The sequence below is a fragment of the Acinetobacter pittii ANC 4050 genome, assembly GCF_000399685.1.
GTDB classification, from domain to species: domain Bacteria; phylum Pseudomonadota; class Gammaproteobacteria; order Pseudomonadales; family Moraxellaceae; genus Acinetobacter; species Acinetobacter pittii_E.
Genome location: NZ_KB976987.1, coordinates 1,341,311 through 1,398,981 on the forward strand (window position 1 = coordinate 1,341,311; position 57,671 = coordinate 1,398,981).

54 protein-coding genes (2 of these 54 running past the window's edge) are annotated in these 57,671 nt (G+C 39.0%); 29 read left to right on the top strand and 25 right to left on the bottom strand.

Features of this window, described 5'->3' with window-relative positions; genetic code table 11:
- From F931_RS10090 to ychF, 7 genes are all read left to right on the top strand, one after another.
- Positions 1-514, top strand: the final stretch of a protein-coding gene (locus F931_RS10090) for an SfnB family sulfur acquisition oxidoreductase (protein ID WP_080649471.1). It extends 722 nt beyond the left edge of the window; only the last 514 of its 1,236 coding nucleotides appear in the window; its start codon lies off the left edge, out of view; it ends in the stop codon at positions 512-514.
- A 12-nt stretch (positions 515-526) separates the two neighbouring features.
- On the top strand, positions 527-1,750 hold the full coding sequence (locus F931_RS10095; protein WP_016141267.1) for an SfnB family sulfur acquisition oxidoreductase: 1,224 nt from the start codon (positions 527-529) through the stop codon (positions 1,748-1,750).
- Entirely contained in the window at positions 1,750-3,162 is a 1,413-nt protein-coding gene (soxA, locus tag F931_RS10100; RefSeq protein WP_016141268.1) for an LLM class flavin-dependent oxidoreductase, read from the top strand. Before F931_RS10095 ends, soxA begins: the two co-directional genes overlap by 1 nt.
- Before the next feature lie 14 nt (positions 3,163-3,176).
- Positions 3,177-4,007, top strand: a complete 831-nt coding sequence (locus tag F931_RS10105) for a MetQ/NlpA family ABC transporter substrate-binding protein (protein ID WP_005304526.1) — start codon at positions 3,177-3,179, stop codon at positions 4,005-4,007.
- Between the two features lie 5 nt (positions 4,008-4,012).
- Positions 4,013-5,089, top strand: a complete 1,077-nt coding sequence (locus F931_RS10110; protein ID WP_080649472.1) for a methionine ABC transporter ATP-binding protein — start codon at positions 4,013-4,015, stop codon at positions 5,087-5,089.
- The gene (gene metI, locus F931_RS10115) at positions 5,070-5,729 is read left to right on the top strand and encodes a methionine ABC transporter permease (RefSeq protein ID WP_004792864.1); all 660 of its coding nucleotides are present in this window, start codon (positions 5,070-5,072) and stop codon (positions 5,727-5,729) included. Before F931_RS10110 ends, metI begins: the two co-directional genes overlap by 20 nt.
- A 93-nt stretch (positions 5,730-5,822) precedes the next feature.
- A complete protein-coding gene (ychF, locus tag F931_RS10120) occupies positions 5,823-6,914 on the top strand; it encodes a redox-regulated ATPase YchF (RefSeq protein ID WP_016141270.1) in 1,092 nt (363 codons plus the stop codon).
- Between the two features lie 46 nt (positions 6,915-6,960).
- Here the strand turns inward: ychF and F931_RS10125 are convergent, their stop codons facing one another.
- Positions 6,961-7,482 carry an Mpo1 family 2-hydroxy fatty acid dioxygenase gene (locus tag F931_RS10125; protein WP_016141271.1) on the bottom strand — a complete coding sequence of 174 codons (522 nt, stop codon included), beginning with the start codon at positions 7,480-7,482 and terminating at the stop codon, positions 6,961-6,963.
- A gap of 92 nt (positions 7,483-7,574) precedes the next feature.
- Here F931_RS10125 and ntcA point away from each other — a divergent pair, with 92 nt between their 5' ends.
- Both ntcA and F931_RS10135 read left to right on the top strand, forming a co-directional pair.
- Complete coding sequence (ntcA, locus tag F931_RS10130) at positions 7,575-8,282, top strand: Crp/Fnr family transcriptional regulator (RefSeq protein ID WP_016141272.1); 708 nt, start codon at positions 7,575-7,577, stop codon at positions 8,280-8,282.
- Positions 8,283-8,453: 171 nt separating this feature from the next.
- Positions 8,454-8,789, top strand: a complete 336-nt coding sequence (locus tag F931_RS10135; protein ID WP_016141273.1) for a hypothetical protein — start codon at positions 8,454-8,456, stop codon at positions 8,787-8,789.
- Between the two features lie 72 nt (positions 8,790-8,861).
- Here the strand turns inward: F931_RS10135 and F931_RS10140 are convergent, their stop codons facing one another.
- Positions 8,862-9,332, bottom strand: a complete 471-nt coding sequence (locus tag F931_RS10140) for a hypothetical protein (RefSeq protein ID WP_025470320.1) — start codon at positions 9,330-9,332, stop codon at positions 8,862-8,864.
- A 121-nt stretch (positions 9,333-9,453) separates the two neighbouring features.
- On the opposite strand from F931_RS10140, the gene F931_RS10145 reads away from it, so the two are divergent.
- The 6 genes from F931_RS10145 to dapC all read left to right on the top strand — a co-directional run bounded on the left by F931_RS10145 (position 9,454) and on the right by dapC (position 16,246).
- Positions 9,454-10,176: an AzlC family ABC transporter permease gene (locus F931_RS10145; protein ID WP_080649473.1), complete on the top strand. Its 723-nt coding sequence runs from the start codon at positions 9,454-9,456 to the stop codon at positions 10,174-10,176.
- A gap of 1 nt (position 10,177) precedes the next feature.
- Positions 10,178-10,519, top strand: a complete 342-nt coding sequence (gene ygaH / locus F931_RS10150) for an L-valine transporter subunit YgaH (RefSeq protein ID WP_016141276.1) — start codon at positions 10,178-10,180, stop codon at positions 10,517-10,519.
- A 131-nt stretch (positions 10,520-10,650) separates the two neighbouring features.
- Positions 10,651-11,040 (top strand): tautomerase family protein, encoded by a 390-nt coding sequence (locus tag F931_RS10155; protein ID WP_016141277.1) that lies wholly within the window; start codon positions 10,651-10,653, stop codon positions 11,038-11,040.
- A gap of 102 nt (positions 11,041-11,142) precedes the next feature.
- Complete coding sequence (purT, locus tag F931_RS10160) at positions 11,143-12,360, top strand: formate-dependent phosphoribosylglycinamide formyltransferase (protein WP_080649474.1); 1,218 nt, start codon at positions 11,143-11,145, stop codon at positions 12,358-12,360.
- Between the two features lie 27 nt (positions 12,361-12,387).
- The gene (gene glnD, locus F931_RS10165) at positions 12,388-15,051 is read left to right on the top strand and encodes a [protein-PII] uridylyltransferase (protein ID WP_016141279.1); all 2,664 of its coding nucleotides are present in this window, start codon (positions 12,388-12,390) and stop codon (positions 15,049-15,051) included.
- A gap of 25 nt (positions 15,052-15,076) precedes the next feature.
- Positions 15,077-16,246: a succinyldiaminopimelate transaminase gene (gene dapC, locus F931_RS10170; RefSeq protein ID WP_025470321.1), complete on the top strand. Its 1,170-nt coding sequence runs from the start codon at positions 15,077-15,079 to the stop codon at positions 16,244-16,246.
- Between the two features lie 56 nt (positions 16,247-16,302).
- Here dapC and F931_RS10175 read toward each other — a convergent pair whose 3' ends face one another.
- The 4 genes from F931_RS10175 to msrB all read right to left on the bottom strand — a co-directional run bounded on the left by F931_RS10175 (position 16,303) and on the right by msrB (position 18,746).
- A complete protein-coding gene (locus F931_RS10175; protein WP_016141281.1) occupies positions 16,303-16,935 on the bottom strand; it encodes a LysE family translocator in 633 nt (210 codons plus the stop codon).
- Positions 16,936-16,999: 64 nt separating this feature from the next.
- Positions 17,000-17,836 (bottom strand): AraC family transcriptional regulator, encoded by an 837-nt coding sequence (locus F931_RS10180; RefSeq protein ID WP_016141282.1) that lies wholly within the window; start codon positions 17,834-17,836, stop codon positions 17,000-17,002.
- An 8-nt stretch (positions 17,837-17,844) separates the two neighbouring features.
- Positions 17,845-18,330 (bottom strand): glutathione peroxidase, encoded by a 486-nt coding sequence (gene gpo, locus F931_RS10185; protein WP_016141283.1) that lies wholly within the window; start codon positions 18,328-18,330, stop codon positions 17,845-17,847.
- Positions 18,327-18,746, bottom strand: coding sequence for a peptide-methionine (R)-S-oxide reductase MsrB (gene msrB / locus F931_RS10190; RefSeq protein ID WP_016141284.1), 420 nt, complete (start codon positions 18,744-18,746; stop codon positions 18,327-18,329). The genes gpo and msrB overlap by 4 nt, the downstream gene beginning before the upstream one ends.
- A 240-nt stretch (positions 18,747-18,986) precedes the next feature.
- Between msrB and F931_RS10195 the strand changes: the two genes are divergently transcribed.
- From F931_RS10195 to F931_RS10230, 8 genes are all read left to right on the top strand, one after another.
- A complete protein-coding gene (locus F931_RS10195) occupies positions 18,987-20,417 on the top strand; it encodes a pyridoxal phosphate-dependent aminotransferase (protein ID WP_016141285.1) in 1,431 nt (476 codons plus the stop codon).
- Between the two features lie 472 nt (positions 20,418-20,889).
- The gene (locus F931_RS10200) at positions 20,890-22,197 is read left to right on the top strand and encodes a dicarboxylate/amino acid:cation symporter (RefSeq protein ID WP_016141286.1); all 1,308 of its coding nucleotides are present in this window, start codon (positions 20,890-20,892) and stop codon (positions 22,195-22,197) included.
- 671 nt (positions 22,198-22,868) lie between these two features.
- The gene (gene aspQ / locus F931_RS10205; RefSeq protein ID WP_014206524.1) at positions 22,869-23,936 is read left to right on the top strand and encodes a type II asparaginase; all 1,068 of its coding nucleotides are present in this window, start codon (positions 22,869-22,871) and stop codon (positions 23,934-23,936) included.
- Between the two features lie 198 nt (positions 23,937-24,134).
- Positions 24,135-27,698: a DNA polymerase III subunit alpha gene (gene dnaE / locus F931_RS10210; RefSeq protein WP_016141287.1), complete on the top strand. Its 3,564-nt coding sequence runs from the start codon at positions 24,135-24,137 to the stop codon at positions 27,696-27,698.
- Between the two features lie 14 nt (positions 27,699-27,712).
- Complete coding sequence (gene trmJ, locus F931_RS10215; RefSeq protein WP_016141288.1) at positions 27,713-28,552, top strand: RNA methyltransferase; 840 nt, start codon at positions 27,713-27,715, stop codon at positions 28,550-28,552.
- A complete protein-coding gene (gene cysE, locus F931_RS10220; protein WP_016141289.1) occupies positions 28,545-29,363 on the top strand; it encodes a serine O-acetyltransferase in 819 nt (272 codons plus the stop codon). The genes trmJ and cysE overlap by 8 nt, the downstream gene beginning before the upstream one ends.
- A 105-nt stretch (positions 29,364-29,468) precedes the next feature.
- Positions 29,469-30,410 (top strand): ABUW_2363 family tetratricopeptide repeat lipoprotein, encoded by a 942-nt coding sequence (locus F931_RS10225; RefSeq protein WP_016141290.1) that lies wholly within the window; start codon positions 29,469-29,471, stop codon positions 30,408-30,410.
- Positions 30,411-30,525: 115 nt separating this feature from the next.
- The gene (locus F931_RS10230; RefSeq protein ID WP_031945514.1) at positions 30,526-32,532 is read left to right on the top strand and encodes an esterase/lipase family protein; all 2,007 of its coding nucleotides are present in this window, start codon (positions 30,526-30,528) and stop codon (positions 32,530-32,532) included.
- 53 nt (positions 32,533-32,585) lie between these two features.
- Here F931_RS10230 and ahpF read toward each other — a convergent pair whose 3' ends face one another.
- The 3 genes from ahpF to F931_RS10245 form a co-directional block, all read right to left on the bottom strand.
- A complete protein-coding gene (ahpF, locus tag F931_RS10235) occupies positions 32,586-34,151 on the bottom strand; it encodes an alkyl hydroperoxide reductase subunit F (RefSeq protein WP_016141292.1) in 1,566 nt (521 codons plus the stop codon).
- 181 nt (positions 34,152-34,332) lie between these two features.
- Positions 34,333-34,854: a chromate transporter gene (locus F931_RS10240; protein WP_016141293.1), complete on the bottom strand. Its 522-nt coding sequence runs from the start codon at positions 34,852-34,854 to the stop codon at positions 34,333-34,335.
- Positions 34,854-35,414: a chromate transporter gene (locus tag F931_RS10245; RefSeq protein ID WP_016141294.1), complete on the bottom strand. Its 561-nt coding sequence runs from the start codon at positions 35,412-35,414 to the stop codon at positions 34,854-34,856. The genes F931_RS10240 and F931_RS10245 overlap by 1 nt, the downstream gene beginning before the upstream one ends.
- Before the next feature lie 101 nt (positions 35,415-35,515).
- Here F931_RS10245 and F931_RS10250 point away from each other — a divergent pair, with 101 nt between their 5' ends.
- Entirely contained in the window at positions 35,516-36,418 is a 903-nt protein-coding gene (locus tag F931_RS10250; protein ID WP_016141295.1) for a LysR family transcriptional regulator, read from the top strand.
- A 57-nt stretch (positions 36,419-36,475) separates the two neighbouring features.
- Here F931_RS10250 and arsH read toward each other — a convergent pair whose 3' ends face one another.
- Genes arsH through F931_RS10270 form a run of 4 tightly spaced genes read right to left on the bottom strand, consistent with a single transcriptional unit; the run spans position 36,476 to position 39,041 of the window.
- Complete coding sequence (gene arsH / locus F931_RS10255; protein WP_016141296.1) at positions 36,476-37,189, bottom strand: arsenical resistance protein ArsH; 714 nt, start codon at positions 37,187-37,189, stop codon at positions 36,476-36,478.
- Positions 37,176-38,222 (bottom strand): ACR3 family arsenite efflux transporter, encoded by a 1,047-nt coding sequence (arsB, locus tag F931_RS10260; RefSeq protein ID WP_016141297.1) that lies wholly within the window; start codon positions 38,220-38,222, stop codon positions 37,176-37,178. The genes arsH and arsB overlap by 14 nt, the downstream gene beginning before the upstream one ends.
- A gap of 10 nt (positions 38,223-38,232) precedes the next feature.
- The gene (locus tag F931_RS10265; protein ID WP_016141298.1) at positions 38,233-38,706 is read right to left on the bottom strand and encodes an arsenate reductase ArsC; all 474 of its coding nucleotides are present in this window, start codon (positions 38,704-38,706) and stop codon (positions 38,233-38,235) included.
- Positions 38,707-38,711: 5 nt separating this feature from the next.
- Entirely contained in the window at positions 38,712-39,041 is a 330-nt protein-coding gene (locus F931_RS10270; RefSeq protein ID WP_016141299.1) for a metalloregulator ArsR/SmtB family transcription factor, read from the bottom strand.
- Positions 39,042-39,124: 83 nt separating this feature from the next.
- Between F931_RS10270 and arsC the strand changes: the two genes are divergently transcribed.
- Entirely contained in the window at positions 39,125-39,553 is a 429-nt protein-coding gene (gene arsC / locus F931_RS10275) for an arsenate reductase (glutaredoxin) (RefSeq protein ID WP_016141300.1), read from the top strand.
- 68 nt (positions 39,554-39,621) lie between these two features.
- Here the strand turns inward: arsC and F931_RS10280 are convergent, their stop codons facing one another.
- From F931_RS10280 to F931_RS10290, 3 genes are all read right to left on the bottom strand, one after another.
- Entirely contained in the window at positions 39,622-39,783 is a 162-nt protein-coding gene (locus F931_RS10280) for a DUF1427 family protein (RefSeq protein ID WP_016141301.1), read from the bottom strand.
- A 57-nt stretch (positions 39,784-39,840) separates the two neighbouring features.
- Positions 39,841-41,715: an amidohydrolase gene (aepA, locus tag F931_RS10285; protein WP_016141302.1), complete on the bottom strand. Its 1,875-nt coding sequence runs from the start codon at positions 41,713-41,715 to the stop codon at positions 39,841-39,843.
- A 109-nt stretch (positions 41,716-41,824) separates the two neighbouring features.
- Positions 41,825-42,511 (bottom strand): hydrolase, encoded by a 687-nt coding sequence (locus tag F931_RS10290; protein ID WP_016141304.1) that lies wholly within the window; start codon positions 42,509-42,511, stop codon positions 41,825-41,827.
- A gap of 197 nt (positions 42,512-42,708) precedes the next feature.
- Between F931_RS10290 and F931_RS10295 the strand changes: the two genes are divergently transcribed.
- A complete protein-coding gene (locus F931_RS10295; RefSeq protein ID WP_016141305.1) occupies positions 42,709-43,599 on the top strand; it encodes a LysR family transcriptional regulator in 891 nt (296 codons plus the stop codon).
- 48 nt (positions 43,600-43,647) lie between these two features.
- On the opposite strand, the gene F931_RS10300 is transcribed toward F931_RS10295, so the two are convergent.
- On the bottom strand, positions 43,648-44,388 hold the full coding sequence (locus tag F931_RS10300; RefSeq protein ID WP_080649475.1) for a GntR family transcriptional regulator: 741 nt from the start codon (positions 44,386-44,388) through the stop codon (positions 43,648-43,650).
- Between the two features lie 395 nt (positions 44,389-44,783).
- Between F931_RS10300 and pucI the strand changes: the two genes are divergently transcribed.
- Positions 44,784-46,253 carry an NCS1 family nucleobase:cation symporter-1 gene (pucI, locus tag F931_RS10305; RefSeq protein WP_016141307.1) on the top strand — a complete coding sequence of 490 codons (1,470 nt, stop codon included), beginning with the start codon at positions 44,784-44,786 and terminating at the stop codon, positions 46,251-46,253.
- A complete protein-coding gene (hyuR, locus tag F931_RS10310) occupies positions 46,250-46,984 on the top strand; it encodes an aspartate/glutamate racemase family protein (RefSeq protein WP_016141308.1) in 735 nt (244 codons plus the stop codon). Before pucI ends, hyuR begins: the two co-directional genes overlap by 4 nt.
- Before the next feature lie 65 nt (positions 46,985-47,049).
- Here the strand turns inward: hyuR and tauD are convergent, their stop codons facing one another.
- Genes tauD through tauA form a run of 4 tightly spaced genes read right to left on the bottom strand, consistent with a single transcriptional unit; the run spans position 47,050 to position 50,650 of the window.
- The gene (gene tauD, locus F931_RS10315; protein ID WP_016141309.1) at positions 47,050-47,931 is read right to left on the bottom strand and encodes a taurine dioxygenase; all 882 of its coding nucleotides are present in this window, start codon (positions 47,929-47,931) and stop codon (positions 47,050-47,052) included.
- 8 nt (positions 47,932-47,939) lie between these two features.
- Positions 47,940-48,809 carry a taurine ABC transporter permease TauC gene (tauC, locus tag F931_RS10320; protein WP_016141310.1) on the bottom strand — a complete coding sequence of 290 codons (870 nt, stop codon included), beginning with the start codon at positions 48,807-48,809 and terminating at the stop codon, positions 47,940-47,942.
- Positions 48,806-49,600, bottom strand: a complete 795-nt coding sequence (tauB, locus tag F931_RS10325; protein ID WP_016141311.1) for a taurine ABC transporter ATP-binding protein — start codon at positions 49,598-49,600, stop codon at positions 48,806-48,808. The genes tauC and tauB overlap by 4 nt, the downstream gene beginning before the upstream one ends.
- A 9-nt stretch (positions 49,601-49,609) precedes the next feature.
- A complete protein-coding gene (gene tauA / locus F931_RS10330) occupies positions 49,610-50,650 on the bottom strand; it encodes a taurine ABC transporter substrate-binding protein (protein WP_025470323.1) in 1,041 nt (346 codons plus the stop codon).
- Positions 50,651-51,090: 440 nt separating this feature from the next.
- Here tauA and F931_RS10335 point away from each other — a divergent pair, with 440 nt between their 5' ends.
- The gene (locus tag F931_RS10335; protein WP_016141313.1) at positions 51,091-52,275 is read left to right on the top strand and encodes a hypothetical protein; all 1,185 of its coding nucleotides are present in this window, start codon (positions 51,091-51,093) and stop codon (positions 52,273-52,275) included.
- A gap of 58 nt (positions 52,276-52,333) precedes the next feature.
- Here F931_RS10335 and yaaU read toward each other — a convergent pair whose 3' ends face one another.
- From yaaU to F931_RS10355, 4 genes are all read right to left on the bottom strand, one after another.
- On the bottom strand, positions 52,334-53,800 hold the full coding sequence (gene yaaU / locus F931_RS10340) for an MFS transporter (protein WP_016141314.1): 1,467 nt from the start codon (positions 53,798-53,800) through the stop codon (positions 52,334-52,336).
- Positions 53,801-53,994: 194 nt separating this feature from the next.
- Positions 53,995-55,386: an LLM class flavin-dependent oxidoreductase gene (locus F931_RS10345; protein WP_016141315.1), complete on the bottom strand. Its 1,392-nt coding sequence runs from the start codon at positions 55,384-55,386 to the stop codon at positions 53,995-53,997.
- Positions 55,387-55,562: 176 nt separating this feature from the next.
- On the bottom strand, positions 55,563-56,858 hold the full coding sequence (locus F931_RS10350) for an acyl-CoA dehydrogenase family protein (RefSeq protein ID WP_016141316.1): 1,296 nt from the start codon (positions 56,856-56,858) through the stop codon (positions 55,563-55,565).
- Positions 56,859-56,976: 118 nt separating this feature from the next.
- Positions 56,977-57,671: the 3' portion of a hypothetical protein gene (locus F931_RS10355; RefSeq protein ID WP_016141317.1), read on the bottom strand. The gene runs 124 nt beyond the window's last position; only the last 695 of its 819 coding nucleotides appear in the window; the start codon falls outside the window, past its right edge — the gene reads right to left on this strand; its stop codon occupies positions 56,977-56,979.

Genomic DNA, 57,671 nt, shown 5'->3' on the forward strand with positions numbered 1-57,671 from the left:
AACCCCAACTTATCGCGGTGCTTATTCGCAGTTATTACAAGTAGCGATTGATGTAGGTATAGCGGAAGCTGCTTTTGACGATACTTTATCGACTATCCATAAAGCACGTCCAATTATTGATGCAAATGTTGAAAAAGCCAGTTTTGAACACTACACCCTACAAGAAGTGGGTAAGTTAAATATTTTGCTCGATGCTGCAATTCTACTGCTTGATGAAGCTGCTGAATATTTAGATGAACTTGACCAACTTCAAACTGTGACTGATGAACAAGTAGCTAAAGCTTCAATTTTGGTCGCAGAAGCGAAAGTCTATGCCAATGATGCGGCTCTACAAATCTCTGAAAAACTACTAGAGCTGGGCGGTAGTCGTTCAAGCTTAAGCCAACACAATTTAGATCAACATTGGCGAAATGCCCGTGTACATACCTTACACGACCCTGTTCGCTGGAAATTACATGCCATTGGCAATTATTACCTTAATGGTCATTTCCCTGCCCGCCATGCTTGGATTTAAGGAGAAATTGTCATGACTTCATATCAATCGGTTCAAACAAAACAAACATCGGCATCTGGCCAAGCACACATTATTCAAAATGATGCTGAAGCTTTAGAAGTTGCAAAACAGTTTGCTGAACAATTTAGAAAAACTGCAGTTGAGCGAGATGCTAAACGGATTCTACCGTATACCGAAATCGATGCTTTGAGCCAATCAGGTCTTTGGGCAATTACAGTGCCAAAGCAATATGGCGGTGCTGAAGTTTCCAGTCATACTGTTGCTAAAGTGATTGCACTTTTAAGCGGTGCCGATGGTTCAATTGGACAAATTCCACAGAACCATTTCTATGCTTTAGAAGTATTGCGCAATACAGGCACAGAAGCTCAGAAACAACGTTTATATGGCGAAGTGTTAAATGGCACTCGCTTTGGTAATGCCCTTGCTGAGTTTAAAACCAAAACTTCAACTCATAAACAAACCAATATCCGTCCGCATGAAAATGGGTATTTGATTCAGGGTGAAAAGTTTTACTGCACAGGAAGTTTATTTGCTCACCGTATTCCAACCTTAGTTTTAGACGATGCAGGTCGAGAGTATTTAGCATTTGTAAAAAGTGGTTCACAAGGACTAAAACTTGTTGATGACTGGTCTGGCTTTGGACAGAAAACCACAGGTAGCGGCACGGTTAAATTTGATCAGGTTTTTGTCGATGCAGATGATGTTATTCCTTTTGATATTGCATTTTTACAACCAACCTTAGTGGGTCCTTTTGCCCAAATTATGCATGCATCAATTGAGGTAGGCATTGCTCGAGCGGCATTTGAAGAAAGCTTACAAAGAGTGCATCAGGCCCGCCCGTGGATCGATTCAAATGTAGAAACTGCAAACCAAGATCCTTTAACGATTTATGAATTAGGATGCATTGCCGTAGATGTACGAGCAAGTGAAGTGTTATTAAAACAGGCAGCGCAATCAATTGATGCCGCAAAAATTGAAACCACGCCTGAAAGCATTGCAAAAGCTTCAATTGATGTGGCCAAAGTACGTGCTCATAGTAGCGATACAGCTCTCAAAGCATCGTCTAAGCTGATTGAACTTGCTGGAAGCCGTGGTAGTCAGTCACAAGATGGTCTAGACCGTTTTTGGCGCAATGCACGTGTGCATACGTTGCATGATGCTGCACGATGGAAATATTACTTTATTGGGAACTATGTGCTTAACGGTGTTTTACCACCTCGTCGGGGGACATTGTAATGGCAGATTTCAAAGCAAAAGAGATTTTACTTAATGCCTTTGATATGAACTGTGTGGGACATATCAATCATGGCTTATGGACACATCCACGTGATGAATCACACCGATTTAATGAACTAAGCTATTGGACAGAACAAGCCAAAACCTTAGAAAGTGGTTTATTTGACGGCTTGTTTATTGCCGATATTACAGGTGTGTATGACGTCTATCAAAACGGTATAGATCTCACTTTAAAAGAGTCTATTCAACTTCCAAGCCATGACCCATCTACACTCATTTCAGCTATGGCAGCAGTCACTCAAAATTTAAGTTTTGGGGTCACTGTGAACTTAAGCTATGAGCATCCGTATCAATTTGCCCGCCGCTTTGCGAGTCTTGACCATTTAACTCAAGGTCGTATTGGCTGGAATATCGTGACAGGTTATCTAGATAGTGCAGAACGTCTAATTGGCCAAAAAGGTTTAAAAGACCACGATGCTCGCTATGAACAAGCCGAAGAGTTTTTAGAACTTTGCTACAAATATTGGGAAGGTTCATGGGAAAACGATGCAGTTAAAAAAGATAAAGCACGGCGCGTTTTTACAGACCCATCCAAAGTGCACACCATTCACCACCATGGAAAGTATTACCAGAGTGAAGGCGTGTTTCAGGTGTCTCCTTCTGTGCAACGCACTCCCACTCTATTTCAAGCAGGTGCTTCACCAAAAGGTATGCAGTTTGCTACTCGTCATGCTGAATGTGTATTTATTGGCGGGGATAAACCCGAAAAAATTCGCGAACAGGCGAAAAAGATTCGTGCTCTTGCCGAACAGCAAGGCCGTTCAGCGGATGACATTAAAGTCTTTGTTGGCATAACCGTTGTTGTTGCCGAAACACATGATCTGGCTGTACAGAAACTGAATGAATACCGTCAGTATGCAAACCCTGAAGCTGGCTTAGCGCATTATGCGAGTTCAACTGGTATCGACTTAAGTAAATTTGCCGACGATGAAGCGATTCCTTACCAAAAAAGTAACAGTATTGTTTCAATTACAGAAAAATTTAAAGAGCAACAAATCACAAAAAATGATTTAAAAGCTCAGCATGTTTTAGGTGGTCGTTATCCCCTCATCGTGGGTAGTGGTGAAGAGGTTGCTGAATACTTAATTCATCTTTTAGATGAGACAGATATTGATGGCTTTAATTTGACACGTACCGTTGCACCTGAATCTCACCACGACTTTATTCGCTTGGTTATTCCTGAGCTACAACAACGTGGTCGCTATAAAACTGCATATAAAACGGGTTCACTGCGGAACAAAATTTTTAATCGGGGTGATCAATTACCAGAACAACACCCTGTTCAAGCGTTCCGATGTAGTCCCTATAACAACAGCAAAAACCTAACAACAATTGAAGAAATAACCGCTTAAATTTGGAGATAGACATGGCTCAAACAGCCTCTAAAAAATGGCTAGGCGTAGGCTTAGTCGTTGTAGTCCTTTTTGTTGCTTTATTCTTTTGGAATAAACACCGTCAAAGTGGCTCAAATGAACTTGTGATTGGCATTAGCCCACCATTTGCAAAAACCTTACAAGCTGCTGCTGATGAAGCAAAGCAACAAGGTTTAAATGTGAAACTGGTTGAATTTTCTGACTGGAATACACCAAACATTACTTTAAATCATGGGGATATTGATGCGAACTTTTTCCAGCATCAGCCTTTCTTAGACAATGCGATTAAAGAAACTGGCTTTAAACTAAAGGCATTTGCAGTGGGTGCAGCCTCACATGTGGGGCTTTATTCAAAGAAATATAAAAGCCTTGATGAATTGCCACAAAACGCACGTGTAGTCATTCCAAATGATCCAGTGAATCAAGGTCGTGCCCTACTACTTTTACAGCAAGCTAAATTAATTACGCTTAAAGATTCAAACAATCATTTATCTGCACTCAAAGATGTGGTTTCAAACCCTAAAAACTTGCAATTTATTGAAGTTGAAGGACCACAGACTGCCCGTGCAATTGATGATGTTGATTTGGCTTTTGGCTACCCACATTACTTGCGCTTAGCAAAAACAGCTGACCCTGATAGTGCACTTTTACTAGATGACAATACCAATAAACGTTACGCGATTTTGTTTGTGGTGCGTGACGACTATCAGGACAAGGGCGACAAATTAAAGAAATTTGTTGAGATCTATCAAAACTCGCCAAAAGTTAAAGCTGTGTTAGATGCTGAGATTGGGCCAAAACTTTGGTTCCCTGGCTGGAAGTAAGGAGAATGACAATGGTGAGTTTTGGATCACAAGTTGATTTTTCTCTACCTCATATCAAAATTCGCGGTTTAAATAAGTTTTACCAATCGCAGGGTCAAAAACTGCATGCTTTAAAAGAGATTAACCTTGATATTCCTCAAGGTAAGATTTTAGGCATTATTGGTAAAAGTGGTGCCGGAAAATCTTCCCTACTCCGCACGTTAAATGGCTTAGAACAAGTGAATACAGGCAGTATTCATATTCACCAACAAAACATTGCTGAATTGAGTCATTCCGAGCTTATTCAAACTCGCCAACGTATTGGAATGATTTTTCAACATTTCAATTTGATGTCTGCAAAAACGGTCTGGGAAAATGTGGCATTGCCCTTAAAAGTTTCCAATTACAACAAAGTAGATATCGATCAACGTGTAAATGAAGTTTTGGCTTTAGTTGGACTCTCGGATAAGTCTGGTTACTACCCATCACAACTTTCAGGCGGGCAAAAGCAACGTGTCGGTATTGCACGTGCACTTGTTCACCACCCTGAAATTTTACTTTGTGACGAAGCAACCTCCGCGCTTGACCCTGAAAGTACCGCCACTATTTTGGCTTTACTTAAAAAGATTAATCAGGAGCTCGGCTTAACCATTGTACTCATCACCCATGAAATGCAGGTTATTCGAGAAATATGCGATCAAGTCGTGGTGATTGATCAAGGTGAAATTGTAGAGGCAGGACAAGTTTGGTCCGTATTTTCACGACCAGAACAGCAAATTACCCAAGAATTGTTAAACCTTGAGCAGATCACTCTGCCTTTTAAAATCAGTCCTCTACCCGATGAAGATTCAACTCATATTATTGTAAAACTGAAGTATGAAGCTGAAGCACATCTGGTTCCAGATATTCAAGAACTACTTACTAGATTTAAAGCACCCGTCAATTTATATCAAAGTCAGGTCGATACCATTCAAGGGCACATTATTGGCTCACTTTTAGTTGGTATTCCTAACGTAGAAATTGATCTTTCATCTATACGACAAGACGCATCAACTGCAATTGCACAATTTGAGGTACTTGGCTATGCACGACCAGCTCATTGATTTATTAATTACTGGAACTGTAGATACCTTACTCATGGTAGGTGCGTCTGCATTTATTGCTTTTTTAATTGGCTTACCTATTGCTGTTGTTTTAGTCAGTACATCTGAGCACGGCATTCACCCTTCACAAAAGATTAATCAGGCTTTAGGTTGGGTCATTAACATTACTCGCTCCGTACCCTTTTTAATTTTAATGGTTGCGCTTATTCCGCTTACTCGCTGGATTGTGGGTACAAGTTATGGTGTATGGGCAGCCGTTGTTCCATTGACGATTGCTGCCATTCCCTTCTTTGCCCGTATTGCAGAAGTCAGCTTACGTGAAGTCGATCAAGGCTTAATTGAAGCGGCACAGGCCATGGGTTGTAACCGTAAACAAATTATTTGGCATGTACTTTTACCAGAGGCTTTACCGGGAATTGTTGCCGGCTTTACCGTGACGATTGTGACGATGATTAACTCCTCTGCGATTGCTGGTGCTATTGGTGCAGGTGGCCTAGGAGACATCGCATATAGATATGGTTATCAACGTTTTGATATGCAAATTATGTTGGCTGTAATTTTTGTGCTCATTGTTTTAGTCATGTTAGTACAAGCGACTGGCGATGCATTAGCCCAGCAACTTGATAAACGTAAAGTTTAAAAGCAATACAACCCCGCTCTAGCCATGACTTTGTCATGGCTTTCATGTAAAATCAGCGACAATTTTTAATTTACACATTTGTGAGTGGTTTTCATGGGTTTTAATTGCGGTATTGTTGGTCTGCCAAACGTAGGGAAATCTACCCTTTTCAATGCATTAACGAAAGCAGCGATTGCAGCGGAAAACTTCCCTTTCTGTACCATTGAACCAAACACAGGTATTGTTCCTGTACCAGATCCACGCCTAGACAAACTTGCTGCGATTGTTAAACCACAGCGTATTTTGCCAACTACAATGGAATTTGTGGACATTGCAGGTCTTGTTGCTGGTGCATCAAAAGGTGAAGGCTTAGGTAACCAATTTCTTGCTAACATCCGTGAAACTGATGCAATCGCTCATGTTGTACGTTGTTTCGAAGACGAAAACGTGATTCACGTAAATGGTAAAATTGATCCATTAGACGACATCGCAACTATTAATACTGAACTTGCACTTGCCGATCTTGAAACTGTTGCTAAAGCAGTTTTACGCTTAACTAAAGTTGCTAAAGGCGGTGACAAAGAAGCTGTAGCAACTAAAGCAGTTTTAGAAAAAATTCAACCTTTACTTGACGAAGGTAAACCAGCTCGTGCGGCTGATTTGTCTGATGACGAACGTAAATTAGTTCGTGGTTTTGGTTTAATGACTTTAAAACCAACCATGTATATTGCAAACGTTGCAGAAGACGGTTTTGAAAACAATCCGCACTTAGACGCAGTAAAAAAACTTGCTGCGGAAGAAAACGCAATTGTTGTTCCACTTTGCAACCAAATCGAAGCTGAAATTTCATTATTAGAAGATGAAGATCGTGCTGAGTTCCTAGAAGCAATGGGCATGGAAGAACCGGGCTTAAATGTGGTTATTCGTGCAGGTTATGCACTTTTAGGTTTACAGACTTATTTCACTGCAGGTGTACAAGAAGTACGTGCATGGACAGTAAAAGTTGGTGCAACTGCTCCTCAAGCTGCTGGTGTTATTCATACTGACTTCGAAAAAGGCTTTATCCGTGCTGAAGTTGTTGCATACGATGACTTCGTACAATACAACGGTGAAAACGGCGCTAAAGAAGCTGGTAAATGGCGTTTAGAAGGTAAAACTTACGTTGTTCAAGATGGCGATGTAATGCACTTCCGTTTTAACGTATAAGTTAAAGCTTAAGAAAAAGCCCCAATATGTTGGGGCTTTTTTATATTTAATGGTTTACATCCATCATCTCTCGTTTACTGCGCGCCTCTTGTGAAATACGCGCATGCAAAGGCTTTCTAAAACCTAACATAAATATAAATTCTGCCAATACAAATAATGGCCCTATCGCAAGTCCTATCACATCATCAACAAAAGCTGGCTTTTTCTTTTCGAAATAATGTCCCACAAATTGAAAGACCCAACCCACCACAAAGAAACCAATACTTGCCGCTAACCATTCTCCAAAAGAAAACTCGGCAATTTGGCTCGCCAGTGGATACACAGCGGCCAAAAGAATTAGCATGAGTAAACCAAAAACTTTATCTAAAATAAAATAATAGATGGTACTAGCTGCAATCAGCCCCATGGCTAAAGTAAGCTTAAAACTACCAATATCAATGCCTGCTCTTGCGGTTAAACACAAAATTGAAAACACGATGAGAGGAATACCAATAAAATGCGTCAAAATATTTTTATGATTTAAATGATAAGCCGCATATTTGCTAAGCTGTTGCTCCAGATTTGACATGAGTTATTCCCTATTCACTTACATATAGTCATACTGTACATATAAGGAAAACTTAAAGTTGTCAGCTATTTGACAAAGTAAAGAACTTTTTCATGGATGACCGGATATTGGACCTAATTTATATTAACCGACTAAAAGAAAACACATGGTTTAGTGTGCTTCCAGAAACATTCCAAAACTTTATTTTAGAACATGGCAAGCAAATCACCTTTGAGAAAAATAGCTATGTTTTCCATGCTCAAGATGTATTTGATGGCATTTATACCGTACTTGAAGGCTCAATTAGCTTGGGTTATGTCGATGTAAACGGTAATGAAGCTCTTTCTGCTATTGCTGAGCCGATTATGTGGTTTGGTGAAATATCATTGATTGACCATGAGCCGCGTTCACATGACGCAATTGCTTTGAAAAAAAGTAGAGTACTGCACGTTCCCGCAAAACCTTTAAATGAACTACTCAAAGAAAATCCCTATTATTGGTACTACTTTGCACGTTTAACCAGCCAAAAACTCAGGTATGTTTTCTTAGAACAGATTGCGATACAAACACGCAGTATTTCTCAAAGGCTGGCTCAACGTCTTCTGTTCATTCTAGAAGGATATGGCAATCATATTCTTATTCAAGATCGTCACATTCATATTTCTCAAGAACAGTTGGCCAATATGCTGACCACATCTAGGCAAACGATCAATCATGAACTGAACCTACTCGAAAAGCAAAAGATCATCAAAATTGCTTTTAGAAAAATTGAGATTTTAGATATTGAGAGATTGAAAGGAGTTGCTCAAGCACAATCCTAATTTTTTAAAAGCGGCTAAATAATAAAAACTTAAAATTAAATTAAAAAATTAGATAACACTGCAAAACAACACATTGTTCAAACTCTATTTCCACAAAATAAATGTGTTAAAGCAGATATTTTCACCCTACACTCAAGCTGAGCAATAATACTCAACAAGGCGCTGATTAACATGAAAAAATTATCAACAATTCTTACAGCAGGCGTATTGGCTATGTTAAGTGTTTCGGCATTTGCATGTCCTAAAGGAACTCAACTACAAGGTGGTACAGGACCAAATCATAAAGGTGGAAAATGTGTAGCAGTACATGGAAAAGCTACCGCTCAAAAAGTGAAGAAAGAAGCAGCTAAAACTAAACAGGATGTAAAAAAAGATTTAACTACGCAAAAACATGACGCAATGACCAGTGCGACTCATGCACAACATGAATCACATCAAATGACTCACCAAATGAAGCAAGATGCTGTAAAAACTGCAAACACAGCTAAAGCTGCAACAAAACCGTAATTAACATTCACCTATTATCGTTTAAAGCAAAAAAGCGAGATTGATCATCTCGCTTTTTTATATGTATAGGCTTTATTTAGGAGATGTGTTTCCTAAATTCGGATTTTCAATCGCTTCCTTACACTGCTGTTTATCACGCTCATAATCTGCCTGTTTTTGAGCAACCGAACTATTATTTTCAAGCGTTTCGCGCGCCCATACATCTAGACTCGTTAAAGCTTTACGGCAAAGCGCATATTTTCCTTCAGTGACCGAATCTGTCATTTTTACATTGATACGCCAGTCTGTACTTAATTGACGTAACGGTTTACGAACTTTGTCATCGATTTGGCTAAGCTGCTTTTCATAAACTAAATGCTCAACCGTATTAATTAATGTCCATGCTTTTTGAGCATAAACAGTTGCATCATTGGTTAGTTTCGGTGCTGGCTTAATTTCTACTTTTTTTTCTGCACCTTGATTACCATTATCACAGCCCTGCAATGTAAAAATACCTGCACACATCATGGCGATATAAACTAAACGAATCTTTGCCTTGAACATATCAAACTGCCGATTAAACATTTCGGCACTATGCTATTAAATTCGGCTACAATACTCAATCTTTCAAGTATTTTTATCATTTGGTTTATTGCCAAGGTGTATTGTGTCCGAACAACAATTGATGCCTGCCCAAACGGCAACTTTTTGGCAAGGCGCCAAAGATAGCCAAGCTATCGTACTCACCTATTTACCCGTTTCTTTTGCCTTTGGCGTTTCTGCCTCTCAATTCGGTTTTACACCATGGGAAGCTTTTTTTCTATCTTGCTCAATGTATGCTGGCGCTAGCCAATTTTTGGTTGTTGCACTTTTGGCTAGCGGTTCATCCATCTGGCTAACAGCATTAACAGTTATTGCCCTCGATATTCGCCATGTCCTTTATGGACCTGCTCTATACAACTTGATTCCCAATAAATTAAATCTTAAGAAAACGGCAGTGTGGGCTTGGGGCTTAACGGATGAAGTTTTTGCCAACGGAATGATCCAACTGTCTCAGCGTAAACAGCAATGGTCCGAGTCATGGATGCTGGGCTTAAGTCTATTTAGTTGGATGGCTTGGGCAACCGGTTCTTTGTTAGGCGGATTATTTGCCGATCAAGTCGCTCATCTTCCAAAGTTTTTACAAGCAGCTTTAGATTTCTTATTACCTGCTTTATTTTTAAGCTTTTTATTAGCAGCATTTGAGCGAAAGCATAGCCTTGTTGTTGCTGTATCGTTATTAGTTTCAGCCTTGGCCTGTTATTGGATTAACTTATCAGCGGCTATCTTTATTGGCATTCTTTCAGGCATTTTAGCTGGTCTGTTTAAACACTACGTACTGAAACAGCATGATGAGGTTGATGTTTAATATGAACCTAGAAATTATTCTGGTAGGCATTATTGTGGGTATTGCCAACTTTGCTTCACGTTTCGGGCCATTTTTTGTAATACAAAAATTACAGGGTTCGCAGCAAAGACGCGGCTTAGTCTGGATCAAAATTGCTTTAGGAAGTATTGGTATCTCTGCAATTAGCGCTATGCTTGTGGTTGCAACTCTTCCACCACTCCTTGAAACCCCAGATAAAAGCTTAGCGATGCTGATCGGTTTTTTGGTTTTAGCAGGTCTTTATTTTAAATTTAAGAAAATCGTACCAGCAACTTTAACTGCTGCAATTGTTTATGGCCTCATCTATACATATTTACCTTTATAAATAGATAAACTGATCTTCCTTATATAAAATAAAACCTAGCCAGAAGTATTTAAGATTGAAACTTCTGGCTTGAAAAATCTAATTTTTGAATTGATTAAAAAGATAACCTTAGCTACTTAATAGAGATAAAAATGTCACAAGTTAAAATTTATGCAAATGAACAAACCATTATGCAGTATCGAGAACTGCTTTCTCATGCAATCCATCAAGCACTTATTGAAGAATTGAAATATCCTGTTGAGAAAAGATTTCAACGTTTTATTAGTCTTAAACCAGGGAATTTCATTTACCCTTCTGACCGAAGCCAACATTATATTATTATTGAGCTTTCAATGTTTGCAGGGCGCAGTCCAGCGACTAAAAAGCAACTCATTCAAACCCTATTTCGCAATATTCAAGAACAATGCAAAATTGCACCTCAAGATATCGAAATCACTATTTTTGAAACACCTAAGGAAAATTGGGGCATCCGTGGTAAAAATGGAGATGAGTTGCTCTTAAACTATCAAGTGAATATCTAAAAAGTACATTTTTAATTGTCCGACAAAATTACTTTTTTTATGCGTTATAAGGCTTAACTCGACCATAAGTTCTGCTATGCTTAAAAAAATAATTTTGTCAGGATGATTCGCATGAGCGTGACACTCGGTACCCCACTTCAATCTTCTGCATTTAAAGTTTTATTGTTAGGTTCAGGAGAGCTTGGCAAAGAAGTTGTGATTTCCTTACAACGCCTTGGTGTGGAAGTACATGCAGCCGACCGTTATGATCATGCACCAGCCATGCAAGTTGCACATTACTCTTATGTGCTCAACATGGCCGATCCAACTGAGTTAAAACAGCTCATCGAAAAAATTAAACCGAATTTAATTGTGCCTGAAATTGAAGCAATTGCGACAGAAGTTTTACTTGAAATTGAAGCAAGCCAAACCGCAACTGTGATTCCTTCTGCTAAAGCTGTAAATCTCACCATGAACCGTGAAGGCATTCGTCGTCTTGCGGCTGAAGAGCTTGGTTTACCTACTTCTGCTTATCGTTTTGCTGACTCTCTAGAAAGTTTCCGTGCTGCTTGTGATGATATTGGTTATCCAAACTTTGTAAAACCAGTCATGTCATCTTCAGGGAAAGGTCAGTCTCGTGTGAAAAGCTTTGACGAAGTCGATGCTGCTTGGGAATATGCGATGCAAGGTGGTCGTGTTAACCAAGGTACGGTCATTATTGAATCTCAAATTGATTTTGACTTTGAAATTACACTCCTTACCGTTCGCGCTAAAAACCCTGAAACAGGTGAAATTGAAACTCACTACTGTGACCCAATTGGTCATCGCCAAGATGCAGGCGACTATGTAGAAAGCTGGCAACCTCAGCCCATGACTGCGACTGCACTTGAAGAAGCAAAACGTATTGCAAATAAAGTGACAACAGCACTGGGTGGTTGTGGTATTTTTGGTGTAGAGCTGTTTATTAAAGGCGATAAGGTCTGGTTCAGTGAAGTTTCACCTCGCCCACACGACACTGGTCTCGTAACGCTAGCATCGCAATTTCAAAGTGAATTTGAGTTACATGCACGTGCGATTTTAGGCTTACCTGTAAATACAGCACGCCATAGTGTAGCTGCAAGTGCAGTGATTTATGCAGGTGTAGATGCCAACAACTTAAGCTTTAGCGGTTTAAATACAGCCTTAGCCAATCCAGATACTGATCTACGATTGTTTGGCAAGCCAGAAGGTTTCAAACGCCGTCGTATGGGTGTCGCAACGGCACGTGCAGAAAACACCGATCTTGCTCGTACTTTAGCGAAAGAAACCGCTGATCAAGTAAGCGTAAAAACCAACTCTTAATATTTATTTATTGGTAGACCCATTTTCATGATCAATACATCGCCATTGTTGAACTATGTTACAAGCCATCATGATATTAAAGCCATTAATCAGTGGCGAACGGATGTAGAAAAGCAATTGCAAGATTCATATGAAAATGGGCAATCTATTCGGGATGTAATTAAAGCGCGCTCAGACCTCGTTGATGAAGCACTGATCTTTTTATGGAAACATGCCGAACTCGACCAGACTGGACTCGGCTTATTTGCGGTAGGTGGTTATGGGCGACGTGAAATGTTGCCCTATTCTGACGTTGATATCATGATTTTATCGGAACATGAAATTAACGAAGAAAATGAAAAACGCATCTCTATATTTATTTCTTCTTTGTGGGATGTGGGTAATTTCAAACCCGGTATTAGCGTTCGCACCATTCAAAGCTGTGTTGAACAAGCCGCGACCGATTTAACCGTTGCAACCACTTTAATTGAAGCGCGATTAATTACGGGTAATAGTCAGCTTGCGAAATGGCCTCGCCGTATTGTTTCGCAAACATGGACAGATAAAACATTTTATGACGCAAAAATGGCAGAGCAAGCCAAGCGTTATCACCAACACAATAATACTGAAAGTAATTTAGAACCTGACATTAAAAATGCACCGGGTGGTATCCGAGATATTAACCAGATTGGCTGGATTGCTAAACGCCACTTCCGAGTAAACCGTATTTATGACTTAGTGCATTTAGGTTTCATTTCAGAGTTTGAACTTGCAGTTTTAGAAGAAGCTGAAAGTTTTCTTTGGGAAATCCGTCACCATTTACACCGTTTAGCCAAACGTGATGAAAACCGTTTACTCTTTGACCACCAAAGAGAGATTGCCGCTAAATTTGGGTATGTGCGCCAAGAAGGTCAACCTGTAAATTACGGTGTTGAACAATTCATGAAACGCTACTACCGTACGGCGCAACAGGTTTCAACCCTCAATGAAATGCTACTGGCGTATTTTAGCGAATCGGTCATTACCCCTCGATTACCAAACTACGAACGCAAAATTGAAGAAGTTAATAATCATTTTAAAATTGTCGATAATAAACTTGCGGTACAACATCATAAAATATTCGCAGAGCATCCAAGCGCAATTTTAGAGCTGTTCTATATTTTAGCCAATCGACCAGATATTGAAGGCATTCGCGCTCGAACTTTGCGCTTACTCATTCTTGCTGCGAAACGGATTAACCAAAGTTATCGCGACAATCCGGAGCATCAAGCACTATTTATGTCGATTATTCGCTCACCGTATCGTCTATATGATACTTTGGTTGCGATGAAGCGTTATGGTGTTTTAGGAAACTACATCCCTGCTTTTGGCCAAATTATGGGTCTTATGCAATATGACCTATTCCATATCTATACAGTCGATGCTCACACATTATTATTACTTCGCAATTTAAACCGCTTTAGAGAACCCGAATTCGCTAAAGAATTCCCTGTGGTAAGTTCTGTTTTCCAACGTCTTGCCCGTCAAGATATTGTGTTTATCGCTGCTTTATTCCATGATATTGCAAAAGGTCGCGGTGGTGACCATAGTGAACTTGGTGCAGAAGATGCTATTGAGTTTGGACGTGCACATGGCTTTACAGAGCGTGAATGTAAATTAATTGCATGGCTTATTCAAAACCATTTACTCATGTCTTTAACAGCTCAGAAAAAAGATATTTCCGATCCGGATGTTGTTAAAGATTTCGCTGAAAAACTTGGTGATATGGAGCATCTCGATTATCTATACACCTTAACAGTTGCCGATATTAATGCGACAAACCCAAAACTTTGGAATACATGGCGCGCCTCTCTTATGCGTCAACTTTATACGCATGCTCGTGATGTAATCCGTACCGGTTTAGGTCGTCCTGTTGATTATCAAATGCTGATTGAAGATACCAAATTTGCAGCAAGTGAATTACTGGTAAATAACTTCTCATTGGCAGATGTCGAAAAAGTATGGCAAGAACTTGGTGATGAATACTTCATTAAAGAATCGGCAGATGAAATTGCATGGCACACACAAGCCATTTTAAAACACGGCGATAATCCTGAGCCATTAGTCCTCTTGCGTGCTCACCGTAAAGCAGCTCAAGATGCAGTACAAATCTTTATTTATACACGCGATCAACCTAACCTGTTTGCCACCACTGTTGCTGTTTTAGACCGAATGAACTTAGACGTTCAAGACGCAAAAATTATCACCGCAAGTACAGCTTTTAGCTTAGACACCTATGTTGTACTTGATCGTTTCGGTACGTTACTTACTGACCCAGAACGTGAAGAAACGGTTAAAAATGCATTAGTGAAGGCACTTAGCCAACCAGATCAATACCCAGGGCTCATGCAGCGCCGTATTCCACGTCAATTACGTCACTTTGATATTGAAAATACAGTCGATGTAACATTGAATGAAGCGTTACAGCAAAATATGGTCGAAATTTCAACACTCGATCACCCCGGCCTACTTGCACGCGTGGGTGGTTTATTTATGATGCAAGGTTTAGACATCCATTCAGCCCGAATCGCAACTTTAGGTGAACGTGCCGAAGATATTTTCTTTGTCACCAAAAAGGATGGAAAACCGCTGAATAACGAAGAGGTCAAACTCTTCTCGGAAAAACTGAAAGCTGCATTAGATGAAGCATCTAATCAAATTTGTCAGCACTGAAACTCAACTACTTGGTAACTGTTTAATGAACTCTAGCTTGTCGTTATTACACCCGTATCCATTTGAAAAGTTAAACCAACTTTTTAAGGATACTACTCCTGCTAACTTTCCCTTGATTCCTTTATCAATTGGCGAACCGAAGCATCCAGCACCAGAGTTTGTTAAACAGGCTATTATTAATAACTTTAACCATCTATCAACTTATCCAAACAGCAAAGGCTTACCTGAGCTTCGCCAAAGCATTGCAGATTGGTTAACCAAGCGCTTTAAACTTAACAGTATTAGTGCTGAAAACCACATTTTGCCTGTGTCTGGTACTCGTGAAGGTATTTTCTCTTTTGTACAGGCGTTAATTAATCGTGAAGATGCACCTTATGTGGTGATGCCAAACCCGTTTTATCAAATTTACGAAGGTGCCGCATTACTTGCTGGTGCAAAGCCCTACTTCATTAATTGCACTGAAGAAAATGGTTACTTAGGCGACTTTGATGCTGTACCAGCCGAAGTTTGGGAAAAGACAGCTCTTCTTTTTGTATGCACACCGGGCAACCCAACAGGTACGGTACTTTCTAAAGAACAATTCAAAAAGCTGATTGCCTTATCTGATCAATATAATTTTGTTATTGCTTCTGATGAATGCTATTCAGAACTTTGGTTCGACCAAGCACCTACTGGTCTATTAGAAGTTTGTGCTGAACTTGGTCGTGATGACTATAAGAACTGTATCGTTTTCCATTCACTGTCTAAACGCTCAAATTTACCGGGTCTACGCTCAGGTTTTGTAGCGGGTGATGCTGAACTATTAAAACCATATTTGCAATACCGTACCTATCACGGCGCGGCAATGCCTGTTCAACATCAGCTTGCATCAATTGCAGCATGGAATGATGAAAACCATGTTGAAGAAAACCGTAAGCAATATCGTGCAAAATTTGACTTATTTCAATCAGAGCTAGGTCATTTGCTTCCATTACAAAAGCCAGACGCTGGTTTTTATTACTGGTTAAAAGTCGATAATGATGAAACTTTTGCCAAAATGCTTATGGAAAAAGCACACATTAAAGTTTTACCGGGTCGTTATTTATCTCGTGATACCGAGCAAGGTAACCCAGGCGCCAACCATGTACGCATGGCTTTAGTGGCAGACTTAGCACAATGTGAAGAAGTGGTTAAACGCTTAAAAGCGATTCTGTAAGCGTCTTCTTACCAGTTGTACAGCCTTTTCTCAGGTCGTACAACTGGGTTATAACACTATTTATATGTAATCAAAAGTACAGCAAAAATAATAAAAGCGATACCAGAACAATAGTATAAACCTGTCGCAGAGCGCTTAATCTTGTTTAAAACTCGTCCCTGAGCAAGTAGTTTAACCAATAAGATATTCCAGATTAAAACCACTCCGACCATCCATGTACTCATGAGCAATTTTTGAAATAAGCTAAAATCCTTTTGAATAAGCAGCATTAAACTGCTGTAGAACATTATATTTTTAGGATTTAGAAGACTGGACTGCAAACCCAAAGCTAAGCTTTTAATCTTATTTTTATAACTGAACTCTTGTTTAACCAAAATATTTTCTTCAACCGTCATATTTACGTTAGCACCTTGGGCTGCTTTAAAACAAAGAAAACTCAGATAAGCTAAATATCCAGCCCCCATCCATTTAAGTACTAAAAGAATGGTTGTACTTAAATTGCCAAGCATCATAAATCCAAATAGACAAACCATTAAGATCAAGGTATTACCCAAGGTAACTCCTAAAACAACACCATAGGTATAACGGCGACCTTTTTGCAAAAGACTAGTAAGAATAAGAAAAAAATCTGGACCTGGAGATAACAATGCAAAAAAGTGGGTAAAGGCAATAACCAAAAAAACTTCCATAACGATTTCATCTTTAAAACTGTATGGAGTAGCTTAAAAATAGAGAAAATTAATTTCTTGTAAATTATTGCGCGGCTGCAAGTTGGAACTGACGAGGAGTGATTCCTGTATGCGCTTTGAAAGCTTTATGAAAATGGCTCTGATCACTAAAACCTAAATTTATAGCCAATTCTGCGAGTGAAATTCCTTGTTTCAACTGGGCTCTAGCTTGATTAATTTTTAAATTAATTTGAAATGCATGTGGTGTTAGGCCAACATTGGCTTTAAATAGACGAATGATTGCATATCGGCTCAGGCCTACCTGCTCAGCAAGCACTTCTAAAGAAATAAATTGCTCCGAAGATTTAATAATATTAATCAAGTCCAAGAAATCTTCATACAAATATTGAGTTTTCTGTATTTCTTCTAATATAAAATGAGGGAGTAATAATTGAGTAAGGCAATAAATCAGTGATTGTTCTTTTTCAATAATTAACTTTTGAGGGTCGAATAAAGTCTCATTCATAATAGAAAAAGCCTGATATAAAGACTCATTTTTTATAATAAGAGGTCTATGCTGGGGTAAATTTAAATCAAAGCCCTCTTTTTGAAACTCTGTAAACCATTGCTTAAGCCATGAGATATCCAAATGTAGCATCTGGTAGCTCCAAGCTTGATCTGGCAAAGGATTACATGAATGCTCAATATGTGCCGGTACAATAGCCAAAGTACCAGCACTAATCTTTTGGGACGTCCCAAATGAGCTTTGAAAAACGCTATTCCCCTCATCGATAGCCCCAATAGAAAAGGTTGGGTGGCTATGTGATTTATAACATGTTCGGCTAAAACAAGACCTTCGAGTTTCAACATACGGCATTCGCCCATCTTGCCAAAACTCAAAGGCTGGAGGAATAGCGTTCATTTAAACGATTAACTCGCCAATGCTTTTTCAATGTCAGCTTCTAAAGCTTCTGGTTTAGTCGTAGGTGCATAGCGATTTAGAACAGCACCATCTTTACCTACCAAAAATTTGGTGAAGTTCCACTTAATACTACTACTGCCTAAAATACCTTTAGCTTCACGTGTTAAATATCTGAAAATCACGTGGGCTTCCGGGCCTTTTACATCAACTTTAGCAAACATGGGAAATTTCACCCCATAGTTACGCTGACAAAAACTACCGATTTCTTTATTAGTTCCGGGATCTTGCCCACCAAACTGATTGCAGGGAAAACCTAAAATTTCTAATCCTTGATCTTTATATTTTTCATAAAGCTTTTCAAGACCAGCAAATTGTGGTGTAAAACCACATTTACTTGCAGTATTTACAATTAGTAAAACTTTACCTTTGTAATCAGCCAATTGCTTAACTTCACCCTCTAATAGCTCAGCTTCAAACTGATAAATATTACTCATGGATAGGTTTCCTCATCATTTTTTTCTTGTGTTTTCAGTTGTAATGATGCCGAGTTTACACAATAGCGCAAACCAGTCGGCTGTGGTCCATCTTCAAATACATGCCCTAAATGAGCCTCGCAATCATGACAAACTATTTCCGTTCTGACCATACCATGCGTTAAATCTTCATGTTCATCAATGACAGCACCATTGATCGGACGAAAGAAACTTGGCCAGCCGCACCCGCTGTCATATTTTGTATCTGATGAGAACAATTCTGCACCGCAGCAACGGCATACATATGTACCATGTTGCTTCGTATTCCAGTATTGCCCCGTAAATGCTGGTTCAGTGCCCTTTTGTCGCGTTATCCGATATTCTTCAGGTGATAACTCTCTTTGCCATTCTCGGTCTGTTTTATTAACTTTTCCCATGACCTGCACCTTTTATTCTGATGTAAACATAAATTGATAAACGTATTTTATATTTACGCCATTCATCAAAAAAACACTAGTCTCTGAACGTAAAAATTGTTGGAATTTAAACATCTAAGCTACAGAAAGCAAAAAGTAAGCAAAATATAAAAACAAAAGTAAGCAAATTTACATTTTATTTTCTTTCAAGGAAGCAAAGATGGTGCTATTCTTGTGTGGCACGGTTGTACAGGACAAAACATGTCTCAGAAAAAAAGTGTGCTTTTCCAGCAACTATTACCTGTTATCAAACAGTATCAACAATCGGGTTTTACCCACGAAAAAATTGTTGAACTATTGAGAGATCAACATGATCTGAATTTGGTAACAGTTAAAACATTTAAAAGTTATTTATACCGATATGCAAAAGTGAATCCAGCTATGTCTAAAAATACTGCTACTCTCCAATCCATGCCAACTTCTCGAGAAATTAAAAAATCATCGAAGCTTGAGCATGTTTGCTATGACATTCGCGGACCAGTATTGCGAGCCGCCAATGAAATGGAAGAGCAAGGACATAAAATTATTAAGCTGAATATCGGCAACCCTGCTCCATTTGGCTTTGAAGCACCACAAGAAATTATTAATGACGTTGCTTTAAACCTGCCAAATGCGATTGGTTATGTAGATTCAAAAGGTATCTTTCCAGCACGTAAAGCGATCTGCCAGTACTACCAGCAAAAAGGTATCTTAAATATGCACGTTAATGACGTGTATGTGGGTAACGGTGTGTCTGAGCTCATCGTCATGGCTATGCAAGGCCTATTAGATGACGGAGATGAAATGCTTATTCCAATGCCGGATTACCCGCTTTGGACAGCAGCCGTTAATCTTTCAGGTGGTACAGCAATTCACTACAAATGTGATGAAGAAAATAGCTGGTATCCGGATATTACTGATATTGAAAGTAAAATTACTCCGAGCACTCGTGGTATTGTCATTATTAACCCGAATAACCCGACGGGTTCGGTATACCCACGTCATATTCTTGAACAGATTGTAGCGCTTGCGAAAAAATACGATCTAATTTTATTTGCTGATGAAATTTACGACAAAATTATTTATGACGGTATTGAACATGTTTCAGTAGCATCATTAGCGGGCGACCAGCTTTGTGTATCTTTTAACGGCCTATCAAAAGCTTATCGTATTGCAGGCTTCCGCTCAGGTTGGATGGCAATCACTGGCGATAAAAGCCGTGCTGCCGACTATATCGAAGGATTAGACATGTTGGCATCAATGCGCCTATGTGCAAACGTTCAAGCTCAATATGCAATCCAAACTGCCCTAGGCGGTTATCAATCTATTAATGACTTGATCCGTCCCGGTGGTCGTTTATACGAACAACGCAATATCGCTTGGGAAATGCTTAATGAGATTCCTGGGGTGAGCTGTGTAAAACCAGATGGAGCAATGTACTGTTTCCCACGCCTCGATCCAAACATCTACCCAATCGAAGATGATGAAAAACTAATGCTTGATTTGCTGCGCGCAGAAAAAGTTTTATTGGTTCAAGGTACGGGCTTTAACTGGCCAACACCCGATCATTTCCGTGTGGTTTTCCTACCTGCCGAAAATGAATTACGTGAAGCAATTACACGACTAGGCCGTTTCTTAGCCAACCGTCGTTAAAAAAATGCATAATAAAAAAGGCATCTTAAACTAGGTGCCTTTTTTATTATTTTGGTTTATTCATTTTTGCAAAAGAAGAATCATAAATCTTTACCACACCTTACCCTCCAAAAATAAAATATTGAAGTTAAAATATTTTTATAAAACTATTCATTTTTTAAGTATAAAAATTAGTGCACGTTTTTAGTCATATATTTTTTACCATACGTTCAAAATTACTTATATTCTGTTAACTTAGCCAATTTTTATTATGCAAAAAATGCATGGTTCAATATATTTTTGCATTTCACTCTGCTTCAAAATCGAGCAACAATCCCTCTCCATAACAACATCGCCATATTCGATTCGGTTAAAACAGATACAGATCTAGGAAGATAAAATCGTTAAAACGACCGGACTGAACTAACAAGGAAAGCTTTCAATTATCCGAATCCCATCAAAGGATGATTGAATCAAATGGATAGAGGTTCATATGAAGCAAAAGAAATTGCTCAAGTATATTGTTATTGCTATTTTACTTGGCGTACTAACAGGTTGGATTTGTCACCACTTCTTCAATGAAGGTGAACAACTCAAACAGATCGCTTCTTATTTCAACATTGGTACAGACATCTTTTTGCGTCTTATCAAAATGATTATTGCTCCATTGGTATTTGCCACAATTGTTTCGGGCATTGTCTCAATGGGAAAATCAACATCAATCGGCAGTATTACCGTTAAGTCGATGACTTGGTTCATTACCGCTTCGTTTGTATCGCTTGCGATCGGCATGGGCTTAGCAAACTTTTTCCAACCTGGTGCGGCTCTAGATTTAGCATTACCAACAGCTCAGCAATTGAGTGGCGCTTCTCTTCCAACAACGAGTGGTTTTACCCTGCAATCATTCATCAGCCATGTGTTCCCTCGCAGCATTGCAGAAGCAATGGCAAATAATGATATTTTACAGGTCCTTGTTTTCTCTATTTTCTTTGGTTCAGCTCTCGCTTTTGTAAATCAAGGCAAAGAAAAAGATTCAGTGATTATTCGTTTGACTGATGAACTAAGCAAGATCATGTTCCGCATTACCGATTACGTCATGATGTTTGCACCTGTAGCAGTATTTGCAGCAATCGCTTCAGCAATTACAGTACAAGGTTTAGGCTTGATTGTTGATTATGGCATCTTAATCGCAGAGTTCTACTTCGGTCTTTTATTACTGTGGATCATCTTATTCTCTGTCGGTGCAATCGTACTTAAAAAAGATATCTTTCGCTTAGGCAAATTAATTCGTGAACCTGTAACGCTCGCTTTTGCTACAGCTTCAAGCGAATCAGCCTACCCTAAAGTAATGGATGCACTAAATAAGTTTGGTGTGCCTAAGAAAGTAACGAGCTTCGTATTACCTTTAGGCTATTCCTTTAACCTAGATGGTTCAATGATGTACACCACGTTTGCAGTACTCTTTATTGCTCAAGCGTACAACATTGATCTTAGCTTTACTCAACAAATCTTAATTTTGTTAACTCTCATGGTAACAAGTAAAGGTATTGCAGGTGTTTCACGAGCTTCAATTGTCGTTATTTCAGCAACACTCACCATGTTCCATTTGCCTGAAGCTGGCATCCTTTTATTGCTCGGTATCGACCAGTTCCTTGATATGGGCCGTACTGCAACAAATGTAGTAGGTAACAGTATTGCCACCGCAGTTGTTGCTAAGCTTGAAGGCGACAAAGTGACCGACACTGAAGAATTACCAGAACCTGTATTAATTAAATCAACTCAAGAACAAACGATCGCTTAAGTTTCTCTTTTCTCCCACTCTCCCAACTTAAGAGCAATTTTATATGACCTTATAAAATTGCTCTTTTTTTATTCTAAAGTTAAGTATTAGAAATACGCACATATTTTTATATTAAATAATGATTTTAAGGTGCTATTAAATTTTCTTGAATTAAACCTTAAAAAGAGAATAAAAATTGCGCAAACAAAATTGATATTATTGAAAATAAATATTAAATGATTAATTTTTAATTCATTTTATTCGCGCTTAATTATATTAATTTAATAAAATTAATATTTAGTTCATTTCTAAAAATTATAAAAAATAGTTAAATTAAATTATAAAAATAAAAATCAATAATATAAATACACTGAATGGTAAATTAAAGTTCTATCTCTCCTATTATTTTTTTATTTTATAAAGATAAAAAAAACATTTGTTTTACTTATATTAAAAAATAAACAAATCGAGATAAATTAGAAAAACTTAATAGATTTTTTATTTTATTCATGTTATTTATTAACGCTAAATAAAAGCAATGACTAAGCTATTGTTGATGAAACAAAATGCTATTCAGGGATGCTTCTTATTCAAACAAGTTATGAATATGTTTTACATGGTATGTATTTTGCTTAGGAAAAGCAGACTTATTCAACAAACTTTTACTTCGTCACTTCATAAGGATATTTTCGATGTTGACTAAAACTGTTAAATCTTTAGGTTTAGCGATGGGCTTATTAGCCTGCTCTCTCCCACTTTATGCAAAAAATAATGTTGTTGTTGTTGCAACTGGCGGTACTATCGCTGGTGCTGGCGCAAGCTCGGCAAACAGTGCAACTTATACTGCTGCAAAGGTTCCTGTTGATACGCTAATCAACGCAGTTCCACAAATCAAAGATTTAGCAAATGTAACTGGTATTCAGGCATTACAAATCGCTTCTGAGAGTATTACTGATAAGGAATTATTAGAAATTGCTCGTCAAGTTAATGAACTTGTTAAAAAGCCATCTGTTAATGGTGTCGTGATTACACACGGTACAGATACTTTAGAAGAGACAGCATTTTTCTTAAATTTGGTTGTTCATACTGATAAACCAATTGTACTTGTTGGTTCAATGCGTCCTTCAACTGCTCTTTCAGCAGATGGTCCACTTAACCTTTATAGTGCAGTTGCTTTGGCAGCTTCCGATGACGCAAAAAATAAGGGCGTTATGGTTCTCATGAACGACTCTATTTTTGCTGCACGTGATGTGACTAAAGGCATTAACATCCACACAAATGCTTTTGTTAGCCAATGGGGTGCTTTAGGTACATTAGTTGAAGGCAAGCCGTACTGGTTCAGACAATCTGTAAAACGTCACACCAATGCTTCAGAATTTAATATTGAAAATATTAAAGGCGATGCACTTCCAACTGTACAGATCGTTTATGGTTCGGACTCTATGCTTCCAGATGCATATGAAGCATATGCAAAAGCTGGTGCTAAAGCGATTATTAACGCTGGTACGGGTAACGGCTCTGTACCAAAATATATCGTACCAACCTTACAAAATCTTCACGACAAAAACGGTATCCAAATTATCCGTTCTTCACGTGTTGCACAAGGTTTTGTATTACGTGATGCAGAACAACCTGACTCTAAATATGGTTGGGTAGCAGCACATGATTTAAACCCACAAAAAGCACGTCTTCTTGCAGCCTTAGCTCTTACTAAGACGAATGATACGAAAGAAATTCAACGCATGTTCTGGCAGTACTAAGCTTTTCAACCAGTCCAAACATAAGGTTTGGACTGGTCCTATTTAATAAAAATAAGCTCTTTTATATTAAATCTGTACAATAGATGTTCAAATCATTCTTCTTAAATAATAAAATCCTTAACAGTTTGCCAAAATATTAAGCATTTCGTTTTAACTTTGCGTGCTAAACTATGCTGCAGTCGTATTAAGGATTGGTTTATGCAGTTTGTTCATCTCGGTATTTATACAGAATTTTCGATTACAGAGTCGATAGTTCGCATACCTGACTTGGTCAACGCTGCGGTTAAAGACCAAATGCCTGCGCTGGCATTAACCGACCTTTCAAACCTGCATGCAGCGGTAAAATTTTATAATTCTTGTTTAAAAAAAGGGATTAAACCGCTTTTAGGTAGCACAATCCGCCTTGATGATGCACAACATCGTGCAACTTTACTTGCAATGAGTAATGTAGGCTGGAAAAGTCTGACCGAAATCGTTTCACGCGGTTTTATTGAAGGTCAACAACTCAGTATTCCATGTGTAAAAAAAGAATGGGTACTTGAACAGCATCAAGATATTATCGTTTTACTTGGCCAGCATAGTGATGTGGGTCAGATGCTTTGTTCATCTAACCCTCAAAAAGCAGCTCCTCTTTTAGAAGCATGGATCGAAAAATTTGGTAATCGTGTTTATCTTGCTTTAACACGTACTGACCGTCCTGGTGAAGAAGATTTTATTCAAGAAGCCGCTAAACTTGCTGCCCAATATAATGTGGGTGTAGTTGCGCATAATGATGTGCACTTTGTAGAAAAAGAAGATTTTGAGGCACACGAAGCTCGTGTTTGTATTGCTGATGGCTATGTATTAGCAGATGATCGTCGTCCACGTTTATATAGCCCTGAACAGCACTTTAAAACATCCGATGAAATGATCGAATTGTTTTCTGATATCCCAAGTGCTATCGAAAACACCTATAACATTGCAAAACGCTGTAATGTTAGCCTACAACTTGGCACCTACTTTTTACCTGATTATCCAATTCCAGATGGTTTTACCATCGACACTTACTTTGAACATTTGTCAAAAGTAGGTTTAGAAGAACGCTTAGATTATCTTTACCCTGTCGAAAAACGTGGCGAAGACTGGCCAGAAATTCGTAAGCCTTATGATGAACGAATTGATTATGAAGTCGGCATTATCCTGAAAATGGGATTCCCGGGTTACTTTCTTATCGTCATGGACTTCATTCAATGGGCAAAAAATAATGGCGTTCCTGTGGGTCCAGGCCGTGGTTCAGGTGCGGGTTCTCTTGTTGCATATAGTTTAAAAATTACCGATCTTGATCCTCTTCGTTACGATCTACTTTTCGAACGTTTCTTAAACCCAGAACGTGTTTCGATGCCCGACTTTGATGTCGACTTCTGTATTGCTGGACGTGACCGTGTTATTGATTATGTTTCACGCACTTATGGACGTGAAGCCGTTTCACAAATTGCAACTTTCGGTACGATGGCAGCAAAAGGTGCTATTCGTGACGTTGCCCGTGTATTAGGTAAATCTTACGGTTTAGCTGACCGTATCTCAAAAATGGTGCCTACCAAACCACTCGGTGTAGACTTAGCCACTGCTATTGAGATGGAACCTCAGCTTAAAGATATTGTTACCAATCCATCTAATCCAGATAATGACGATGCCAGTGAAATCTGGGAAATGGCATTAAAACTAGAAGGTATTACCCGAAATACCGGTAAACATGCTGGTGGTGTTGTCATTGCACCGGGTAAGATTACCGATTTCTCGGCTGTACTTTGTGATGAAGACGGAACCAGCCGTGTTGCTCAATACGATAAAGACGATGTAGAGGCAGCCGGTCTCGTTAAGTTCGACTTCTTGGGTTTACGTAACTTAACCGTTATTGAAGACGCAATTCAAAATATCAATAAAAACCGCGATAGTAATGATCCACTCATTATTTCGCATGTTCCACTTGATGATGCTAAAGCATATTCTGTCTTTGCCGATGCAAATACAACCGCGGTATTCCAGTTTGAATCCGTCGGCATGAAACGAATGCTTAAAGAAGCACGTCCAAGTAAATTTGAAGAGATTATTGCGTTCGTATCATTGTACCGTCCTGGTCCAATGGATCTTATTCCTGACTTTATTCACCGTATGCATGGTGGGGATTTTGAATATCTTCACCCTCTTCTTGAAGGTGTATTAGAACCAACTTACGGGATTATGGTTTACCAAGAACAGGTTATGCAGACGGCACAGATTTGTGCGGGTTATACACTCGGTGGCGCTGACTTACTACGTCGTGCAATGGGTAAAAAGAAACCTGAGGAGATGGTTAAGCAGCGTCAAATTTTCTTAGCAGGTGCTGCTGAAAAAGGGATTGACGAAAGTACAGCCAACCATATCTTTGACTATATGGAGAAGTTCGCAGGCTATGGTTTTAACAAATCTCACGCTGCTGCTTATGCCCTTGTTGCCTACCATACTGCATGGTTAAAAGCTCATTATCCTGCTGAGTTTATGGCAGCGGTAATGTCATCGGAAATGCAGAACACCGACAGTGTTGTATTTTTAATTGATGACTGCCGAAATAATGGCCTAGAAGTTTTACCACCATCCGTTAATATGTCGACCTATCATTTCCATGCGAGCGATGATAAAACGATTGTATATGGTCTAGGTGCGATTAAAGGGGTTGGCGAGCAAGCGATGCAGTCTGTGATTGACTCTCGTCGACAGTTTGGCCCTTATACAGATCTATTTGATTTTTGCCATCGTATTGATCTGAAAAAAATTAATAAGCGTACTTTAGAGGCATTAATCCGTGCAGGCGCACTCGATTGCTTAGGAATCGAACGTGCAAGCTTGATGGCTCAATTGCCTGAAGCTGTGCAAGCTGCCGAACAAGCACGTAGTAACCGTGAAAGCGGTATTATGGATTTGTTTGGTGAAGTTGAAGAAGTTCAACGTAAACCAGCTAAACCGGTAAAACCGTGGAGTGATGAAGTTCGTCTAAAAGGCGAAAAGGATACGCTTGGGTTATATTTAACGGGCCATCCAATTGATGTTTACCGACAAGAACTTAAAGCTTTTATTCCTGTAAAACTTAATGAAATTACGGCTACACGTCGTGGTGTTACAACAGTTTATGCAGGACTAGTGATTGACGTTGCAAACTTTCCAAACCGTGTAGTTATCGTACTAGATGACGGTACCGCTCGTATTGAAGTAAGTTGCAATCATGAACGTTTCCAACGTTTTAAAGATATTATCCAAGTTGAGCGCGTTGTCGTCTTTGAAGGCGAAATTTATGAAAGAGAAGGCTTTGATCGCCCAATGGGACGTTTGAACAAAGCCTTTACTTTAAATGAAATACGACAAAAACGTGCCAATAGCATTCAGATCAAATTAGCAGAAGAGTTTATGCAAGCTACTTTGGCAAAAGATCTGCAAAATATCATCTTGCCATTTTGCAATGTAGATATGCATCAACATATCACCTTACAACTTCTGATAGATCAACCTTATGCTCAAGCAGAGCTTCAACTTGGTCCGCAATGGAAAGTCGCTCCTCTAGATGAATTACTTGCTAAACTCAGAGATTATTTTGGTAAAGATAATATTTACATTGAATATCAAGTAAAGTCGAAAGCAGCTAAAGCAGCAGAACCTGTCCGTCCGCAAACTGTTGCCTCTCCTCCTTCAGGCATGTCCATGGACGATGCATTGGATTTATACCAAAGCGAAGTTTCTCAATATTCGTAATTTCTGGAAATCTTATGAGTTCGTTTGATCACACTACTGTGTCAAAACAGTTAGCACAAGTGCGTATTGTCATGGTAAATACCACTTTGCCTGCTAATATTGGCAGCGCTTTACGTGCCATGAAAACAATGGGACTAATTAAATTAGTTCTGGTTGCTCCAAAAACATACCCGCATCCAGATATACAAGCGCTCGCTGCTGGTGCTCAAGATTTATTTGAACATCTTGAGATTGTAGATACTTTAGAAGATGCCATTAAAGATTGCCATTTAGTGTTTGGGACAAGTGCACGTAGCCGCACCATTCCTTGGCCTCTACTTGATGTACGACCTGCAGCTAAAGAAGCCATTAAAGCCACCGCTCAAGGACAACAAATTGCGATTGTTTTTGGCCGTGAAGATCGTGGTTTAACAAACGAAGAATTAGCACTGGCCAATTATCATTTAACCATTCCTGTAAATCCGGACTATGGCGTATTAAATGTTGCGCAAGCAATTCAAGTCGTATGTTACGAACTTCGCATGTCTGCTCTAGAACAACAAAACGTGGACCAAGATGCAGAAGAAATGCCATTAGTTCAAGGTCAAAGCATGCAATGGGATGAACCATTGGTGACTCAGCAACAAATGGAAGAGTTTTATCCTCATCTAGAAAAAATGTTGACTGAAATTGAATTTTTAGATCCAGACAATCCACGTTTATTACCTTTACGCTTGCGTCGTTTATTTGGTCGTATACAATTAGATCGTATGGAATATCATTTACTTCGCGGTATTTTTAGTCGTGTACAAGCCCTAACAAGTGGTAAAAGGAAAAAAGCATTATCTGACAAGGAGGATCAACCCAATGCTTAAACAGCTTAAAGAAGATATAAAGGCTGTATTTGCGCGAGATCCTGCTGCACGCAATACACTCGAAGTTCTTACCACCTACCCTGGCATTCATGCAATTATGATGCATCGTGTCGCGCATGAATTATGGCAAAAAGATTGTAAAGGTGCGGCTCGCCTACTTTCTTCATTTAGCCGTTTTGCAACAGGTATTGAAATTCATCCAGGCGCTAAAATTGGTAAGCGTTTTTTTATCGATCATGGCATGGGTGTTGTGATTGGTGAAACTGCTGAAATTGGCGACGATGTAACGCTTTATCATGGAGTAACCTTAGGCGGTACAACATGGAAGACCGGCAAACGTCACCCAACTTTAGAAGATGGCGTGGTGGTTGGTGCGGGTGCGAAAATCTTAGGCCCATTTACGGTGGGTAAAGGTGCAAAAGTCGGTTCAAATGCCGTTGTGACTAAAGCCGTTCCTGCCGGTGTGACTGCTGTAGGCAACCCTGCTCGCTATATTTATAAAGATGCAGACAAAACTAAAGATAAAGATGAAGAACGTCGTCGTGATTATGCACAAAGTATTGGTTTCGCCCCATATGCGACCACAGCTGCTGATCAGTCAGACCCTATTTTAGACGGTATGCGAGTTTTACTTGATCGTATTCAGCACAATGAAACACGTATGAATAATTTATGTCAGCGTTTATCAGAGCTAGACCCTAGTTTTAAAAAAGAAAGTCAGGATCAGCAACCTTTTAGCGATGAAGAGTTAAAAATTCTTGAAGAAGTTCGTCGTGAATGCGGTGCTCAAACCAAGACATCAAAAACGTAATATTCTTGATTCATAATGTAACACGCTTACCCTTGCATGTCGGTTTAGCTTTTCCTAGACTTACCTGTACCAAATCTGACTTTACTAAAATGAACGGAAGATCCTATGAATTTTAAGCCTTTGGCATATATACTCCTTGCGACCTCAAGTTTAACCGCTTGTACAATGGCACCTGTAAAACAACAAAAAATTGAGCCTTTTGTTTTCAAGGAACCAGAGCTTACTCCTCCTTTTTATGCACTAAATCCTTTTAACTATGATCAGCCACCGGCATTTGAAGTTGCATTAAAAGATGCTGCTGCACAGCCTGTAACGAAAATGGTAGTTAATCGTCAAGATGATCCGACCAAACAGCTTACTCTCGATGTTAACAAACTCATTGTTCCGACTGTAAATAATTCACAACGCTCAATGAAATATGCAGTTTTAGCGGGTGAGAATGAAATTGACGTAACGTCTATTGATGACTTCTTACAGTTAGTAGAAGGTAAAGCACGTCACTACCCACCTCGCTTTACTGACCGCCAAGAACGTAAAGGCTTTGAAAGTAAGCTTAAAGAAGTAACACAGCAACTTGATACACTTGCTGCAAATGAAAATGCATCATTTGATATTCTACTTCGTGCTTTTAAAGCAAGTGTTCTTGCACGTAACCTTGATTTAGGTACCGTTCATACCACTAAATCTTTAGAATATGCTCAAAGACTTTTAAAAATTAATCCAGATGATGCGGAAACAAATTTCTGGTTTGGTTTTGGTTTATCTGAAGGTGGCGGCCAGCGTGAAGCCATTCCATATTTAGACAAAGCCATTAAAGGTAATGTCCAAGAAGCATATCTAGCTGCAGCCAATAACTATATTGCGATGGAGCAAAAGAAAAACGCGATTCAGACACTGAAGAATTATAAAGTTAAATATCCAGATGAAGCTGAAGTTGCTGATCGTTTAATTCAAGAAATTGAAAAACAAGGTCGTTGGAATGTATGGCAAGTTTTGACTAACCCAGCTATGTCTCCTGCTACTCCTACTCAAACACCTAAAAAGTAAGTTTAATAATTTAAAAAGGGCTGTTTTGACAGCCCTTTTTTATATTTGATCATTTGAAAATTACTTTAAAATTTGTATGATCTACCTACCATTGAGCCACTATATTTTGACCCTAATGTTTTCAATAAAAAGAAACAAAACACTGCTGACGGTCATGCTACTCGGTTCAATTCTGAGTGGATGTCAGGTCGTAAATGTTAAACAGCAAGCTTTAAATGTAACGATTGCAAATGAACGTAATAGTATTCTTACGCAAGATAAACTCAGCGAAGCAAGCCTGAATGTTTTATCTATGTCGGGTCAGGAAGCTAAAGTTTGTACAGACACCCCTGAAACCTGTGTAAATCAACTCAAAAACCTTCCTCAAATTTTAGATGAACAGTTCTTATCGGCTGCAAGTGAGATGTATCTCGCAAAAGCAATGACTTTATCAGATAGCTCTGACTGCAAAGTAAGTAGATTTACCAAACATAAATCTGAAGAAGAACAAAAGAGTATCCAGAATAGTTATGATAACTGCTTAGACCAGCAATTGAATTTATTAGATAAAAGTATTCGTTATAGCTACGCGTATCTCTTTTCAACAAAACGTCAGCCTAATGACCGTATTTTTGATAATAGACAGGTTCAAATTCGCGATTTCTATAATCAAGCAATTGCCAAAATGGTCAGTGTTTATGATTTAAGACACCCCAAGAAAAATGTGGTTGAACCACAAATTCACATTGGTAAAAGTGTTTACTCAATTGACTTTGAGTTTCATAGACAGTTAACAGGTCAAAAATTAGAAAAATTAATTTCAAGTTATAACTTAAATTTTTCAGGTTTAAGAACTATTAACCGCCGTGATGGCTTTGGATCTGAATTTGTGGCTGTTTTCCCGAGTTCAGGAAGCGAAGATATTAATGAATATATTTTAGATCCCCTTAAATACAATTATAAAAATGGTGTGAATCCAAATATTCATCATGCACGCTACTTAGCTGCAACGATTGTAGCTGAGCCAAAACACGCAAATACTGTTGAAGAAATTATTAATAATCCTGAATTCATAATCCGAGTTTATGACCCATATCGGACAGATAATATTAAGGTAGCTGGTAAACAATATCCTCTAGCTGCTAACTTTTCAGCGCCTTATGGTCTATGGTTAGCCGAAAACAACCTAGGAGTCGCAGCCTATTTAAGTCTGATTGACCGCGATCAGCATTTAACTATGCCGCACCTCTACATGCTTGAACCATACAATCCAAATAAGAAAATTATTGTATTAGTACATGGTTTGGCAAGTAGCCCCGAAGCTTGGATTGCGCTCACCAATGATGTTATGGGCGATACGGTATTAAGAGACAATTATCAAGTTTGGCAAGTTTTCTATTCAACTAACATGCCAATTTTGGAAAGCCGTTTCCAAATTTATGCACTACTCAAACAAGCTTTTAGTTCGCTAAACCCAAGCGACCCTGCCGCCCATGATGCTGTTCTTGTAGGTCATAGCATGGGAGGCATTATTAGCCGTTTACTGGTGAGTGATGGAGATATTACTAAACCAGCCTTAGAGCTAATGACGATCCGCCAGCAAAATCGCTTTAAAAAACATCCAATGATTACTGAACGATTGCAAATGCATTCAATCAATAATTTTGATCGCGCAATTTTCTTAGCTTCCCCTCATCGAGGTACAGATTATGCAGATCGTTGGTTTACCTTGGCAGCGCGTAAAATTATTCGTTTACCAGGCGCATTTTTGTCAGCTGTGGCAACCTCACTAACAACCGAAAATTTAGATGTTAAAGATTTCTTGAGTAATATTGACAATGGTTTGATTCAAAATGGACCAAGTGATTTAAGTCATCAATCTAAATTTATGGAACTCACAAAAGATATTAATCCACACCAAGGCTTAGTTTTCCATTCAATTATGGGAAATATAACCAAGAGCGATGATCCAAATGTAATTACCGATGGTATCGTTCCTTATAAAAGTGCTCACTTAGACGGAGCAAAGTCAGAAAAAGTTCTTCCTGGTGGTCATTCAATCCAGCTTACACCACAAGCTGTATTAGAACTGCGTCGTATTTTACGAGAACATTTAGTTGAACATGGTTTATATAAACCATAAAAAGAAAAAGAGCCAAAGGATAACCTTTGGCTCTTTCATTTTAGTATTAAATTTTACTGCCCAGAACGGATGATGTAATCAAACGCAGAGAGTGATGCTTTAGCGCCTTCACCTGTGGCAATAATGATTTGCTTGTAAGGTACGGTCGTACAGTCACCAGCAGCAAACACACCTTGAACATTGGTTTCGTTGCGGTCATTGACAATGATCTCACCACGGTTGGTTAACTCAACTTCACTGTCTTTCAAGAAGTCAGTGTTTGGCAATAAACCAATCTGTACAAAGATCCCTGCAAGCTCTACCACATGCTCTTCATCAGTGGCACGGTCTTTATATTTAAGACCAGTCACTTGTGAGCCATCACCCAGCACTTCTGTGCTTAACGCATTCATAATCACAGTTGTGTTTGGCAAGCTATGCAATTTGTTCTGCAACACTTGGTCTGCACGAAGTTTGGTATCGAACTCAACCAGAGTCACATGCTCAACAATCCCTGCAAGGTCAATCGCAGCTTCAACGCCTGAGTTACCGCCACCAATCACGGCAACACGTTTGCCTTTGAACAATGGACCATCACAGTGTGGGCAGTACGCGACACCACGGGTACGGTATTCTTGCTCACCCGGTACGTTCATTTCTCTCCAACGTGCGCCTGTAGAAAGGATCACGGTTTTCGATTCAAGTTTCGCACCGTTTTCAAGTTCAACTTCAACCAGACCGTTTATCGTTTGGTTGGCACCTGTGATTTTGCTCACACGTTGCAGGTTCATGATATCGACATCATATTCACGGACATGGGCTTCCATCTCGGCAGCAAACTTAGGACCTTGTGTCTTTTGCACAGAGGTGAAGTTTTCAATGTCCATAGTATCCATGACCTGACCACCAAAGCGTTCAGCCACGATACCGGTGTTAATGCCTTTACGTGCCGCATAGATTGCAGCTGTTGCACCCGCAGGCCCACCACCAATCACCAATACATCAAAGGCATCTTTAGCATTGAGTGCTGCTGCATCTTTTTCAGCTGAGTTAGTGTCAAGTTTCGCCACAATCTCTTCAAGAGTCATACGACCTTGGCCAATGTGTTCGTTGTCTTGGAATACCATCGGTACAGCCATGATTTTGCGTTGTTCGACTTCGTCTTGGAAGAATGAACCGTCAATCATGGTTGCTGTGGTGTTCGGGTTATAAATCGCAATCAGGTTAAGCGCCTGTACTACATCCGGACAGTTATGACAGCTTAGAGATACAAACACATCAAAGTTGGCTTTGAGGTTTAAGCCTTTAATCTGGTTGAGCACTTCATCTGACACTTTAGGTGCATAGCCAGACACCTGTAACAGTGCCAAGATCAAAGACGTAAACTCATGACCCATCGGTAAGCCCGCAAAGAACACACGAGGCTGTTCACCTGCTTTAGCCACACCAAAGCTTGGACGACGTGTATTGTTGCCATCAAAACGGGCTGTGACATGGTCAGAAAGCTCGGCGATTTCAGTGACGAGTTCTTTAATTTGAGCAGCTTTATCTGACTCATCTAAAGCAGCAACTAATTCGATTGGACTTTCTAAACGTTCTAAGTAAGCTTTTAATTGAGTTTTAATGTTTTGATCTAACATCTGTTTTTACTCCAATGCATCCAAATTCTTTCAATAGATGCATAGTACGTTAAAACATAGAATAGGTAAAACAGTATGTTTTTATATATTCAATCGGTTTTTTAGATTTTATTATTATTCACTTCAAATCAAAAAAAGCCAACCTGAACTCATCCCAGCGCAGGTCAGCAAACTGGTTAAACTAGAGTAAAACCACACCAAATACAGCCCCAGCAATCAGGACATGCAAGGGATGAACTTTTTTAATTAAAGATAATAAAGTTGCAATGACCACCATAATAATAAGTAAAGTATTTATTGCCGCTGCCTCAGAGATAATCCAAGCACTGGCAAGCACCGTTCCAACAGTGACAGGTTGTAAAGCAAGCTGTAAAACACGGCGCCATTTTTTATCTTTAAATTTTGACCAACCTCTCATTACAAACACAGTAATAATCGATGAAGGTAAAAATTTAGCTATAGAAGTCACGAGTAGACCAGACAACCCTGCTACATGCCACCCTACCAACGGTACAATCATCATATTTGGACCGGGTGCTGCTTGAGCCATAGCAAACAGAGCACTAAATTCTTGTGCTGTCATCCAATGGTGAATATCAACTACTTGGCGTTGCATTTCGGGCAAAATCGTATTCCCACCACCAAATGCAATAAGAGACAACTGAGTAAAAATGATCGCTAAAGTAAGTAGAACTGCGCCCATTACACACGTCTCCAAATAATAGTTGAATAAAGAGCCAACAAAATTAGCATGGTCAAAAGCAAGGAGATTTTTAGAAAAGCAATACTGATAATTGCTGCCACGACAACACACATCGCTATTGGGTTACGCAATAATGGTTTCAACATTTTTAAGCCGGTTGCGACCAAAAGCCCTGCTGCTGCTGCACCTAACCCTTCGAAAAGATGCTTAACCATTAAATTATCTTGGAACTGTTCATAGACATAATGCAGAAGTACGACAATGACTGTTGGAGCAAAAATGAGGCCAATGAGTGCACTCGCGGCTCCACGGACACCGCGGAATTCCATGCCAATCGCAACAGATAAATTAATAATATTGCCACCTGGTAGGAATTGGCATAGACCAAGTAACTCAGTGAATTTTTCAGGACTTAGCCACTGCCTTTGCTCTACAACAACTTTACGTGCTAAAGGCAATACACCACCAAATCCAATTAAACCTAATGTTAAAAAACCTAAAAATAACTCTGTGCAGGTCGGTATGCTCTCCTTCTGCACAGCAATCTCAACATGGTTCATTTTCGTTACTTTTCACTTTATCTGACCAAGATAGAATGATACTTTTATGATATATCTACAAATGCTTTTATTTTCACTAACCATACCCTAAAGGTATTCCTATGTTAGATTTACATAAGCTTCATGCCTTCGTGGTAGTGGTCGAAGAAAGAAATATTACTCATGCAGCAAACCGTTTGTTTATTCAACAACCACCTTTAACTCGTTTACTCAAAAAACTTGAACAAGAACTCGGTACTCAATTACTTATTCGTCAACCGCGTGGAATTGAACCGACAGAAGCAGGTTTAGCCTTATTTAAAGAAGCACAACTTTTATTAGAACATGCCAGACATATACCCCAATTAGTCCAAGATGTTAGCCAAGGTAAAACGGGACAACTTAATATTGGTTTTACTAGTTCAGCTGGCTTACATCCGCTTATCTCATTAGTATTACGTTCATATCGGGAAATATATCCAGGAGTACAAACTAAACTTGAAGAAGCAGGCAGTCAAAAACAACTGGATTGGTTAATTTCAGAAAAGCTAGATATTGCTTTTTTAAGAGCACCGATCAGCCGTGATATTGGGTTAAAACACTTACATATATTAGATGAGCCGATGGTGGTTGCATTGCCTATAGGACATCCTCTTACGCAAAAAGAGAAAATTAGTTTAAGTGACTTATCAGATGAGAATTTTGTTTTATACCGTCGCTCTTCTGGGCAAGGTTTATATGACAATATTTTATATAGTTGCTATCAGGCAGGTTTTAGTCCACGCATTATTCAAGAAGCGCCGCGTCCTACCGCAACATTAAATTTAGTTGCTGCCGGAATTGGCATCACTATTGTGCCAGCCTCAATGCATAATTTTTGGGATCATGAAATTATTTATCGCGAGTTTGATCATTCAATAAAACTGAATGCGCCTATTTACTTGATTACCAGAGAAAATGAAAATTCGGCCAAAGTTTCAAACTTTATTGAATTATTACAAAAACTATTACCTACAATGACTTAGTCTCAAAACACTCAATAAAAAGTGCTCTAACTAGAGCACTTTTTGGGATAAAACTTTTTATTTTTGATTTACTCGTTTTGATAGCTCTTCTGCCGATTCTTTCCGCTCCGAATAGCGATTAGTCAGGTACTGTTTTTGCCCACGTGTTAATAAAGTGAACTTATAGAGTTCTTCCATGACATCAACAATTCGGTCAAAGTAAGAGGATGGTTTCATACTGCCATCTTCCTCAAACTCTAAAAAAGCTTTAGCAACAGAAGACTGATTTGGGATAGTAATCATGCGCATCCAACGTCCTAAAATACGCATTTGATTCACGGCATTAAAAGACTGTGAACCACCGCTGACTTGCATAACGGCTAAGGTTTTACCTTGTGTTGCACGTATTGCTCCGCCAGCTAAAGGAATCCAATCAATTTGAGCTTTTAAAATTGAACTCATTGCCCCATGACGTTCAGGCGAACACCACACCATACCTTCTGACCAAGCCAAAAGTTCATGTAACTCTTGTACTTTTGGATGATCAGTTGCGGCATCTTCGGGTAAAGGCAAACCTTTAGGGTGAAAAATTTTGACTTCGGCACCTAGGTATTCAAGGATACGCCCAGCAGTTAGCACAGCAAAACGGCTATAAGAGCGTTCACGGTTAGAACCATATAACAATAAAATACGGGGTGGATGTTCAAGCTGCTGTGCTTGTATTTCTTCGAATGTAGGCTTATCCAAAAGGCTTAGCTCTACATTTGCTAAATCATTATTAGAACTGTTCATGTGAAAAATACTTTTTCTTTAACCAAAGCGAAACTGAAACGAGTGAAATTAAAACCGGAACTTCAACCAATGGTCCAATTACTGTAGTAAAAGCAATCGGAGAAGCTAAACCAAATGTTGCAATTGCCACTGCTAAAGCGAGCTCAAAATTGTTACCCGCTGCGGTAAATGAAATGGCAGTCGTACGTGGGTAGTTATTCCCCATCTGTTTACTCATAAAGAAGCTGATAAAGAACATCACCACAAAGTAAATCGTCAGTGGGACAGCAATTAACAATACATCTATAGGTAAACTCACCACATCGCCACCTTTTAAACTAAACATGGCGACAATAGTAAAGAGTAAGGCAATTAAACTTAACGGGCTAATTTTTGGTAAAAACTTGGTTTGATACCAATTCAAACCTTTTGCCTTAACTAAAACTAGACGAGTCAAGAAACCCATTAAAAATGGAATACCCAAATACACCAATACAGCATGGGTAATAGTCCAAAAATCGACATTAATGACTTGTCCTGCTACACCAAAATATGGTGGTAAAAAAGTTAGAAATAGCCATGCATAAGTGCTAAAGAATAAAATTTGGAAAATACTGTTAAAGGCAACCAAAGCTGCAACGTATTGGTTATCCCCACATGCCAAGCCATTCCAAACCAAGACCATTGCAATACAACGTGCTAACCCAATTAGAATGAGACCCGTCATATATTCTGGATAGCTATGTAAAAAAATAATCGCAAGAATAAACATTAAGACTGGAGCAATAATCCAGTTTTGTATTAAAGACAAAGCGAGTGTTTTCTTATCTTTAAATACTTCTGGCAAAGCAGCATAGTCTACTTTTGCCAAAGGCGGATACATCATTAAAATTAAACCAATCGCAATTGGAATATTAACGTTATCTATACTGAGCTGATTTAAAGACACTGATGCTTGAGGTAAGAAAACACCAATGGCTACACCTAAAGCCATAGCAATAAAAATCCATAGCGTTAGGTTTCTATCTAAAAATGATAGCTTAGATTTGGCCATGTCATTCTCTTTAATCAATATGCGAGATTTGGTTAATTTCATTAATAAGTTGCGAACGGCTCAAATGTGCAACATCTAATGCAAATAAAGCATCTAAACGGCGGTTAATATGATCAACAGTATTTTGGAACGCTTTGAGTTTTTCTTCTTTTGGTAAGTCGAGATGTGATGGGTCACTTAAACCCCAATGTGCTTTAATTGCACCACCTAAATACAATGGGCATGCTTCTTGCGCTGCTGAGTCACAAACAGTAATCACTACATCTGGTTGATATTGCTCGCAATCATCAATCGTTTTACTCCATAAGCCATCTGTAGATAAACCTAAATTTTTAAGTGTTTCAATCGTTAGCGGATGTACCTGACCGGTAGGTTTGCTACCAGCACTATAAGCTTTCCACCCTTCTGGTGCGCGGCTGTTAAATAAAACTTCTGACAAAATACTACGGCAACTATTACCCGTACATAGAAATAGAAATTTCATGATCTTTACTCACAAAAGGTAGAAATAGACCCTAGCTGACCAGACAATGGTTTCATTGCATCGTCATCTTGCTGCGCCAAAATATTCAAAATGTTGTTTGCCCAGATCGGCAGTTCAGGATTAACGCTGTAATACACCCATTGCCCCTGTCTTGAATCAAGAAGGATGCCATGGGTTCGTAATAGGGCTAAATGTCGGGAAATTTTTGGTTGGCTCAACTCAAGCTGTTCTGTTAACTCGCAGACACAGATATTTTGTTTGCTCAGAACTAACTTAAGAATGTTTAACCGAGTTTGATCAGAAAGACATTTAAAGAAATCGACTTGAGTGATCATATTTGCAGCCACTTATATTCGTTATTGCAAATATACGGATATCCATATATAAATGCAATATCTTAATTCAATGAATAATTATCATGGCGGAACTAGTGAAGATTTACCATAACCCAGCATGTGGCACATCACGCAATACATTGGCGCTTATTCGTCATGTGGGGTTTGAGCCTATCGTTATTGAATATTTGCAAACACCACCCAGTAAAGATGAACTGATTCAACTTATTAGGGATTCAAACTTAACTGTACGTGAAGCAATCCGAAAAAATGTTGATCCCTATAAAGATTTAGAACTGGAACAAGACCACTGGACCGATGAACAGTTAATTGATTTTATGGTTCAGTACCCAATTTTAATTAATCGTCCATTTGTGGTTACACCCAAAGGCACACGACTTTGTCGCCCCTCTGAAGTAGTGCTCGACATTTTAGATTCACAAAACTTAGGCTATTTCGCAAAAGAAGATGGTGAAGTCATTATTGATGAGCAAGGCCGTCGTATAAAATAATTGAAGGTATTCATCAATATAAAAAGCTAAATGGCACAACACCATTTAGCTTTTTTGAGTGAAACGGGTTAAAAATAGGACTTAATAAAAGGAAGAAGTTGCTCTCCGACTACCATTCCTAATAATCCGACTAATGCAACAAGAGGCGGAGCTGGTGACTTCACATTTAAGACGTAATATAAGACACCAACGAGTAGCCCTACAGCCAAAGATAACAAGTACATTTTCATCGTACATACCTTAAGGAAGCAAGCCATTTAACGAAGCAGGTTCCCAAACTGTTTTATTTAAAATGCAAAACAAGAACACCCGAGTGCGCCCCAGAAAGATGTTTTATCCTTATCATTTACAGGAACATCAAGCATCCAAGCGTGGCTATGTCCATGCATGCCACAACTGCTGGCGCATGCGCACAATGCACTTTGTGACTGTAATGACTGATTGAATGGTGCATTACGGTTTTCAGATAAACGCCACTGACCACCAAAACGTTTTACTGGCGACCATGTTGGTGATGCCGGCGGTAACGGCGGATCATCTTGCTTGAATTCTGCTCCTGCATATACCACTTTTCCGCCTAAAACAGTGAGTACAGACTCAATCCACTGGATATCTTCTGCTTCAACTTTGAAGTAGTCATCGGACAGCACAACCAAGTCGGCAAGTTCCCCTTCTGTGAGTGAACCTTTAACATCTTTTTCACCAGAGAACCAAGCCGAACCTTTTGTCCAGAGTTTGAGTGCTGTCTGACGGTCTAATAGATTTTTTTCATCATAGAGTGGCAAACCACCGACTGTTTTACCAGTACTTAGCCAATACAAACAAACCCAAGGGTTATAGGATGCAACACGGGTCGCATCTGTGCCCGCACCCACAGGCACACCGAGTTCTAGCATTTTTTTAACAGGTGGCGTTGCCTGAGCAGCCTCGGCACCATAGCGTTTTACGAAAATCTCACCTTGATATGCCATACGGTGTTGAATGGCAATACCACCACCCAACGCACCAATACGTTCGATATTGCGCTCAGATACGGTTTCGGCATGGTCAATAATAAATCGAGTTGCGAATGGCTGTTTTGAATTGACGCGCTCAAATACATTCAGCAAACGATTAATACTTTCATCATAGGTTGCATGAATACGGAATGGCCATTTCTTTTCAGCCAAGTGCTCTACGATGGCTTCAAGTTCACCTTCCATTTTTTCTGGTAAATCCGGACGTGGCTCATAGAAGTCTTCGAAGTCACCCGCCGACCAAGTCAGGTTCTCACCTGCTCCATTCATTCTAAATAGTTCATCACCATCGCCCGGAAATGTCATTTCTGTCCAACGGCGATAATCATCAAGCTCTTGGCCTGCCTTTTGAGCAAATAGGTTATAAGCAATTCGAACGGTCATCTGATTTTGATCATGTAATTGCTTAATCACATCATAATCTTCTGGATAGTTTTGTCCGCCGCCACCTGCATCAATTGCAGAAGTAATGCCTAATCGGTTTAATTCACGCATGAAGTGACGAGTTGAATTAACTTGATCTTCAACCGGCAATTTCGGCGCTTTACCTAAGGTCGAATATAAAATCATAGCCGATGGAGTAGCGAGCAACAGACCTGTTGGCTCACCCTTTTCATTTCGTACAATTTTGCCACCCGGCGGATCCGGTGTATCTTTATTAAAGCCTAATACATCAAGTGCTGCTCGGTTCAACAAAGCACTGGCATATAAATGTAAAACGAATACAGGAGTATCTGGCGCTGCTCTGTTAATTTCTTCTAAAGTCGGTAAACGCTTTTCAGCAAACTGGAACTCAGTCCAGCCACCTACTACACGGACCCATTGTGGAGCTGGCGTATTATCTGCTTGCTCTTTAAGTAAGCGTAGTGCATCCGCAACAGATGGTACACCTTCCCAGCGCAGCTCCATATTGTAGTTTAAGCCACCACGAATAATATGCAGATGACTGTCATTTAGACCCGGTATAACGCGACGACCATTTAAGTCTACGACTTTGCTTGTAGGTGTTGCGAGCTTCATAACCTCATCAGTTGTGCCCGTACGTACGACTTTACCATCTGCAATCGCAATTGCTTGTACTTCGGGGTTCTGAGGATCTAGTGTTGTAATTTTACCGTTTATGAGTATGAGGTTTATTTCGGTCATTCTGAACTCCATTCTTGTGAATTATCGTTCTAAAAAATAAAGACATATCAGTATTAATATCACTTAAATATTGAATACTAGACATGCCTTTACCTAAATCAGTTCTGTTTTATTTTGCAGGAACTGGTGCAAGTACTTCATGTTTTGATGTTGTACGCTCAGGCGCCTTATGTACCATTGTATAAGCATAGTCCACACCCATACCGTAAGCACCAGAATGCCCACGTACAATTGCCATAACTGCATCATACGTATCACGGTGTGCCCAATCACGTTGCCATTCGAGTAATACTTGTTGCCAAGTTACAGGAACAACACCCGCTTGGATCATACGTTGCATGGCATATTCATGTGCTTCTTTCGATGTACCACCAGAAGCATCTGCCACCATATAAATTTCATAATCGCCTTCAAGCATGGCACCGAAAGCAAAGGTGTTATTGCACACTTCAGTCCACAAACCTGAAACAATCACTTTTTTACGATTATTTTTTGCAAGCGAATCACGTACCTTTTGGTCATCCCATGAATTCATTGAAGTACGTTCTAGTAAAGGTGCATCTGGAAATACATCTAAAAGTTCTGGATAGGTATGACCAGAGAAGCTTTCTGTTTCAACCGTGGTAATGGTGACAGGAATATTGAATGTTTTAGCTGCTTTTGCTAACCCTACAGTATTATTTTTTAATACTTGACGATCTATTGACTGTACCCCAAAAGCCATTTGCGGCTGATGATCAATAAAAATAACCTGACAATTCATTGGTGAAAGTTGTTCTAAAAGTGACTTATTCATGGGTAAACTCCATTATTCCTTATGAGTAATGCATTAAAATTGCTTACTGGTTATTATCAAAACAGATAAAAATGTAAAAGCATAGACAGCAAATCAGCACGAATCTGTATGCTGTATGGATACAATAAAAACAATGATTGCTTTTTAATTTTTATAGTTTAATCATTGATATATATTTTTTTAACTTTCGCTTATCCATGGATCGATTAGACTGTATTTCGACTTTTGTAAGTGTCGTAGAACATGGGAATTTTAGTAGTGCCGCTAGAGCACTCGATATCTCTCGCGACTTGGTTGCCAAACGTGTTTGCTACCTCGAAAATGACCTAAAAACCACACTATTAACCCGCACCACCAGACAGATGAACCTCACCTCTTGTGGGGAAAAGTTTTATCAGCATAGTAAAGTCATTTTAAGTGAGTTCGAGTGGGCTGCCTATGAAATTAGCTATAACCAGCAATATCCTGAAGGTGAACTCAAGCTCAATACCCCAATGTCTTTTAGCAATATTTTTCTTCAACAGATCATTTCAGACTTTATAGAGAAATATCCCAGCATCAAAATTGATTTATTCATGACTGATCAGCTATTAGATATGAATAATAATAAATTTGATTTAACCATTCGTGTAGATGGCTCTCCTCCAAACTTGGCAAATAGTAAAATTTTAAATACCTATCAACGCTACTTATATGCAACACCTGAGTATTTTAATCAGCATGGATTACCAGACTCATTAGAAGAACTTAAAGAACATAAGTTTCTAATTTACTATCAAGATAGCCGACATAAAAAATTGATTTTTCAAAAAGATCAGAAAGAAGTGTCCTTTAATTGCTTCCCTGTGATGACTTGTAATAATGGTGAATTATTATTAGATATGTGCCTAAAAGACCACGGTATTGTCTTTCTTCCTGAGTTTATTGCTGAACCTTACTACAAAGAAGGTAAATTACAGAAGTGTTTGGAGGACTACACCAGTCAACCCCTTCACTTATATGTGACATGGCCAAACCGTAAAATTCTATCGAAGAAAGTAAAACTATTTATTGATTTTCTGACGCAACAAATCGTTCCTATAAGATAACTAAACTGGGCCTAATTCATAAGAATTGGCCCAATACTTTTAACTCGTTTAAATAGCTTCAATTTTCTTATTTTTAAATAAATTTAATAAATTTTGCTCGGCAGATACTGTACTGTTTTCTTCAATAAATGTGGTTGCGTAGTGTTCTAAATGTTCTTCCATCAATTGAGTTGCTCGTTTTTCATCACCTTGTTCAATGGCATCTAAAATTGCACGGTGTTCATCTGCCGAACAATTATTATGTTTAGGAATTTCATATAAGCCAATTAATAACGAAGTCCTCGCAATAAGTGTCTGCAAATAATTGGTCATGATCGTATTTTGATTTGCTTCAATCAGCTTTAAATGAAATTGACCTGATAGCTTAATCCACTCAGCCCAATTGCCAGCTAAACGCTCATGAGACTCTTGGTCTACTAAGCCTCGAAGCTCACTAAAATCTAGGTTATGTGACTTTTGAGCTAGCTTTTTAACCGTAGCAATTTCAAGCATGCTGCGTGCTTCAAAGACTTCTTTTGTTTCATCAAGGCTATGTTTTGCGATGAGTGCCCCACGATTGGGCTGAATTTCGATCACCTTATCATGTGCAAGTTTCACGAAAACACGTCTTAATACTCCTCGCGTTACACCAAATGCTTCACACAAAGGTGCTTCAACCAAACGTGCGCCAGGTGCGAGTTGTCGATTTAAAATAGCATCTACAATTGCATTATATATATGGTCATCAATTTCATCATTGCTCATTTCTACGGCTTTTTTTGGTGCATTCGATGACATTGATTTCTCCATTTTTATTAATGTCTCCTCTTTTTAGAACTTTATCTATTTTGAATAGTGTAAGTTTAACTTAAGCGTTTGGAAATATTTCTCTCATTCTCACCATGCTTATGTTGAGCTGAATAATTCAATATTAAATCTCTAAATATCCACTTATACACCTAAATTTATTTACTTTTTATAAAAAATAAGCACGTCTCAGTTTATAAATCTATCCCTTCATATCCAAAATTCATACCAGTTTTAATGACTCATAAACACTACTTCCTAAATTTGGCATAACTTTTGCTCAATTAAAATTGTGCACAATATAAATATCAAATTGTACACAATTTTAATTTCATTCTTTTAGACAGAACAACAATGCTGCTGAAAGTGCCTCCATCTTAAAGAAGTGAGTGTTCAAGATGAATAATACGGAAGCAATAATTAAATCTTCTTATGATGCAAAGCTAACAAATCAAGACTTAGCTCCTTTAAAAAAGCAAACTTGGGGCGCTTATAATATTTTTGCCTTTTGGATGTCCGATGTTCATAGTGTCGGTGGTTATGTCATGGCTGGAAGCCTTTTTGCACTAGGGCTCAATAGCTGGCAGGTACTTTTATCTTTACTGATCGGTATTGCTATAGTTCAGTTTTTTACAAACCTGATTGCCAAGTCTAGCCAACAAACTGGTACGCCCTATCCTGTTATTTGCCGCGCAACCTTTGGTGTGCTTGGTGCAAATATTCCTGCTGTTATCCGTGGACTTATTGCTGTCGCATGGTATGGCATTCAAACCTATTTGGCCTCCAGTGCCTTTTTATTGGTCATTTTAAAGTTCTTTCCAGAATGGTCGGTCTATGCCGATGTTTCAACTTATGGCTTTCTTGGGCTTTCCTATTTAGGATGGGTTGGCTTCATGCTGCTTTGGCTACTGCAAGCGATTGTTTTTTGGTCTGGTATGGACAGTATTCGTAAATTCATTGACTGGGCAGGTCCAGCTGTCTACGTTGTAATGTTTGCGATGGCAGTATGGCTCATCTGGAAAGCTGGCTGGCAGAATATTGATTTAAACTTGAGCGGTGTTCAATACGACGGTTTTGCGATTGTACCCGTCATGATTGGTGCTATTGCTCTCGTTGTTTCATATTTTTCAGGGCCGATGCTGAACTTTGGCGACTTTTCTCGTTATGGTAAAAGCTTTAATGCCATTAAAATGGGAAACTTTCTTGGCTTACCAATTAACTTCTTAGGCTTTTCTTTACTTACTGTGGTGTGTATTGCGGCAACGCTTCCAGTCTACGGCAAGCTCATTACAGACCCTGTCGAGATGGTTGGAAAACTTGATAATACTTTTGTTGTGATTCTAGGTAGCTTGACCTTAATGATTGCCACGATTGGGATTAATATTGTCGCTAACTTTGTATCACCTGCCTTTGATTTTTCTAATGTTTCACCGAGCAAAATTAGCTGGCGCATGGGTGGAATGATTGCAGCAGTGGGTTCAATTTTCATTACACCATGGAATTTGTTTAATAATCCTCAAGTGATCCATTACACCATTGATATTTTAGGTGCATTTATCGGTCCACTTTTTGGTGTATTGCTCGCCGATTTTTACCTCGTTAAAAAACAAAAAATCGTGGTAGATGATTTATATACCTTAGATACTAAAGGCTTGTATTGGTACAAAAATGGTTATAACCACTCTGCCTTTTATGCCTTAATTCCAGCTTCATTAATTCCTATTCTATGTGTGCTGTTACCACAATTATCTGCTCTTGCTAATTTCACATGGTTTATTGGGATGGGATTCGGTTTTGTCATTTACCGATTTCTTAACCAACCGCTTGCCCATGCTAAATCGGCAATGACGAAGGTAAAAGTACAATGAAAATTAAAATTATTAATCCCAATACTACTCAAAGCATGACAGACAAAATTGCTGCATCAGCAAAGATAGTCGCAGGTTCTGGTACTCAAATTATTGCAGTGAGTCCTCAAATGGGCCCTGCAACAATTGAAAGTTATTATGATGAAGCATTAAGTGCAGTAGGTGTGCTGGAGGAAATTCACCAAGGTGAACTTCTAGGTGTAGATGCTTATGTTATTGCCTGTTTTGGTGACCCTGCGCTTTATGCTGCCCGTGAAATGACTTCAGCGCCTGTGATTGGGATTGCCGAAGCAGCTATGCGAACTGCAAGTTATGTCAGTACTGGTTTTAGTGTGGTCACAACCTTACAACGCACAGTGAATATGGGCTGGCATCTGGCTCATCGCTATGGGGCTACACCATTTTGCAAAAATGTTCGAGCTTGTGACCTTGCGGTTGATGAGTTGGAGCTTCCTGACTCAGATGCTTATCGAACCATACGAGATGAGTGCAAAAAAGCACTAGTAGAAGATAAAAGCGATGCGATTGTTTTGGGCTGTGCAGGTATGAGTGATTTATGCCTAAAGCTACAAAAAGAGCTGGGAGTGATTGTTATTGACGGCGTTGCAGCAGCAGTTAAACAAGCTGAAATGTTAGTTCAGTTAAATTTAAAAACCAGCAAAGTTGGTGATTGGGCCTTGCCTCCTGTAAAGAACTACACAGGCATATTGTCAGGTTTTGGACTGCGCTAAAGAGTTACTGTTTCAATTCCAACTCAAAATGCGGCGTTGGAATTGAAACATAGAGTATAAAAGAATTAAGCTTCTGCTAACTCTGGTTGTTTTTCTTCTTTATAAAATGGTACATCGCCATTAATAGTTGCACGGTGCATGATGCGATGGGCATCGCCATAATCAAATAGTGCTTTATGTTGTGTGCAACGGTTATCCCAAATCGCGACATCACCATCTTGCCATTTCCAACGCAAATGAAACTGCTCTTGAGTCGCATGTTCAAACAAGAAATTAAGTAATTGCTCACTTTCTTGTTCAGGTAACTCATTAATTCGAGTGGTAAAGCCCTCACTTACAAACAACAAAGGCTCACCTGTAACCGGATGGGTACGCACCACTGGGTGAACCACTGGTGGGTTACGCTTAAATGTTTGCAAAAGCTTTTCACGCTCTTCTTCGTTGTGGGCAAAACGTTCAAGTGGAAAAGACTTACGAATATCGTGGGTTGCAGTTAAGCCACGTAATTTTTGCTGTAACTCAAGCGAGAGCCCTTTAAAAGCTGCTGTATTACTCGACCACAACGTGTCACCGCCTACAGGTGGAATTTTAATAGCTTGCAACACACAACCTAAAGGTGGATTTTTACTAAAAGTCACATCTGTGTGCCAAAGTTCATTGTCACGCAAATCTTGTTTCCAGCTATCGAGCACCATCACTTCAGGTACATCTTCAATTGAAGGATAAATCGGGTGCACATGTAAGCTGCCAAAACTACGTGCCAAGTCTGCCTGTGCTTGCGGTGCTAATTGTTGCTTTCGAAAAAAAATGACTTGATGATCAAGCAAAGCCTGCTGGATTTGTTGCGTTGTTTGTTCATTTAACGCATTCAAATCAATATCGTGAATAATTGCGCCAATGGTAGGCTTGATCACTTCAATATTTAAGTTTGCTACTACTGTATTCATCTTCTTTACTACAACTGCTGACCATACCAAGGAGAAAACTGTTTTTGTAACCAACGTAAAAACAGCTCAAAACTAACTGCGACAATCGCAATCACAATAATGCCCAGAATCACCGTATCGGTAATTAAGAACTGTGCTGCCGATTGCACCATAAAACCAATACCGCGATCCGCTGCAACTAACTCTGCTGCAACTAATGTTGACCAGCCCACCCCTAAACCAATACGAATACCGGTAATAATATGAGGTAACGCCGTCGGTAAAATGACATGCCAAAAGACTTGTGACTGACTTGCTCCTAGCGACAGTGCCGCACGCTCACGATTAAGCTGATGGCTTAACACACCATGCGCACTACTAATAATGACGGGCGCCAAAATCGAGAAGAAAATCAAAAGTACTTTTGTGGTTTCGCCAATACCGAACCAAATTACGAGTAATGGCAAATAAGCTAACGGTGGAATTGGGCGTAATAATTCAACCAAAGGGTCTAAAACAGCGCGAACCCATTTGTTCAGGCCCATCCATAAACCCAGTGGTACACCAATCACCACGGCAGCGATCAATGCTAAAAACACACGCGAGATACTGGCTGCCAAGTGTTGCCACAAAGTTGCCTTCATAAAGCCTTCTTGGCTAACCGATATAAATTTTTGCCATACGGCCTGTGGACTCGGTAAAAATAGTTCAGGTACGACATGCAAAGCAGTAATGAGAAACCAAAGTGCAACTACACTTCCCACACTAATTATGCTAACTGCCAAAGTGTGGTGCTTTTCAAAAAATGAAGATAGAAATGAAGCATTTTCAGTTTGCGCATCTGGCTTAAGTTTTAGCTCTGCTTTGTCATATTCATAGACGTTATCTTTAGTGTTCATGTAGGTAACGCCTCCTTACCGCTTTGTTTTTGTGCCCTTAAACTTTCAAATAACTGTTCTCTGAGCTGAATAAATTGAGGGTCTGATTTAATTGAGCGAATAGATTCGCCCTGACGATATCGTTGAGCAAAATCGAGGTGTAGAGTTTCTACAATTTTGCCCGGATGGGCTGTCATAAGAATCAACTGATTGCTGAGCAATAATGCTTCTTCAATGTCATGTGTAATTAAAAAGAAGCTTTTATTTTGTTGAATCCATAAATCGAGCACTAGCTGCTGCATGTTTTCACGCGTAAAAGCATCTAAGGCGGCAAAAGGTTCATCTAATAAAATAAACGGCGCGTGACTGATCAAAGCTCGGGCAATACCAACACGTTGTTTCATACCACCGGAAAGTTCCCAAATATTGGCTTTTTCAACATGGCTTAAACCCACAATTTTTAAAATTGCGTTCACTTGTGCTTCGATATCTACGCGCTTTAAACCTTTTAACTGCAAAGCGAAGCCAACATTATCTGCAACATTTAACCAAGGCAGTAAGGCATGATCCTGAAATACGACAGCGCGGGTTACATCTGGTCCAGTTACGACTTCATGATTTACAAGTACATCACCAGAACTTGGCTTTTGAAACCCTGCCAAGATATTAAGCAGAGTTGTTTTGCCGCAACCTGACTCACCTAAAATGACAGTTAAAGAACCTTCTTTAATGGTTAGGTTAATGTCTTGTAAAACTGGCTTTTGCTGTTTAGGAAAAGTCAGATGAATATGTTTGGCTTCTAATACACTCATGACAACTCCTTAAGGCTGCAAAAATGAAGAATTCACATTGCCTTTATAATCGGCTTTCAGTTGATCGACCTTGCCCTGACCTTTTAAGAATTTCGCTGTATCAAAAATATTTTGCGCAAATTCACCATCTAACGTTTGTTTTTGCTGAGCGTGGTCAAGGTAAATATTTCCACTTAATAAAAGGGGGATATCTTTTGGATCGGAACCTGTGAGCTGCGCAATTTTTTGCACATTATCGGTATCTTTAACGTAAGCGGCTGGGTCTTGATTATATTTTTCAAGCTGCTCAAGCGTAGTTTGGACAAAAGCTTTTAAGAAGTCAGGATTTTTCTCTGCAAAGTCTTTACGTACTACCCATAAATCATAAGTTGGAGCGCCCCATTCACCGACTTGTTTTGAGTCAGTTAAGACTGTGCCAGATGCTTTAGCTTTGCTTAAAGCAGGTTCCCACACATAGGCAGCATCAATGTCACCACGTTCCCAAGCAGCTGAAATTTCAGGTGGACGCAAGTTAATAATTTTTACTTTATCTTCTGGAATATTCCAATGTTTCAGTGCAGACAAAAGGCTGTAATGTGTGGTTGAAACAAACGGTACAGCAATGGTTTTGCCAATTAAATCTTGAGGGCTTTTAATCCCTGATTTATTACTCACCACGAGTGCTTCAGATGCACCAAGTTTTGAAGTAATTAAGAATACTTCAATCGGTAAATCACGGCTGGCCGCAGCAGCAAGTGGGCTTGAACCAATATTGCCAAGTACCACGTCGCCCGAGGCAAGTGCATTAACTACGTCTGAACCTGCATCAAATTTTTTCCACTGGATAGTCCGCTGGCTATGTTTTTCATAATCCCCATTCGCCTGCGCCACTTTGCTTGGGTCAACCCCAGTTTGATAAGCAATCACAACAGGTTTGTTGTCACGAACTGAAACACTTGTATTATTGTCTTTTTTATTTTGCCATACGATAAATGCAACAATTGCGACTACTACAATTGCCGTGATAATCAACGGTTTGGTCTTCGTGCTCATAATTTCATGATCTTTCAATAATATAAGCTCATGGTATTCAGCCGGCTTTATAATGAAAAATAAAAAAATATGAGTTGCTTATCTAATTTTTATAAATAACTTTTACTTATAAGTTTTTATCTTTTGGTAAAAAGCAAATTTTAAGCAATCATATAGATTAGCGGTAAAATTAAAATACTTATATATCAATAATTAAAAACGATATTCACAAAAGATAAGATGAGAAAAGGCTGACACACATCCTCTAAGTATTTTATCCTACTCATTTCATCATTTTTATTTTTGCTTATCGCATCCAGAGTTTTGCATCTAATTAATTTTCATTCTTTTATATAAAGTACAGATTTTATTATCTTTTTATCTTGAATCTTCTGCAAATATTAAGATTTGGACAAATCTTTTTCTGGTTTATACATGAGGCAAATTTAATTTTTATTTTTAAGAGGAGAAATCATCCCTTGTTTAAACGTCCTACAACTTTCAAAAAAATATTCATCGCGACGACTTTGATTACATTCAGCCTCTCAAGTCATGCAGCCCTTACCTTTGGCAATGCTGAAGAAGGTCAACTTAAAGTAAGTGGTACTGTTCGGGCTAAATATATTTATGATTTTGACTCTGAACCCTCTACCAGTAAATTTTCCTTTAATGACGCAGTATTATGGCTGGACTACAACTCACCGAAATGGATTGGCCATCTAGATTATCGGGTTTATGAGTATTATGGACATTTAGGCGATGCCAACTGGCTCACCGATGCGTGGTTGGGTTATAAAATTAATGATAACAGTAAAATTATTGCTGGCTTAAACCCCGTTCCTTTTGGCTTGGGTCGATTTTGGGGAAATACTTATTATTTAGGCATTGCCAATAGTGCGGGTTGGGAAGATGTACACAACCTTGGCGTAAAATATGATTTCAATGATGGAACCAATGAAGCACAACTTGCCTTTTATCCTACCGATGGTGGCACCTATAGAGGTAAAAGCAAAGACTCAAGTCGATTTAGTATCAACCCTGTCAATGCAGATGACTCAGTACCACAAGGCACCAATACTAAAGAAAAGAACTCGATTGTAGTTCGTGGTGCTCATACCTTTAAAAATGTCTTAGGCCAAGAAAATTTCTCTACCCAACTGGGTGCTTCTCTTTGGTATTCCACCATTGAAAACAAACGTTCAGGACAAGATGGCGATCGCCAAGTCTATTCGGTTTTTAGTAATACCAATTATAACCAATGGAATTTACAGCTTTTGGCTGGTTATCAAGACATTGATAATGCCGATGCTCAATATAAAGATCACCTGACTTTGGGAGGTTTCGATTATTCATTTAACTCGGCAACCAAAGGTCAGATTTATTCAGCCGAGCTCAGCTATTTATTTCCTCAGCAATTTGGCCCCATTACCTCTGTTCGTCCTTACTTGAACTATAGTTCTTATCGAAAAGAACAAGATGGCTTTAAAGATTCAACCCGTTTTATTCCCGGCATTGCCTTTAACTATCAAAAATTGACAGTACAAGCCGAATTGCTGATGGGTAAACACGATCCATATCTAGGAGACAGTGAAGGCCTTGCAGCTGGTGGAACCAATGATAAATGGAATAAAAAAGCATTTGTGATTTTTGCTTACTACTTCTAACTCCAAAATAAAGGCCAACATGTGTTGGCCTTTATTTCATTTAGATATTTATTTTACGTTAGTCGATTACTGGTGAATTGTTGAGAGGAAGTTCTGTTTTATCCTCATCGATAACATCGACATCTTGGGCGGTAGGCTCAAACTTAATCAGTAGCCCAATCACAATTAAAGGAATAAATGCAAAGATAGAAATAATCAGGTAAACATCGGTTTTATATCCCGCCATCCAGATCGGTAAAACAAACAAAGCAATTGCTTGAGCAACACCCGTTACTGCACGGTTAAAGCCAACACCAACGCCACGAATCGAAGCTGGATAAGCCATAGTTGGATAAACCATCATTTGTGCCCCAGGCCCAAAGCCTTCGGCAAAAAGCCACAAACCCAGCATTCCAATTGCGGTGTAGAGTAAAAAGCTATTGCCGGGTTCACCAATTAATGCTAAGGCAATAAGGGCTATAAACTGGAGTAAAAAACCTGTAAGCAACACGTGACGAGATTTAAATCTGCTAGCAACAAATACGCCTAACAGCCCGCCCGTAAATGCAAACAATAAATTAAGCCCAAGTGTGGTGGTAATCGTTGTTAAAACATCAGTATGAAAGAACCGCGTTAAAATAGAAGGTAAAAAGAAAGCAATGGTCGTGTACTGAAATGCCACCGAAATGTGAATCACAATGGCCACAATCGTTCTTGGCAAATAGGTTTTATTAAATAAAACAGCAAAACCCTCACGCTTTTTCTTTTCAGTAGTTCTTTCCACTTTTTCAACTGTTGCGACTGCATGAATTGCATAGGATTCTTGTAGAACTTTAGCTGCGCCTTTTAAATCGCCTTGGTTTGCAAGCCAAATAGGTGATTCAGTTAAATATTTACCGCGAATAAAAATAATGAGTAACGCTGGCACTGCTCCAAAAATTAAAGATGCTCGCCATAACCAATTGCTATGTTCAGGCGGTAAAAGAAAGTAAAGCGCCAAAACCAGACCAAAACACACCGAAGAAGCGGCATACCACATTGGGCACCATGCGGCTAAACGTGCTGCTTTGTTGCTACTACCGTTAAATTTGGAGAATTCAGATAAGTATGACATGGCCACAGGCAAATCAATACCAACACTAATTCCCATAATAAATCTGGCTAAAATCAAAACCCATACATTCGGTGCAAAGCCTGCGACAATTGCCGCAATGACAAAGAGCACCATGTCTGCCATAAATACCCGATAACGGCCGATTTTATCTGTCAGCCAACCACCAATCAGGTTACCAACAATGGTTCCGCAGACAATTGCTGAAGCCACCACCCCAGTCATGACAGGGCTTAAAGAAAACTCAGAGATGACTTGCTCAATACCGAAAGAGAGCGTTGTTAAATCATAGGCATCAATAAACACCCCAATCAGTGCCAACCAAATAACTTTATTCGATTTACCCTTCCCTGCAAATTTGGAAATTAATTGTGAAACATCATCGGGAGATTTAATTTCATAACGATGGTTATGATCGAGTTCTTGTGTGCTCACTTAATAATTCCTGTATTTTAATCACAGAAACAAAATAATGATTATTCACATAATACAAAAACAAATTAATCTGATGTTTTAATCTAAATTATAGAATTATTTTTTCATTATTAACTCAGCAGTAAAACCGATATAAAAAGACAAAATAAAAGCTGGCATTTAACCAGCTATTTATCTAAAGGTTTTCCAAAATATTAACTCGCCTCAGCAAGTTTTAATTCCTTTAGATTACGATATTTTGCACCGCGGTGATTTTCAGGCAAATATGGCCCAGCACCAAATAATTTCTCTCTTAATGTTCCTTGTGTATAGGATGTTTGATAAACCCCACGTTTTTGCAATTCTGGAACAATAAACTCAACTACATCGGCAAAGGTTTGATGCGCCAAAATGTAGGCAAGGTTAAAGCCATCGACATCCGTATCTTCAACCCATTGCTGTAGAGCATCCGAAACGGTTTCTGCCGAACCCACGAGTACTGGTCCATTACCACCTAAACTGTTCCAATTTGCAATTTCTTCAATGGTCCAAACACGTTCTGGGTCCGCGTTTACATAAGAGTCTAATAAAGATTGAATGGCGTTGGTTTGAATATATTCAACTTTGTCCGTTGGTTGATATTGTGAAAAATCAACACCAGACCAGCCAGACAGCAATGTTAAAGCGCCATCGTAGCTTCCATAGCTTTGATATTCTTTAAACTTAGCCTGTGCTTTTGCATCGGTTTCATCAGTGACAATCGACAAAAGCGCATAAATTTTAACTGAATACGGGTCGCGGCCTTCTTGAGCCAATTTTTGGCGAATGCCCTGCACCACTTTTTTAGTAGCAATTTTAGACGGCGCTGCAATAAATACACACTCAGCATTTTGACTTGCAAACTTCTGCCCGCGTGAAGATGCGCCTGCTTGGTAGAGTACTGGGGTTCGCTGCGGTGATGGTTCACAAATATGGATACCCGGTACAGTAAAGTATTTACCTTCGTGCTGAATTGGATGTACTTTTTTATGGTCAGCAAAGATACCGCTTTCACGATCACGCAGTACCGAACCTTCTTCCCAAGAACCTTCCCAAAGTTTGTAAAGGACTTCTAAGTATTCATCAGCAATATCATAACGATTGTCATGATTAACCTGAGTTTTTAAACCTAAGTTTTTCGAACCACTTTCCAAATAAGACGTCACGATATTCCATCCAACTCGTCCTTTGGTTAAATGATCTAGTGTGCTAATACGTCTAGCAAAAGGATAAGGATGCTCAAAGGAAATAGAGGTCGTGACACCAAAACCCAAGTGCTTAGTGACTGCTGCCATAGCAGGCACAATCTGTAGCGGATCATTGACTGGAACTTGTACTGCACCTGTTAAGGCATGCTCAGCGCTTTGATGATAAACGTCATAAATACCGAGCACATCTGCAATAAAAATACCGTCAAAAAAACCACGCTCAAGAATTTGTGCTAAATCTGTCCAATATTCTAAATCTTTATATTCAACAGATCGATCTTGAGGGTGTCGCCATAATCCAGGAGACTGGTGGGCAATACAATTCATTTCAAAAGCATTAAAACTAATTTTCTTAGTCATAAAATATCAACCAGCATTTTATTTAATTTTTATACTAAAGCAATTTTCAGGTTTTCTTTATAATATAAACCCCAAACAAAATATGATTTTATTCTAATAGATTTTTATAATTTATTTTAACAAATAGAAATAATATTAAGCCACTAAAATAGCAGCTTAATATCTAAAACTATAATTTACTGTTTAGCAACATTCCCTATTCGCCATTGATAAGGTGGTAATGTGCCGTTTACACTAAAATCCCCGACAATTCGATTTTTAAATACTCTCGGGTTGTGTGAAGATAAAGTTCGTACATTACGCCAGTATCGATCTAGACCTAAATCTTTATCTGTTGCAGAAGCACCTAAAGCGTCAAATAAAATCGTAGAAGCATTTAAAATTAGATCGGTAATGACTGTTTGAGACTGTGCACTTTCAAGCTCGGCAATCGCATTTTGCTCTTCTTCAAGCTGCTCATTATTTTGAAATGCGGCTAAGTAAGTACGCTGTAAACTCTGTGCAACTTTTTCAACAATCGCCCCTGCACTGTAAGCCGCACTACGAATTTGGCCTACTACTTGTAATATTTGCGGATCCTGTTTTACAAATTGGGCATTTGCATGCGTGTAGTTTCGGGTACGTTTAGCAACAGCTTGAGAAACATCATAGGTTGCAGCACGTCCTAGACCTGTAATAATTGCCAGTTGGACCAGTTGATAGTAAGCCGCTGAATATTTAAAGCGGTCATCGTCAGGTAAAATTTCACTTTCATCGACCAATACGTCATGGAAATATGCTGTACCGCTTGCGGTGAGTTGCTGACCAAAGCCATTCCAGTCATCAACAATTTCAACACCCTCATCTTCACGGCGAACAACCACCGAGCCAGACTCACCCTTTAAATCGGTTACACCAATTTCAACCCAGTCTGCATATAGACTGCCTGTGGTGTAGTACTTTTGACCTTTAATACGAATTTTTCCGTCACTATCCCGATATAGATGAGTTTCAAACTGATCAATTGACTCTTTCCCACCTTCTGACCAAGCACTACCCACCGTTTCACCATTGGCAATTCGGTTAAGCCAACGCTGTTGGAAAGCTTTATCTTTACTCACCAACACATCTTCAGTGAAACCAAAATGCACACGCAAAGCTTGCGGTAAGTTTGAATCGGCCTCTGCAAGTTCAATGAGCAATGCAAATAATTCAGGAATAGTGGCATCAAAGCCCCCATGAGCTTTGGGAAGTCTTAACCGTGTAAAACCAACATCTTTGAGCCACTGAAGTTGTTCATAGGGCAAAATATGTTGTTGCTCACGAATTAAAGCCCCTTCTTTAATACGGGCAAAAGTCGGTCTGAAATATTGTGCCAACTCATCATAACGTGATGACGGCCCTTCACCCCACACCCGAGAAATAATTGTGGCCTGACTAAGTGCCGCATGCGTTAGTGAACCGAGATGATGCTCAAAATTTAAATTTGTCATGTAAGTAAAACCAATATTGCTTTGCTTTTACCATAAAATATTTATTTCACATGAAAACGATTATTTTTTTATAACAGTATTCAAACTTTATATAACGCACAACAAAAGCCTGCCAACGCTAAGCGATCTCTTTCTTGTTAAGACTATGCTGACTTTGCAATAAGGTTTGCATATATTCTGAATAGACAGATAGTTTTTCGAAAATATGCTCTGAATAGAACATATCATCAATTAAATGAGTCATTTGATGCGTCGTGAAAGTGTCGCACAGTCCCACAAGCTTCGCATTCATCTGAGCAAATTGTGCACATAGCTGTACATAGGTTTCATCTTTATTTTTGAATAATAATTTCCGCATTTCTAAGCTATTAAAGTTTTTTAAGTCCTTATCTTTTGTCGTTTTAATCCAATAAATTTTGACCTTTAGAAATTGCTCAAGAGCTTCTAAATGCTCAATATCTATGTCTAAACTTGTAATTAAAAAAACTGTAGAAAGGTCACTTCGACACAGAGCTTTGATTAAGCTTAAATAAATAAACTCAACTTCATTAAGCTCTGCAAGTTCCAAATCAATATAAATTTTTAGACTTTCTAAAACTTCATCCACCTTAAATAGCACCTTTTTATCTGCTTGATAATATTTATTGAGAATAGAAAGTACAGGTGCAGTCGCAGGTGTCGTATAAATGGCAGGCTTGTTTAAGTTTGCAAAAATAAAAGGTGAAAATAGATAGGCCACGCTACTTTGCTGTGGCTCAATATGAGATTGGATTAAATATACAGTTTCAGCTTTGGAAAAGTCTCTAAGTACTT

What these genes read in the sequence shown, in the direction of transcription:
- F931_RS10095 (WP_016141267.1), top strand. Translation starts at nt 527, where the DNA reads ATGACTTCATATCAATCGGTTCAAACAAAACAAACATCGGCATCTGGC.
- soxA (WP_016141268.1), top strand. Translation starts at nt 1,750, where the DNA reads ATGGCAGATTTCAAAGCAAAAGAGATTTTACTTAATGCCTTTGATATG.
- F931_RS10105 (WP_005304526.1), top strand. Translation starts at nt 3,177, where the DNA reads ATGGCTCAAACAGCCTCTAAAAAATGGCTAGGCGTAGGCTTAGTCGTT.
- F931_RS10110 (WP_080649472.1), top strand. Translation starts at nt 4,013, where the DNA reads ATGACAATGGTGAGTTTTGGATCACAAGTTGATTTTTCTCTACCTCAT.
- metI (WP_004792864.1), top strand. Translation starts at nt 5,070, where the DNA reads ATGCACGACCAGCTCATTGATTTATTAATTACTGGAACTGTAGATACC.
- ychF (WP_016141270.1), top strand. Translation starts at nt 5,823, where the DNA reads ATGGGTTTTAATTGCGGTATTGTTGGTCTGCCAAACGTAGGGAAATCT.
- F931_RS10125 (WP_016141271.1), bottom strand. Translation starts at nt 7,482, where the DNA reads ATGTCAAATCTGGAGCAACAGCTTAGCAAATATGCGGCTTATCATTTA.
- ntcA (WP_016141272.1), top strand. Translation starts at nt 7,575, where the DNA reads ATGGATGACCGGATATTGGACCTAATTTATATTAACCGACTAAAAGAA.
- F931_RS10135 (WP_016141273.1), top strand. Translation starts at nt 8,454, where the DNA reads ATGAAAAAATTATCAACAATTCTTACAGCAGGCGTATTGGCTATGTTA.
- F931_RS10140 (WP_025470320.1), bottom strand. Translation starts at nt 9,332, where the DNA reads ATGTTCAAGGCAAAGATTCGTTTAGTTTATATCGCCATGATGTGTGCA.
- F931_RS10145 (WP_080649473.1), top strand. Translation starts at nt 9,454, where the DNA reads ATGCCTGCCCAAACGGCAACTTTTTGGCAAGGCGCCAAAGATAGCCAA.
- ygaH (WP_016141276.1), top strand. Translation starts at nt 10,178, where the DNA reads ATGAACCTAGAAATTATTCTGGTAGGCATTATTGTGGGTATTGCCAAC.
- F931_RS10155 (WP_016141277.1), top strand. Translation starts at nt 10,651, where the DNA reads ATGTCACAAGTTAAAATTTATGCAAATGAACAAACCATTATGCAGTAT.
- purT (WP_080649474.1), top strand. Translation starts at nt 11,143, where the DNA reads ATGATTCGCATGAGCGTGACACTCGGTACCCCACTTCAATCTTCTGCA.
- glnD (WP_016141279.1), top strand. Translation starts at nt 12,388, where the DNA reads ATGATCAATACATCGCCATTGTTGAACTATGTTACAAGCCATCATGAT.
- dapC (WP_025470321.1), top strand. Translation starts at nt 15,077, where the DNA reads ATGAACTCTAGCTTGTCGTTATTACACCCGTATCCATTTGAAAAGTTA.
- F931_RS10175 (WP_016141281.1), bottom strand. Translation starts at nt 16,935, where the DNA reads ATGGAAGTTTTTTTGGTTATTGCCTTTACCCACTTTTTTGCATTGTTA.
- F931_RS10180 (WP_016141282.1), bottom strand. Translation starts at nt 17,836, where the DNA reads ATGAACGCTATTCCTCCAGCCTTTGAGTTTTGGCAAGATGGGCGAATG.
- gpo (WP_016141283.1), bottom strand. Translation starts at nt 18,330, where the DNA reads ATGAGTAATATTTATCAGTTTGAAGCTGAGCTATTAGAGGGTGAAGTT.
- msrB (WP_016141284.1), bottom strand. Translation starts at nt 18,746, where the DNA reads ATGGGAAAAGTTAATAAAACAGACCGAGAATGGCAAAGAGAGTTATCA.
- F931_RS10195 (WP_016141285.1), top strand. Translation starts at nt 18,987, where the DNA reads ATGTCTCAGAAAAAAAGTGTGCTTTTCCAGCAACTATTACCTGTTATC.
- F931_RS10200 (WP_016141286.1), top strand. Translation starts at nt 20,890, where the DNA reads ATGAAGCAAAAGAAATTGCTCAAGTATATTGTTATTGCTATTTTACTT.
- aspQ (WP_014206524.1), top strand. Translation starts at nt 22,869, where the DNA reads ATGTTGACTAAAACTGTTAAATCTTTAGGTTTAGCGATGGGCTTATTA.
- dnaE (WP_016141287.1), top strand. Translation starts at nt 24,135, where the DNA reads ATGCAGTTTGTTCATCTCGGTATTTATACAGAATTTTCGATTACAGAG.
- trmJ (WP_016141288.1), top strand. Translation starts at nt 27,713, where the DNA reads ATGAGTTCGTTTGATCACACTACTGTGTCAAAACAGTTAGCACAAGTG.
- cysE (WP_016141289.1), top strand. Translation starts at nt 28,545, where the DNA reads ATGCTTAAACAGCTTAAAGAAGATATAAAGGCTGTATTTGCGCGAGAT.
- F931_RS10225 (WP_016141290.1), top strand. Translation starts at nt 29,469, where the DNA reads ATGAATTTTAAGCCTTTGGCATATATACTCCTTGCGACCTCAAGTTTA.
- F931_RS10230 (WP_031945514.1), top strand. Translation starts at nt 30,526, where the DNA reads ATGTTTTCAATAAAAAGAAACAAAACACTGCTGACGGTCATGCTACTC.
- ahpF (WP_016141292.1), bottom strand. Translation starts at nt 34,151, where the DNA reads ATGTTAGATCAAAACATTAAAACTCAATTAAAAGCTTACTTAGAACGT.
- F931_RS10240 (WP_016141293.1), bottom strand. Translation starts at nt 34,854, where the DNA reads ATGGGCGCAGTTCTACTTACTTTAGCGATCATTTTTACTCAGTTGTCT.
- F931_RS10245 (WP_016141294.1), bottom strand. Translation starts at nt 35,414, where the DNA reads ATGAACCATGTTGAGATTGCTGTGCAGAAGGAGAGCATACCGACCTGC.
- F931_RS10250 (WP_016141295.1), top strand. Translation starts at nt 35,516, where the DNA reads ATGTTAGATTTACATAAGCTTCATGCCTTCGTGGTAGTGGTCGAAGAA.
- arsH (WP_016141296.1), bottom strand. Translation starts at nt 37,189, where the DNA reads ATGAACAGTTCTAATAATGATTTAGCAAATGTAGAGCTAAGCCTTTTG.
- arsB (WP_016141297.1), bottom strand. Translation starts at nt 38,222, where the DNA reads ATGGCCAAATCTAAGCTATCATTTTTAGATAGAAACCTAACGCTATGG.
- F931_RS10265 (WP_016141298.1), bottom strand. Translation starts at nt 38,706, where the DNA reads ATGAAATTTCTATTTCTATGTACGGGTAATAGTTGCCGTAGTATTTTG.
- F931_RS10270 (WP_016141299.1), bottom strand. Translation starts at nt 39,041, where the DNA reads ATGATCACTCAAGTCGATTTCTTTAAATGTCTTTCTGATCAAACTCGG.
- arsC (WP_016141300.1), top strand. Translation starts at nt 39,125, where the DNA reads ATGGCGGAACTAGTGAAGATTTACCATAACCCAGCATGTGGCACATCA.
- F931_RS10280 (WP_016141301.1), bottom strand. Translation starts at nt 39,783, where the DNA reads ATGAAAATGTACTTGTTATCTTTGGCTGTAGGGCTACTCGTTGGTGTC.
- aepA (WP_016141302.1), bottom strand. Translation starts at nt 41,715, where the DNA reads ATGACCGAAATAAACCTCATACTCATAAACGGTAAAATTACAACACTA.
- F931_RS10290 (WP_016141304.1), bottom strand. Translation starts at nt 42,511, where the DNA reads ATGAATAAGTCACTTTTAGAACAACTTTCACCAATGAATTGTCAGGTT.
- F931_RS10295 (WP_016141305.1), top strand. Translation starts at nt 42,709, where the DNA reads ATGGATCGATTAGACTGTATTTCGACTTTTGTAAGTGTCGTAGAACAT.
- F931_RS10300 (WP_080649475.1), bottom strand. Translation starts at nt 44,388, where the DNA reads ATGGAGAAATCAATGTCATCGAATGCACCAAAAAAAGCCGTAGAAATG.
- pucI (WP_016141307.1), top strand. Translation starts at nt 44,784, where the DNA reads ATGAATAATACGGAAGCAATAATTAAATCTTCTTATGATGCAAAGCTA.
- hyuR (WP_016141308.1), top strand. Translation starts at nt 46,250, where the DNA reads ATGAAAATTAAAATTATTAATCCCAATACTACTCAAAGCATGACAGAC.
- tauD (WP_016141309.1), bottom strand. Translation starts at nt 47,931, where the DNA reads ATGAATACAGTAGTAGCAAACTTAAATATTGAAGTGATCAAGCCTACC.
- tauC (WP_016141310.1), bottom strand. Translation starts at nt 48,809, where the DNA reads ATGAACACTAAAGATAACGTCTATGAATATGACAAAGCAGAGCTAAAA.
- tauB (WP_016141311.1), bottom strand. Translation starts at nt 49,600, where the DNA reads ATGAGTGTATTAGAAGCCAAACATATTCATCTGACTTTTCCTAAACAG.
- F931_RS10345 (WP_016141315.1), bottom strand. Translation starts at nt 55,386, where the DNA reads ATGACTAAGAAAATTAGTTTTAATGCTTTTGAAATGAATTGTATTGCC.
- F931_RS10350 (WP_016141316.1), bottom strand. Translation starts at nt 56,858, where the DNA reads ATGACAAATTTAAATTTTGAGCATCATCTCGGTTCACTAACGCATGCG.